Origin of the sequence: Allobosea sp. (assembly GCF_030695125.1) — a bacterium.
In the GTDB taxonomy this organism is placed as follows: Bacteria; Pseudomonadota; Alphaproteobacteria; order Rhizobiales; family Beijerinckiaceae; genus Allobosea.
The window spans coordinates 1-56,210 of the sequence record NZ_JAUYTP010000067.1; the positions used below are offsets into that span (position 1 = coordinate 1).

At 68.4% G+C, this 56,210-nt stretch carries 52 protein-coding genes and 2 tRNA genes (1 of these 54 running past the window's edge); 25 read left to right on the plus strand and 29 right to left on the minus strand.

Going from position 1 to position 56,210, the window contains the following annotated elements; translation table 11 throughout:
• Window positions 1-627 precede the first annotated feature (627 nt).
• The 4 genes from argC to tpiA form a co-directional block, all read right to left on the minus strand.
• Window positions 628-1,602, minus strand: coding sequence for an N-acetyl-gamma-glutamyl-phosphate reductase (argC, locus tag Q8S38_RS19030; protein ID WP_305681916.1), 975 nt, complete (start codon window positions 1,600-1,602; stop codon window positions 628-630).
• Between the two features lie 324 nt (window positions 1,603-1,926).
• Complete coding sequence (locus Q8S38_RS19035; protein ID WP_305681917.1) at window positions 1,927-3,555, minus strand: CTP synthase; 1,629 nt, start codon at window positions 3,553-3,555, stop codon at window positions 1,927-1,929.
• Between the two features lie 214 nt (window positions 3,556-3,769).
• Complete coding sequence (secG, locus tag Q8S38_RS19040) at window positions 3,770-4,162, minus strand: preprotein translocase subunit SecG (RefSeq protein WP_305681918.1); 393 nt, start codon at window positions 4,160-4,162, stop codon at window positions 3,770-3,772.
• A 166-nt stretch (window positions 4,163-4,328) separates the two neighbouring features.
• Window positions 4,329-5,090, minus strand: a complete 762-nt coding sequence (gene tpiA, locus Q8S38_RS19045) for a triose-phosphate isomerase (protein ID WP_305681919.1) — start codon at window positions 5,088-5,090, stop codon at window positions 4,329-4,331.
• Between the two features lie 209 nt (window positions 5,091-5,299).
• Between tpiA and Q8S38_RS19050 the strand changes: the two genes are divergently transcribed.
• A complete protein-coding gene (locus tag Q8S38_RS19050; protein WP_305681920.1) occupies window positions 5,300-7,213 on the plus strand; it encodes a peptidylprolyl isomerase in 1,914 nt (637 codons plus the stop codon).
• 2 nt (window positions 7,214-7,215) lie between these two features.
• A complete protein-coding gene (gene trpE / locus Q8S38_RS19055; protein ID WP_305681921.1) occupies window positions 7,216-8,760 on the plus strand; it encodes an anthranilate synthase component I in 1,545 nt (514 codons plus the stop codon).
• Window positions 8,761-8,807: 47 nt separating this feature from the next.
• Here trpE and Q8S38_RS19060 read toward each other — a convergent pair whose 3' ends face one another.
• Window positions 8,808-9,401: a TIGR00645 family protein gene (locus tag Q8S38_RS19060; RefSeq protein WP_371125922.1), complete on the minus strand. Its 594-nt coding sequence runs from the start codon at window positions 9,399-9,401 to the stop codon at window positions 8,808-8,810.
• 261 nt (window positions 9,402-9,662) lie between these two features.
• Here Q8S38_RS19060 and Q8S38_RS19065 point away from each other — a divergent pair, with 261 nt between their 5' ends.
• From Q8S38_RS19065 to xth, 4 genes are all read left to right on the plus strand, one after another.
• A complete protein-coding gene (locus Q8S38_RS19065; protein ID WP_305681922.1) occupies window positions 9,663-10,130 on the plus strand; it encodes a BA14K family protein in 468 nt (155 codons plus the stop codon).
• A gap of 104 nt (window positions 10,131-10,234) precedes the next feature.
• The gene (locus Q8S38_RS19070; protein WP_305681923.1) at window positions 10,235-10,606 is read left to right on the plus strand and encodes a CidA/LrgA family protein; all 372 of its coding nucleotides are present in this window, start codon (window positions 10,235-10,237) and stop codon (window positions 10,604-10,606) included.
• Entirely contained in the window at window positions 10,603-11,331 is a 729-nt protein-coding gene (locus tag Q8S38_RS19075; protein WP_305681924.1) for an LrgB family protein, read from the plus strand. Before Q8S38_RS19070 ends, Q8S38_RS19075 begins: the two co-directional genes overlap by 4 nt.
• 14 nt (window positions 11,332-11,345) lie before the next feature.
• Entirely contained in the window at window positions 11,346-12,134 is a 789-nt protein-coding gene (gene xth, locus Q8S38_RS19080) for an exodeoxyribonuclease III (protein ID WP_305681925.1), read from the plus strand.
• Window positions 12,135-12,419: 285 nt separating this feature from the next.
• Here xth and Q8S38_RS19085 read toward each other — a convergent pair whose 3' ends face one another.
• The 6 genes from Q8S38_RS19085 to dps all read right to left on the minus strand — a co-directional run bounded on the left by Q8S38_RS19085 (window position 12,420) and on the right by dps (window position 20,168).
• Window positions 12,420-12,782, minus strand: a complete 363-nt coding sequence (locus Q8S38_RS19085; protein WP_305681926.1) for a hypothetical protein — start codon at window positions 12,780-12,782, stop codon at window positions 12,420-12,422.
• A gap of 82 nt (window positions 12,783-12,864) precedes the next feature.
• Window positions 12,865-13,812, minus strand: a complete 948-nt coding sequence (locus tag Q8S38_RS19090) for a tetratricopeptide repeat protein (RefSeq protein WP_305681927.1) — start codon at window positions 13,810-13,812, stop codon at window positions 12,865-12,867.
• On the minus strand, window positions 13,799-15,529 hold the full coding sequence (ilvD, locus tag Q8S38_RS19095; RefSeq protein WP_305681928.1) for a dihydroxy-acid dehydratase: 1,731 nt from the start codon (window positions 15,527-15,529) through the stop codon (window positions 13,799-13,801). The genes Q8S38_RS19090 and ilvD overlap by 14 nt, the downstream gene beginning before the upstream one ends.
• Before the next feature lie 362 nt (window positions 15,530-15,891).
• Complete coding sequence (locus tag Q8S38_RS19100) at window positions 15,892-16,473, minus strand: YqaA family protein (protein WP_305681929.1); 582 nt, start codon at window positions 16,471-16,473, stop codon at window positions 15,892-15,894.
• Window positions 16,474-16,667: 194 nt separating this feature from the next.
• Window positions 16,668-19,487 carry a valine--tRNA ligase gene (locus Q8S38_RS19105; protein WP_305681930.1) on the minus strand — a complete coding sequence of 940 codons (2,820 nt, stop codon included), beginning with the start codon at window positions 19,485-19,487 and terminating at the stop codon, window positions 16,668-16,670.
• Window positions 19,488-19,637: 150 nt separating this feature from the next.
• Entirely contained in the window at window positions 19,638-20,168 is a 531-nt protein-coding gene (dps, locus tag Q8S38_RS19110; protein WP_305681931.1) for a DNA starvation/stationary phase protection protein Dps, read from the minus strand.
• 167 nt (window positions 20,169-20,335) lie between these two features.
• On the opposite strand from dps, the gene Q8S38_RS19115 reads away from it, so the two are divergent.
• Window positions 20,336-20,821: a pyridoxamine 5'-phosphate oxidase family protein gene (locus Q8S38_RS19115; protein WP_305681932.1), complete on the plus strand. Its 486-nt coding sequence runs from the start codon at window positions 20,336-20,338 to the stop codon at window positions 20,819-20,821.
• Window positions 20,821-21,048, plus strand: a complete 228-nt coding sequence (locus Q8S38_RS19120; protein ID WP_305681933.1) for a hypothetical protein — start codon at window positions 20,821-20,823, stop codon at window positions 21,046-21,048. The genes Q8S38_RS19115 and Q8S38_RS19120 overlap by 1 nt, the downstream gene beginning before the upstream one ends.
• 27 nt (window positions 21,049-21,075) lie before the next feature.
• Here the strand turns inward: Q8S38_RS19120 and Q8S38_RS25025 are convergent, their stop codons facing one another.
• From Q8S38_RS25025 to Q8S38_RS19135, 3 genes are all read right to left on the minus strand, one after another.
• Window positions 21,076-21,663, minus strand: coding sequence for a PopZ family protein (locus tag Q8S38_RS25025; RefSeq protein WP_371125923.1), 588 nt, complete (start codon window positions 21,661-21,663; stop codon window positions 21,076-21,078).
• A 208-nt stretch (window positions 21,664-21,871) separates the two neighbouring features.
• Entirely contained in the window at window positions 21,872-23,272 is a 1,401-nt protein-coding gene (locus Q8S38_RS19130) for a TolC family outer membrane protein (RefSeq protein WP_305681934.1), read from the minus strand.
• Window positions 23,273-23,435: 163 nt separating this feature from the next.
• Window positions 23,436-24,074 carry a protein-L-isoaspartate O-methyltransferase family protein gene (locus Q8S38_RS19135; protein ID WP_305681935.1) on the minus strand — a complete coding sequence of 213 codons (639 nt, stop codon included), beginning with the start codon at window positions 24,072-24,074 and terminating at the stop codon, window positions 23,436-23,438.
• Between the two features lie 241 nt (window positions 24,075-24,315).
• On the opposite strand from Q8S38_RS19135, the gene Q8S38_RS19140 reads away from it, so the two are divergent.
• Window positions 24,316-25,206, plus strand: coding sequence for a hypothetical protein (locus tag Q8S38_RS19140; RefSeq protein WP_305681936.1), 891 nt, complete (start codon window positions 24,316-24,318; stop codon window positions 25,204-25,206).
• 172 nt (window positions 25,207-25,378) lie between these two features.
• Window positions 25,379-26,173, plus strand: coding sequence for a hypothetical protein (locus Q8S38_RS19145; RefSeq protein ID WP_305681937.1), 795 nt, complete (start codon window positions 25,379-25,381; stop codon window positions 26,171-26,173).
• A 175-nt stretch (window positions 26,174-26,348) separates the two neighbouring features.
• Here the strand turns inward: Q8S38_RS19145 and Q8S38_RS19150 are convergent.
• A tRNA-Cys gene (locus tag Q8S38_RS19150) sits at window positions 26,349-26,422 on the minus strand.
• A 167-nt stretch (window positions 26,423-26,589) separates the two neighbouring features.
• Here Q8S38_RS19150 and Q8S38_RS19155 point away from each other — a divergent pair.
• From Q8S38_RS19155 to Q8S38_RS19165, 3 genes are all read left to right on the plus strand, one after another.
• Window positions 26,590-26,664: transfer RNA gene (locus Q8S38_RS19155), tRNA-Asn, on the plus strand.
• A gap of 248 nt (window positions 26,665-26,912) precedes the next feature.
• Window positions 26,913-27,194 carry a hypothetical protein gene (locus Q8S38_RS19160; protein WP_305681938.1) on the plus strand — a complete coding sequence of 94 codons (282 nt, stop codon included), beginning with the start codon at window positions 26,913-26,915 and terminating at the stop codon, window positions 27,192-27,194.
• A gap of 98 nt (window positions 27,195-27,292) precedes the next feature.
• Window positions 27,293-28,756, plus strand: a complete 1,464-nt coding sequence (locus Q8S38_RS19165; protein WP_305681939.1) for a cryptochrome/photolyase family protein — start codon at window positions 27,293-27,295, stop codon at window positions 28,754-28,756.
• 3 nt (window positions 28,757-28,759) lie between these two features.
• On the opposite strand, the gene Q8S38_RS19170 is transcribed toward Q8S38_RS19165, so the two are convergent.
• Complete coding sequence (locus Q8S38_RS19170) at window positions 28,760-29,554, minus strand: SDR family NAD(P)-dependent oxidoreductase (protein ID WP_305681940.1); 795 nt, start codon at window positions 29,552-29,554, stop codon at window positions 28,760-28,762.
• 183 nt (window positions 29,555-29,737) lie between these two features.
• On the opposite strand from Q8S38_RS19170, the gene Q8S38_RS19175 reads away from it, so the two are divergent.
• The 4 genes from Q8S38_RS19175 (at window position 29,738) to Q8S38_RS19190 (ending at window position 33,671) form a co-directional block, all read left to right on the plus strand.
• Window positions 29,738-30,454: an alanyl-tRNA editing protein gene (locus tag Q8S38_RS19175; protein WP_305681941.1), complete on the plus strand. Its 717-nt coding sequence runs from the start codon at window positions 29,738-29,740 to the stop codon at window positions 30,452-30,454.
• A 41-nt stretch (window positions 30,455-30,495) separates the two neighbouring features.
• Window positions 30,496-31,353, plus strand: coding sequence for a 3-mercaptopyruvate sulfurtransferase (gene sseA / locus Q8S38_RS19180; protein ID WP_305681942.1), 858 nt, complete (start codon window positions 30,496-30,498; stop codon window positions 31,351-31,353).
• A 194-nt stretch (window positions 31,354-31,547) separates the two neighbouring features.
• Complete coding sequence (locus tag Q8S38_RS19185) at window positions 31,548-33,116, plus strand: MFS transporter (RefSeq protein ID WP_305682036.1); 1,569 nt, start codon at window positions 31,548-31,550, stop codon at window positions 33,114-33,116.
• Window positions 33,117-33,140: 24 nt separating this feature from the next.
• Window positions 33,141-33,671 carry a cupin domain-containing protein gene (locus tag Q8S38_RS19190; protein ID WP_305681943.1) on the plus strand — a complete coding sequence of 177 codons (531 nt, stop codon included), beginning with the start codon at window positions 33,141-33,143 and terminating at the stop codon, window positions 33,669-33,671.
• A gap of 9 nt (window positions 33,672-33,680) precedes the next feature.
• Here Q8S38_RS19190 and Q8S38_RS19195 read toward each other — a convergent pair whose 3' ends face one another.
• The 3 genes from Q8S38_RS19195 to modA are packed head-to-tail and all read right to left on the minus strand — an operon-like array spanning window position 33,681 to window position 36,284.
• Window positions 33,681-34,805 (minus strand): ABC transporter ATP-binding protein, encoded by a 1,125-nt coding sequence (locus Q8S38_RS19195; RefSeq protein ID WP_305681944.1) that lies wholly within the window; start codon window positions 34,803-34,805, stop codon window positions 33,681-33,683.
• Window positions 34,798-35,466 (minus strand): molybdate ABC transporter permease subunit, encoded by a 669-nt coding sequence (modB, locus tag Q8S38_RS19200; RefSeq protein ID WP_305681945.1) that lies wholly within the window; start codon window positions 35,464-35,466, stop codon window positions 34,798-34,800. Before modB ends, Q8S38_RS19195 begins: the two co-directional genes overlap by 8 nt.
• Window positions 35,467-35,477: 11 nt before the next feature.
• Window positions 35,478-36,284: a molybdate ABC transporter substrate-binding protein gene (modA, locus tag Q8S38_RS19205; RefSeq protein WP_305681946.1), complete on the minus strand. Its 807-nt coding sequence runs from the start codon at window positions 36,282-36,284 to the stop codon at window positions 35,478-35,480.
• A gap of 144 nt (window positions 36,285-36,428) precedes the next feature.
• Here modA and Q8S38_RS19210 point away from each other — a divergent pair, with 144 nt between their 5' ends.
• From Q8S38_RS19210 to Q8S38_RS19220, 3 genes are all read left to right on the plus strand, one after another.
• A complete protein-coding gene (locus tag Q8S38_RS19210) occupies window positions 36,429-36,866 on the plus strand; it encodes a winged helix-turn-helix domain-containing protein (RefSeq protein WP_305682037.1) in 438 nt (145 codons plus the stop codon).
• A gap of 4 nt (window positions 36,867-36,870) precedes the next feature.
• Window positions 36,871-37,278 carry a Cu(I)-responsive transcriptional regulator gene (gene cueR, locus Q8S38_RS19215; RefSeq protein ID WP_305681947.1) on the plus strand — a complete coding sequence of 136 codons (408 nt, stop codon included), beginning with the start codon at window positions 36,871-36,873 and terminating at the stop codon, window positions 37,276-37,278.
• A 118-nt stretch (window positions 37,279-37,396) separates the two neighbouring features.
• Window positions 37,397-38,818 carry a M20 family metallopeptidase gene (locus Q8S38_RS19220; RefSeq protein ID WP_305681948.1) on the plus strand — a complete coding sequence of 474 codons (1,422 nt, stop codon included), beginning with the start codon at window positions 37,397-37,399 and terminating at the stop codon, window positions 38,816-38,818.
• Window positions 38,819-38,975: 157 nt separating this feature from the next.
• Here the strand turns inward: Q8S38_RS19220 and Q8S38_RS19225 are convergent, their stop codons facing one another.
• The 3 genes from Q8S38_RS19225 to Q8S38_RS19235 are packed head-to-tail and all read right to left on the minus strand — an operon-like array spanning window position 38,976 to window position 41,394.
• Window positions 38,976-39,560: an amino acid synthesis family protein gene (locus tag Q8S38_RS19225; protein ID WP_305681949.1), complete on the minus strand. Its 585-nt coding sequence runs from the start codon at window positions 39,558-39,560 to the stop codon at window positions 38,976-38,978.
• A gap of 44 nt (window positions 39,561-39,604) precedes the next feature.
• Entirely contained in the window at window positions 39,605-40,192 is a 588-nt protein-coding gene (locus Q8S38_RS19230; RefSeq protein ID WP_291825844.1) for an amino acid synthesis family protein, read from the minus strand.
• A gap of 11 nt (window positions 40,193-40,203) precedes the next feature.
• Window positions 40,204-41,394, minus strand: coding sequence for an amidohydrolase family protein (locus Q8S38_RS19235; protein ID WP_305681950.1), 1,191 nt, complete (start codon window positions 41,392-41,394; stop codon window positions 40,204-40,206).
• A gap of 192 nt (window positions 41,395-41,586) precedes the next feature.
• On the opposite strand from Q8S38_RS19235, the gene Q8S38_RS19240 reads away from it, so the two are divergent.
• The 5 genes from Q8S38_RS19240 to Q8S38_RS19260 all read left to right on the plus strand — a co-directional run bounded on the left by Q8S38_RS19240 (window position 41,587) and on the right by Q8S38_RS19260 (window position 48,381).
• A complete protein-coding gene (locus Q8S38_RS19240; protein WP_291825848.1) occupies window positions 41,587-42,081 on the plus strand; it encodes a MarR family winged helix-turn-helix transcriptional regulator in 495 nt (164 codons plus the stop codon).
• A 97-nt stretch (window positions 42,082-42,178) separates the two neighbouring features.
• A complete protein-coding gene (locus Q8S38_RS19245; RefSeq protein ID WP_305681951.1) occupies window positions 42,179-43,057 on the plus strand; it encodes an FAD binding domain-containing protein in 879 nt (292 codons plus the stop codon).
• Window positions 43,054-45,843, plus strand: a complete 2,790-nt coding sequence (locus Q8S38_RS19250) for a molybdopterin-dependent oxidoreductase (protein WP_305681952.1) — start codon at window positions 43,054-43,056, stop codon at window positions 45,841-45,843. The genes Q8S38_RS19245 and Q8S38_RS19250 overlap by 4 nt, the downstream gene beginning before the upstream one ends.
• A 14-nt stretch (window positions 45,844-45,857) precedes the next feature.
• Complete coding sequence (locus Q8S38_RS19255) at window positions 45,858-47,375, plus strand: 6-hydroxynicotinate reductase (protein WP_305682038.1); 1,518 nt, start codon at window positions 45,858-45,860, stop codon at window positions 47,373-47,375.
• Between the two features lie 130 nt (window positions 47,376-47,505).
• Window positions 47,506-48,381, plus strand: a complete 876-nt coding sequence (locus Q8S38_RS19260; protein WP_305681953.1) for a UPF0280 family protein — start codon at window positions 47,506-47,508, stop codon at window positions 48,379-48,381.
• An 84-nt stretch (window positions 48,382-48,465) separates the two neighbouring features.
• On the opposite strand, the gene Q8S38_RS19265 is transcribed toward Q8S38_RS19260, so the two are convergent.
• The 7 genes from Q8S38_RS19265 to exbD form a co-directional block, all read right to left on the minus strand.
• Window positions 48,466-49,176, minus strand: coding sequence for an ABC transporter ATP-binding protein (locus Q8S38_RS19265; RefSeq protein WP_305681954.1), 711 nt, complete (start codon window positions 49,174-49,176; stop codon window positions 48,466-48,468).
• A 1-nt stretch (window position 49,177) separates the two neighbouring features.
• Window positions 49,178-49,984: an ABC transporter ATP-binding protein gene (locus Q8S38_RS19270; RefSeq protein ID WP_305681955.1), complete on the minus strand. Its 807-nt coding sequence runs from the start codon at window positions 49,982-49,984 to the stop codon at window positions 49,178-49,180.
• Window positions 49,981-51,870, minus strand: coding sequence for an ABC transporter permease (locus Q8S38_RS19275; protein WP_305681956.1), 1,890 nt, complete (start codon window positions 51,868-51,870; stop codon window positions 49,981-49,983). Before Q8S38_RS19275 ends, Q8S38_RS19270 begins: the two co-directional genes overlap by 4 nt.
• 146 nt (window positions 51,871-52,016) lie before the next feature.
• Window positions 52,017-53,234, minus strand: a complete 1,218-nt coding sequence (locus Q8S38_RS19280) for an ABC transporter substrate-binding protein (protein ID WP_069055391.1) — start codon at window positions 53,232-53,234, stop codon at window positions 52,017-52,019.
• Window positions 53,235-53,670: 436 nt separating this feature from the next.
• Window positions 53,671-54,783, minus strand: a complete 1,113-nt coding sequence (locus tag Q8S38_RS19285; RefSeq protein ID WP_305681957.1) for a hypothetical protein — start codon at window positions 54,781-54,783, stop codon at window positions 53,671-53,673.
• A gap of 297 nt (window positions 54,784-55,080) precedes the next feature.
• A complete protein-coding gene (locus Q8S38_RS19290) occupies window positions 55,081-56,004 on the minus strand; it encodes an energy transducer TonB family protein (protein ID WP_305681958.1) in 924 nt (307 codons plus the stop codon).
• Window positions 56,001-56,210, minus strand: partial view of a TonB system transport protein ExbD gene (gene exbD / locus Q8S38_RS19295; RefSeq protein ID WP_305681959.1) — the 3' end only. Its footprint extends 267 nt past the window's final position; only the last 210 of its 477 coding nucleotides appear in the window; the start codon falls outside the window, past its right edge — the gene reads right to left on this strand; it ends in the stop codon at window positions 56,001-56,003. The genes Q8S38_RS19290 and exbD overlap by 4 nt, the downstream gene beginning before the upstream one ends.

Below are 56,210 nucleotides of genomic sequence, written 5' to 3' on the forward strand. Positions count from 1 at the left end.
GGCATGGGACGCAGGCGTGATGCCGACGACCGGTCCAGCGAGCTCCTCGCACAGGGGCCGTAGTACCCCCAGGGCGGTGCCCCGAAGCCTCCCGGGACCGGGGTGCAAACCCGGCCGCACGCGCCGCGCCCACCCCCACCAACGGCTTGCCTTCCGGATGGCTGCCCCTCGGGGATGAGGTGGGGGCAGGATAGGGGAAGGAAGAAGCGGCGGGGATAAGTCTTTTGCGGGAAACGCGACGCCCCTTCCCTTCTCCCGGATGGGAGAAGGTGGCCCGGAGGGCCGGATGAGGGCCTGCCGTTGCAGCAAACAGGCGCCACGGCTCCGTCGCACCATGGCGATCAGCGGCGGTCCCTCACCCCTGCCCCTCTCACTGATCTCGGGCCCGCCCGAGATCAGCACTCAGAGTGTCGAAGTCGGCAAAAGCCGACTTCGATGCGGGAGAGGGGTTCCCCGCGCGTGACGCGCCCTTCACGGTCATGGTCGGGCTTGTCGCGACCATCAACGCCGTTGCGCCGGAACGATTGAACGAGGTTGTCGAGATCGAAACGCGCTTGCAATCAGCGTCGCAAGACGTAGATGGTCGCCACAAGGGCGACCATGACGGAGCCACGAAGCCCGCCGTCCTCATGGCCAGACAGGCACGCCGTCCAGTCCCGCCGTTTCCGGCAGGCCGCAGATCAGGTTTGCGTTCTGCACCGCCTGCCCGGCCGCTCCCTTGCCGAGATTGTCGACCACGCCCATGGCGATCACCAGGTTGCGCTCCGGATCGGCCGCATAGCTGACGAAGGCGAGGTTCGAGCCGGTCGCCCATTTGGTCTGCGGCGGCTTGTCGGTCACGCGGATGAACGAACGCCCGGCATAGAAACGCCGAGCGGCTTCCAGGCACTGGCCGGTGGTGGCGTTCCCGCGACAATAGATCGTGGCGAGAATGCCCCGCGTCATCGGCACCAGATGCGGCGTGAAAACCAGCCCGGCCGCACTGCCGCCGCTCAGCCGCTCGATCGTCCTGGCGATCTCCGGCATGTGGACATGCTTGAGCAGCCCGTAGGGCACCAAATTCTCGTTGCTCTCGGCATAGCCGAACTTGCTGTCGCCGCCCCGCCCGGCTCCGGAGATGCCTGTCTTGACGTCGATCACGATGTTGCCGGGCTCGATCAGCTTATCGGCCAGCAACGGCGCCAGCGCCGTCAGCGTCGCGGCGGGGAAGCAGCCCGGGTTGGCAATGCGGGTCTGCCCCTGGATCTGGGCCGGCCAGACGTCGGCCAGGCCATAGGCCCAGCCCTCGACATAGCGATGGTCGCCGCCGATATCGATGATCTTCACCGCCTTGGGAACGCGCGCCAGCGCGTCGGCCGAAGCGCCCGTCGGCAGCGATGCGAACAGCACGTCGAGTGGTGGGAGTTTCTCGGGGTCCCACTTCTCGATCACCAGCTCGGCCAGCCTGGGCGGCACGCCGGGGAAGCGATCCACCAGGCGGCTGCCGGCGCTGCTCTCGCCTGCGGCGTAAACCAGCTCGAATGACGGGTGGCTCGCGATCAGGCGCAGCGCTTCGCCGCCGCCGAAACCGTTGATCCCGACAATGCCGACACGAATGCTCATGGTGATGTCCTTCTGGTGCTGGGCAAAAGAAAACCCCCGAAGCCGAGGGCTGCGGAGGTTCACGAATGCGGGCCGAAGGCCACTTTGGCGAATAAGCCTATCGAGAGGCCATCATCACACGAAAGCATGCGGATCGACGCGCAGCTCGACGAGCCGCCGCTTGGGTGCAGCAGCGTCGGCGTCGATCGAAAAGGGTCGTGTTACGGAGCATGTCCTGCGACGCGTGACGCAAGCCACATCGGTCGTCAAGCCGAATGTCGGGTCCCACAGGGAGGAACGAGAAGCCGGCGCCGCAGCAGGCTGCGACGGCCGGCGGCAACCGCCTCACACCAGCCGGCTCTGCACCATCGCGGCCTGAACGAAGCTCGCAAACAGCGGATGCGGCTCGAAGGGGCGCGATTTCAGCTCGGGATGGTACTGCACGCCGATGAACCAGGGATGATCCGGATATTCGATCGTCTCCGGCAGCAGCCCGTCCGGCGACAGCCCGCAGAAGCTCATGCCCTGCGCCTCCAGCCGGTCGCGATAGCCCATATTGACCTCGTAGCGGTGGCGATGCCGCTCGGAGATCGCCGTCGTGCCGTAGATCTGCGCGATCTTGGAGCCGGCCGCCAGCGTCGAGGCATAGGCACCCAGCCGCATCGTGCCGCCGAGATTGCCGTCGGCGGCGCGCTGCTCGATCTCGTTGCCGCGCATCCATTCCGTCATCAGGCCGACGACGGGCTCGCTGGTCGGGCCGAACTCGGTCGAATTGGCGTCCTTGATGCCGGCCAGCGAACGGGCGCCCTCGATCACCGCCATCTGCATGCCGAAGCAGATGCCGAAATACGGCACCTTGCGCTGCCGGGCGAAGGTCGCCGCCTTGATCTTGCCCTCGGCGCCACGATGGCCGAAGCCGCCGGGCACCAGGATGCCGTGGACATGCTCCAGGAACGGCGTCGGGTCCTCCTTCTCGAAGACCTCCGACTCGATCCAGTCGAGATTGACCTTGACGCGGTTGGCGATGCCGCCATGCATCAGCGCCTCGATCAGGGACTTATAGGCGTCCTTCATACCGGTATATTTGCCGACGATGGCGATGGTGACCTCGCCCTCGGGGTTCTTCACGCGCTCCGAAATCCGCCGCCAGTTCGAGATGTCCGGCTCCTGGCTGGCGTCCATGCCGAAGGCGGCCAACACTTCGTTGTCGAGCCCCTCGGCATGGTAGGACAGCGGCACGTCGTAGATCGAGGCGACGTCGCGGGCCTCGATCACCGCCGTCTCGCGGACGTTGCAGAACAGCGCCAGCTTGCGGCGCTCCTCGCGCGGGATCTCGCGGTCGGTGCGGCAGAGCAGGATGTCGGGCTGGATGCCGATCGAGCGCAATTCGGCGACCGAATGCTGCGTCGGCTTGGTCTTCAACTCGCCGGCGGTGGGGATATAGGGCAGCAGCGTCAGGTGGATGAAGATGCACTGGCCGCGCGGCAGCTGCTGGCCGGTCTGGCGGATCGCCTCGAGGAACGGCAGGCTCTCGATGTCGCCGACCGTGCCGCCGACTTCGATCAGGACGAAATCATAGCCGTCATTGCCGTCGAGGATGAACTCCTTGATGGCGTTGGTGACATGCGGGACGACCTGGATGGTCGCGCCGAGATAGTCGCCCCGGCGCTCCTTTGTCAGGATGTCCATGTAGATGCGGCCGGTGGTGATGTTGTCGCCCTTGTTGCAGGGCCGCCCGGTGAAGCGCTCGTAATGGCCGAGGTCGAGATCGGTCTCGGCCCCGTCATCGGTGACGAAGACCTCGCCATGCTGATAGGGGCTCATCGTGCCAGGATCGACATTGAGATAGGGGTCGAGCTTGCGCAGGCGGACCGTGTGGCCGCGCGCCTGGAGCAGAGCGGCCAGTGCCGCCGCCGCCAGGCCCTTGCCCAGCGAAGACACCACGCCGCCGGTGATAAAAACATACCGCGTCATGGGTGGACACCTCTAAAGCCACGGGCCTGATTCGCTAAGTCCAACCGCGCAGCCCCGTCTTGCCCTGCACGCTTGTCCACAGGAGCGCGCCGCCATCCGGCGATCGCACCCCACACAAAAGAGAAGGGCCGGTTGCCCGGCCCCTGCCAAGACTTGCTTCTTGGGCAAGTCCATACCGCAAAAGTGGAAACCACTTTTGCGGGACGTGTCTGCCTCACTGCTGCGGCGCCGGAGTGGGCGGCTGCGGCGCGCCGCTGGGCGCCTGCATCTGGCGGAGCTGGTCGAGCACGCCGCCCGCATTGGGGGCGCTCGGCCCGGTCGGCGAAGCCGGCGCGCCCTGCGTCGGGGCGCCGTCGATGATCGAGCGCTGGACGCGGCCCTGATTGGCCATCACGGCGAGTACGATCGAAGTCAGGAAGAAGGCGCCGGCCAGAATCGCCGTCGTGCGGGTCAGCGCATTGGCCTGGCCGCGACCGGTCATGAAGCCGCCCGCGCCGCCGCCGCCCGAACCCATGCCGAGCCCGCCGCCCTCGGAGCGCTGCAGCAGGACCACGCCGACGAGCGCGACCACGATGATCAGATGGATGACGATGAGAACGTTCTGCATGAGCTCACGAAATGAGTATGGCGCGGGCTCCCGCCAAGGATGGCCCGCTCCTCCTGTTCGACGACGGCCCGAGGGGCCGGCGAACACGGCGCGGCACATAGCACGCGGTTGCGGGGCGCACCACCCCGGTGATGCGGCACGCGACCGGCTTTTCCGGAGCCAGCCGTCAGGCGCAGGCCCGCGCGATCGCCAGGAACTCTTCGGCCTTCAGGCTGGCGCCGCCGACCAGCGCGCCGTCGACATGGGCGACGCTCATCAGCTCGGCGGCGTTGGACGGCTTGACCGAGCCGCCATAGAGCAGGCGCACGCCCGAAGCCGCGGCCTTGCCGAGCAGCCGGCCGAGCTCGGCGCGGATCGCCTCATGCATGTCAGCGACATCGGCCACTGTTGGGGTCAGCCCGGTGCCGATCGCCCAGACCGGCTCATAGGCGACGACCAGCGTCGCGGCGCCCGACCCCTCGGGCACCGACCCGCGCAACTGCTTCTTGACCACGGCCAGCGCCTTGCCGGCCTCGCGCTCGTCCCTGGTCTCGCCGACGCAGACGATCGGCACGAGCAGGGCCTTCTGCGCGGCTTGCGCCTTCGCCTTCACCAGCGTGCTGGTCTCACCATGCAGCGTGCGCCGCTCGGAATGGCCGACGATGACGAAGCTCGCGCCCGCATCCGCCAGCATCGCCGCCGAGATCTCGCCGGTGAAGGCGCCCGAAGCCTGGGGGCTGCAATCCTGGCCGCCGGTTGCGATGCGCGAGCCGACCAGCGCGGCGGAGGCGACATAGAGCAGGCTGGCGGGCGGGCAGATCGCCAGATCGACCGAAGCCTTCAGCTCGGAATCGTAGCCCTTGGCGACCTCGGCCGAAATCGCGAGATCGGCCTTCAGCCCGTTCATCTTCCAGTTGCCGGCCACCAGCGGCCTGATGCTGCGCGTCACGTCGAACCTCCCGAAACTCGTCCTGCGGCTCTAGCAATGCCCGAGCCGGGCGGCAAACGCCAGGAAAGCGCCTTCGCGGGCCACCGCCGCCAACACGAATCCGCAGGAGCGATTGCGGCTTGGCCTTCCGGTTCCTATAAGCAGCGCCGAACAAAACCGATCACGGCGACCCCGGCGCCGCGCCGGGCTCTAAGGAAAGACAGATTTCCATGATGATGACAGGCATCCGCAACGCGGGTCGGAGCTTCTTCGGCAAGCTCCTGATCTTCGTGCTGTTCGGCTTCCTGATCTTCTCCTTCGCGATCTGGGGCATCGGCGACATTTTCCAGGGCTATGGGCGAAACTCCGTCGCGCGCGTCGGCAAGGCCGAGATCGGGCTGGAGCAGATGCGCACCGCCTTCCAGAACGACGTCCAGGCGCTGACGCGCCAGCAGCGCCGCCAGATCACGCCCGACATGGCCCGCGCGCTCGGGCTCGATCGGCAGGCCCTGTCGCGGCTCGTGACGGAATCGGTGCTCGACCAGACCGCCCGCAGTATGCGGCTGGCGGTCTCCGACGAGACGATCCGCAACCTGATTTTCGACGATCCGACCTTCCGCGACGCCTCGGGCCAGTTCTCGGCGCCGCGCTTCAACGAATTGCTGCGCTCGAACGGCTTCACCGAGGCGGTCTATGTCCGCGAGCAGCGCGCCACGATCCTGCGCCAGCAGATCGCCGAGATGGTCGTCGGGGCGGTTTCGGCCCCCGGAGCGCTCCAGGAGCTGGGCCATCGCCTGCGCAACGAGCGTCGCAGCGTGACCTTCGCCCGCCTGGCGCCGACCGCCGCCGGCGAGATCCCGGCGCCGACCGAGGCCCAGCTCAAGACCTTCTACGACGAGCGCAAGGGCGCCTTCCGCGCCCCCGAGCGCCGCACCGCCGACATCCTCGCCCTCTCGGCAGAGTCTCTGGCCGATGCCGGCGCCATCAGCGAGGCCGATGCGCGGGCACGCTATGAGGAGATCAAGGCCCTGCGCTTCACCACGGCCGAGACGCGCACGATCCAGCAGATCGCCTTCTCCAATGCCGAGGAGGCGCAGGCCGCCCGGGCCCGCATCGAGGCCGGCGAGACCTTCGACGCCATCGCCGCCGCGCGCAATGTCGGGGCCGGCGATCTGACGCTGGGCACCTTCACCCGCACCCAGATCTTCGACCCCGCGGTGCGCGATGCCGCCTTCGCCCTGGCCGAGGGGCTGGTCAGCGCCCCCGTCGCCAGCGCGTTCGGCCCGGTCCTGCTGCGCGTCACCGTCGTCCAGCCGGAGAGCGTGCGGTCTTTCGAGGAGGTCGCGGCAACCGTCCGGGCCGAACTCGCCACCAGCCGCGCCACCAGCCGGATCACCGAAATCCACGACAAGATCGAGGATCAGCGCGCCGGGGCCAAGCCGCTGGCGGACATCGCCCGCGAATTCAACCTGGCGCTGCGCAGCGTCGGCCCGGTCGATGCCGGCCTGCGTCGCGCGGACGGCACGGTGGAGCAGCCCCTGCCGGGCGGCGATGCGACGCTCCAGGCGATCTTCCGCTCCGACATCGGCGTCGACAACGAGGCGATCCGCCTGGCGCGCGACACCGGCTATGTCTGGTACGACGTGAAAAAGATCGACGCGCCGCGTGAACAGGGCTTCGACGAGGTCAAGGCGCAGGTCGAGACGCAATGGCGCGCCGACGAGGTCGCGACGCGGCTTTCGGCCAAGACGCGCGAGCTCGTCGAGCGCCTCGACAAGGGCGAGGCTTTCGAGGCGGTCGCGGCGTCGGCCGGGTTGACGGTCGAGCAAGCCGGCGCGATCGGCCGCCAGGAGCAGCGCACGGACCTGCCGGCCAATGCCATCAGCCTGATTTTCGGGACGCTGGCCGGCAAGAGCAATTCCGCCTCGGTGGCTGATGGCGGCCGCGTCCTGTTCAAGGTCGATGGCGCCACCGTTCCAAGCTATGCGCGCACGACGCAGGAGGCGGAGAACTTCGCCCGTCAGCTCGGCGCCAGCGTCAGCGAGGACATCCTGGCGCAGTATATCGGCCAGCGGCAAACGGAGCTGGGCGTCTCGGTCAACGAGACCGCCTTCCGCAACGCGACCGGCGGCGTGACGAACTGAGCATGGCGGACGTCCAGGAGCAGGAGCGCGAGGCGCAGCGTTTCGCGGCGGCCTACGAGGCCGGCACGGCGCAGGTGCTGCGGCAGGTGCTGGTCGGCGATTGCGAGACGCCGGTCGCCGCCTTCCTGAAGCTGCGCCACGCCACGACGGGGCCGGCCTTCCTGCTCGAATCGGTCGAGGGCGGCGCGGTGCGCGGCCGCTATTCGATGATCGGCCTCGAGCCCGATCTGATCTGGCGCTGCCATCGCGGCGAGGCCTCGCTCTGCCGCCCGGCGCTCGGCGACGCCTTCCTCCCCGATCCGCGCCCCGCTTTCGAGAGCCTGCGCGCCCTGCTCGACGAGAGCGCCATACCCGATGCCGCGACGCGGCCCGGCGGCGGCGAGCTGCCCCCGATGGCGGCGGGTGTCTTCGGCTATCTCGGCTACGACATGGTCCGGCTGATGGAGCGGCTGCCGGAGCCCAAGGACACAGGCACCGGCGTGCCCGACGCCATCCTGACCCGGCCGACACTGATGGTCGTGTTCGATTCGGTGCGCGACGAGATCCATGTCGTGACCCCGGTGCGCCACCAGCCCGGCGTGTCGGCCCGGGTCGCCCAGGAGCGGGCTCTGGAGCGGCTCGACGCGGTGGTCCGCGCGCTGGAGGGCCCCCTGCCCCCGGACGCGGCGATCGACATCGCCGCCCTGCCCGAGCCTGCGATCGTCTCCAACACCACCGAGGCGCAATTCCACGCCATGGTCGCGACCGCGCAGGATTACATTCGCGCCGGCGACATCTTCCAGGTCGTGCTGTCGCAGCGCTTCGAGGCGCCGTTCCAGCTGCCGCCGTTTGCGCTCTACCGGGCGCTGCGCCGCGTCAATCCGGCGCCCTTCCTGTGCTATCTCGACTTCGCCGACTTCCAGATCGTCTGTTCCAGCCCCGAAATCCTGGTGCGGCTGCGCGACGACACGGTCACCATCCGCCCGATCGCCGGCACGCGCCGTCGCGGCGCCACGCCGGCCGAGGATGAGGCGCTGGCACAGGAGCTGCTGGCCGATCCCAAGGAGCGCGCCGAGCATCTCATGCTGCTCGATCTCGGCCGCAACGATGTCGGCCGGGTCGCGCAGATCGGTTCGGTGAAGGTCACCGATTCCTTCTTCGTCGAGCGCTACAGCCAGGTCATGCACATCGTCTCGAATGTCGAGGGGACTATCGACCCGCGCCATGATGCGCTGGCCGCGCTCGCCGCCGGCTTCCCGGCCGGGACGGTGTCGGGCGCGCCGAAGGTGCGGGCGATGCAGATCATCGACGAACTCGAGCACGATGCGCGGGGCGCCTATGGCGGCTGCATCGGCTATTTCGGCGCCAATGGCGAGATGGACACCTGCATCGTGCTGCGCACGGCGATCGTCAAGGACGGCCGCATGCACGTCCAGGCGGGCGCGGGAATCGTCTATGACTCGCAGCCGGCCTCGGAGCAGGCCGAATGCGTCAACAAGGCCAAGGCCCTGTTCCGCGCCGCCGAGGAGGCGATCCGCTTCGCCGCCCGCTCCGGCCGGGGGCAGTAGCCCCCAGGCCGCGACACGTTCGCGGCCTCCTTACGGCGCGATGCCCCTTAGTGCCCCTTGCCGGCAGGCGGAACCGTCATCCGGTCGACCCAGGCGATGCCGATCGCCGAGAGGATGAAGACCGTGTGGATCACCGTCTGCAGGATGATTCCTGTCTCGGTATAGGAGGTGGTGCGGCCGGCGCTGCCGATATTGCCGGCCTCGATGAAGGTCCGCAGCAGATGGATCGAGGAGATGCCGATGATCGCCATGGCGAGCTTGATCTTCAGCACGCTCGCATTGACGTGGCTCAGCCATTCCGGCTGGTCGGGATGGCCCTGGAGGCCGAGTCGCGAGACGAAGGTCTCGTAGCCGCCGATGATCACCATGATCAGCAGGTTCGAGATCATCACCACGTCGATCAGGCCGAGAACCACCAGCATGATCTGCTGCTCGGAGAAGTCGAAGGCGTGGGTGACGAGGTGAACCAGCTCTTTGAGGAACAGAAAGACATAGACGCACTGCGCCACGATCAGCCCGAGATACAGCGGCAGCTGCAGCCAGCGCGATCCGAAGATGATCCGCGACATCGTGCTTAGACGCACCGGTTCGGGGGGCGTCGCATGAGCGCTGCCGTCAGGTGTCTCGCCGGGGTTCGCCATGGCAGATCTCAAGTCCTTCAAACGAATGATGCAGTGCAAAATAAACCGGCGCGAGATGCAGCGCAAAGGCTGATTCCGCACGCGGTTCCCGGAAAAGTATCTTTGCGGCCGTCATCAACGCTTGGACGACGAAAACCGCTTGGACGACGAAATTTTGACGCGATCATGCGTCAGGCTTTTCATGATCGCGGCGTGACGGCTATGTTTGGAACAATAGAGGACGCGCAAGCTTCCTCTCATCCGAGAGGAGAGGATTTCCCCATGATCAAGACTTTCACCCTTGCTGCGGCCCTGATCGGCGGCGCACTGATGGCGGCTCCGGCCAGCGCGGCTCCGGTCGGCGCGGCCGCGGGCCCGGCGCTGGCGCTCGCCTCGGGCGCCAATGACCTCGTCGAGACCGTGCAGTACCGCCGCTACGGCTATGGCCCGCGCTATGGCTATCGCGGAGGCTACTACCGCGGCGGCCGCGGCGCGGCCGTCGGCGCCGGCATCGCGGCCGGTGTGATCGGCGGAGCGCTTGCCGCCGGGGCGCTTGCGGGTCCGCGCTATGTCGAGCCGGCGCCGATCTATGTCGCGCCGGCGCCGGTCTACGGGGCGCCCTTGCGCGCCTATGGCTACAGCCCGAGCGATGTCGACGCGGTCGCCTATTGCTCGCGCCGCTTCCGCTCCTACGATCCCGAGACCGGCACCTATATCGCCAAGGGCGGCGTGGTCCGCGCCTGCCCCTGACACCATCTGACGTCCAGAACGCCCCAGCCTCCCCGCAGCGATGCGGGGAGGCTTTCGTTTGAGGGGGCCGCAGGGCTAGTGTCGGGCCGGACCGGAGCCCCCCCATGATCGCAGCCCTTACCCTGCTTCTCGGCTGCCAGCTTGTCGGCGAGGCCGTCACACGTCTGCTGGGCCTGCCCGTTCCCGGCCCGGTGATCGGCATGGCGCTGCTCTTTCTCGGCCTGCGGCTGCGCCCCGCGGCGGCGCAGGAAGGGGCGCCGCTCGCCACCGTGGCCGGCGTGCTGCTGGCGCATCTGTCGCTGCTCTTCGTTCCGGCGGGAACGGGAATCGTCCGCCATGCCGGGGCGCTGATCGCCCATGGGCCGGGGCTGATCGTGGCGCTCGTGGTCTCGACGGCGCTGACGCTCGTCGTCACCGCCTTCGTGTTCGTGAAGGTCGCAGCCCTGGTCGACAGCCAGCCGGAACAGGCCCCGTGATCGCCCCCGACCTCGCCCGCGTCGAGACGCTCTGGGTCTATCTCGCCGCCGATCCGCTGCTCTGGCTGACGGTGACGCTGGCCACCTATGTCGTCGCCGATCGGCTCTCGTCGCGGCTGGACCGGCATCCCCTGGCCAACCCGGTGCTGATCGCCGTCGCGCTGCTGGCGGCGATCCTGAGCGTCACGCGCACGCCCTTCGAGACCTATTTCCAGGGCGCGCAGTTCGTTCATTTCCTGCTCGGTCCGGCGACGGCGGCGCTGGCCTTGCCGCTGCACCGCCACTGGCCGCTGGTGCGCAAGGCGGTGCTGCCGATCCTGGCGGCGCTGCTGGCGGGCGCGCTGACGGCCGTGATCAGCGCAATCGGCATCGCCGCGGCCTTCGGCGTGCCGCAGCCGATCCTGGCTTCGCTGGCGCCCAAATCCGTCACCGCCGCCATTGCCATGGGAATCGCCCGCGAGATCGGCGGCGAGCCTTCGCTCACCGCCACGCTGGTGATCGCGACCGGCATCCTCGGCGCGGTGATGGTGACGCCGCTGATGATCTGGCTCGGCTTCACCGACTGGCGCGCGCGCGGCTTCGCGGCGGGGCTGGCGGCCCATGGCATCGGCACGGCGCGGGCCTTTCAGGTCAATCCTGTGGCCGGCGCCTTCGCCGGCATCGCGATGGGGCTGAACGGGCTTGTCACGGCGGTCCTGGTGCCGCTTATCCTGCGTCTCTTCTGATCCGGAGCCATCCCGTGCGCATCGCCACCTGGAACGTCAATTCCGTCCGCCAGCGGCTCGGCCATCTCATTGACTTCCTGAACGAGGCGCAGCCCGACGCGCTCTGCCTGCAGGAGATCAAATGCGTCGACGCCGACTTCCCCCGCCGGGAGATCGAGGAGGCCGGCTGGCAGGTCGAGACCCACGGCCAGAAGACCTTCAACGGCGTCGCGATCATCAGCCGGGCCCGGCTCGAGGACGTCCGCCGCGGGCTGCCCGGCGACGAGGCCGACGAACAGGCGCGCTATCTCGAAGGCGTGCTGCCGCTGGGCAGCGGCGCCATGGTGCGCCTTGCCTCGATCTATCTGCCCAACGGAAATCCGCCCAACACCGAGAAATACCCCTACAAGCTCGGCTGGATGAAGCGCCTCACCGCCCATGCCCGGACGCTGCTCGCCCTTGAGGAGGCGCTGGTGCTGGCGGGGGACTACAATGTGATCCCCGAGCCGCGCGATGCGCGCGATCCGGCCGCCTGGACGTCCGACGCGCTGTTCCTGCCACAGACGCGCACGGCCTTCCGCGGCCTGCTGAATCTCGGCCTCACCGAGGCCCTGCGCGCGACGACGGACGACAGCGGCCTCTACACCTTCTGGGATTATCAGGCCGGCGCCTGGCAGCGCAATTACGGCATCCGGATCGACCACTTGCTGCTCTCGCCCCAGGCCGCCGACCGGCTGGAGGGCGTGCAGATCGTGAAGCATGTCAGAGGTTGGGAGAAGCCTTCCGACCATGTCCCGGTGATGGTGGCGTTGCGGGCCGCGTAAGCGATTAATCCGGCCGAATCTGACGAGATACGTAAAATACCCCCGCACTACCGCCAGCGATGATTGCGAAGAATAGGAGAAGCGAGATTGATCGCGTGAGGATCGTGCGAGATGAATCTCTTATGCGCTTCTCCAATTGATGCATGACATAGAAGAATAGAATAGCACCGATGAAAAGTCCGGCGATGATCATGTTTTCATGCATGGGAAGCTACCTCGGCGAACAGTCCGCATCATTCTTAAGGGTAGCCATCAGGGAAGCAATTGGCTCGAGTTCGCGACCAATTAATCTCCCGAGCCGCGCTTCACCCCGTCCTTGATGAACACCCGGAACGGCGTGGTTCCCGCGGCATCGCCGTCGAGCGAGCGCCAGCGGCCGTTCGTGCAGAGGATGCCACCCTGCGTCGCGATGGCGTCAAAGACGATCGCGTTGCGATAGACCGTGCCATTGGGCTCGATCGCGCGAAAATGCGTGCTGCATGTCCCATCGGCGACGACCGGGTCATAGTCATAGATCATGATCCCACCGCCGCCCGTACTCGGGAACGGGTCGGTCAGGACGGGCCAGCTTTCATAAGGCATCTGCCCGGCGGAGGGTGTTGCCGACAGGAGAGCGGCGAAAAAGCCTGCGGTGACGACGGCGCGCATGGAACGATCCTCCGGTGAACGGAGCCGTTACGCTGAGATTGCGACGGTGGATGCAGCCGACAATCCGGCGAAGTCGCGGGCCTCAGCGCTGCGCCGCGCGGGCGCCGGCGACCTGCTGCCGCTCGATCATCGCCAGCGCCGCCGTCCGGTCGTTGGCCGAGGCCGCGGCGAAAGCGGCGTCGTGCCGGTCGACGATCCAGGCCTCGCGCTCGGGGTCGGCGGTCTCGCGGGCCAGCGACAGCCACATCAGGCCCAGAACCGGCTGGCGCGGAACGCCTTCGCCGCCGCGCAGCAGCATGTCGCCGAAGACGGCGCGGGCGGGCGCATAGCCCTTCTCGGCCGAGAGCTTCATCCAGCGGGCCGCCTGGCGCGCATCGCGACGGGTGCCCTGCCCGCTCAGGTACAGCCGACCGAGATTGTACTGGCCTTCGGGATCGCCGAAATACGAGGCGGCGTAGTGGAACATGTCGAAGGCCCGGTCGATATTCGGGCGGACATAGCTGCCCTTGATCCCGTCCATGAAATAACCGCCGAGCGCCACGAAGGCGTTGCCGACGATGCGGGCATCGGCCGTGCCGGGAATGGCGTCGGCGTTCTCGTCCGCGATCTTGGAGAAATACTCGAACGCCTTGAGATCATTGGCCGGAACGCCCTCGCCGCCGGCATACATCCGGCCCAGCTTGAACTGCGCGGTGAGATGGCCCTGCGCGGCGGCATATTCGAGCGCGCGCACGGCGCCGGCCTGGTTGCCGGCGGTCGAATCGCGCATCCAGGCCCGGATCGCGTCGCGGGCGCTGCTGAACGGGACCAGCGGCAGAGCGGTGTGGGCGGCCGGCGCATTGGGAGACGGCGCGATCGTCGCCGCGCCGGAGCCGTCTGAGAGGCCGCTGCCGGCCTCCGGCAAGGCGATGCCAGGGATCGGACGCGGCGGAACCGGGCCGCGACCGCCCACGGCATCCTGAGCCCAGGCGGCCTGCTGGCCGCCCAGGACAAGAAGACAGGCTATGATCGTGTGGTCAGATATCCGCATAGCAATGGGTCTCGGCGGCGCCGCCAGGATGGGTCACGGCCCCTCCCTTGGCGGAGCCGACCGTCTGCGCGTACTTCCAGAGGGCGCCGGAGTTGTAGTCCGTCTTCCGCGGCACCCAGCTCTGACGACGCGCCTCAAGTTCGGCATCAGAAAGGCGGACTGCGAGCTTTCCTGTGATGGCGTCGAGTTCGATGATGTCACCGTCGCGGATCAGCCCGATCGGACCCGCCACGGCGGCCTCCGGCCCGACATGGCCGACGCAGAAACCGCGCGTGGCGCCGGAGAACCGGCCGTCGGTGATCAGCGCGACCTTGTCGCCCATGCCCTGCCCGTAGAGGGCGGCGGTGGTCGACAGCATCTCGCGCATGCCGGGCCCGCCCTTGGGGCCCTCATAGCGGATCACCAGCACGTCGCCGATCTGATATTCGCGCTTGCTGACGCAGGCAAAGGCGTCCTCCTCGCAGTCGAAGCAGCGCGCCGGGCCGGTGAAGGTGAGCTGCTCGGTGGTCATGCCCGCGATCTTCACGATCGCGCCTTCGGGGGCGAGGTTGCCCTGCAGGCCGACGACGCCGCCATTGTCGGACAGCGGCTTGTTGGCCGGGCGGATGACGTCCTGCCCGTCGTTCCATTTCACGTTGGCGAGGTTCTCGGCGATGGTGCGGCCGGTCACGGTCATGCAGTCGCCATGCAGGAAGCCATGATCGAGCAGCGTCTTCATCAGCAGCGGGATGCCGCCGACCTCGAACATGTCCTTGGCGACGTATTTTCCGCCCGGCTTCAGATCGGCGATGTAGGGCGTCTTCTTGAAGATCTCGGCGACCGCGAAGAGATCGAAGTCGATGCCGCATTCATGCGCGATCGCCGGCAGGTGCAGCGCGCCGTTGGTGGAGCCGCCCGACGCGGCGACGACCATGGCCGCATTCTCGAGCGCCTTGCGGGTGACGATGTCGCGCGGGCGGATGTTCCGGGCGACCAGCTCCATCACCATCTCGCCGGCGGTGTAGCAGAAGGTGTCGCGCATATCGTAAGGGGCCGGCGCGCCGCAGGAATAGGGCAGCGCCAGGCCGATCGCCTCGGCAACGGTGGCCATGGTGTTGGCGGTGAACTGCGCGCCGCAGGACCCGGCCGACGGGCAGGCCGCCTCTTCGAGCTCCTGCAGGTCCTCGTCCGACATGGCGCCGACGGAGTGCTTGCCGACCGCCTCGAACACGTCCTGGACGGTGACCGGCTTGCCCTTGAAGGTGCCGGGCAGGATCGAGCCGCCATAGATGAAGATCGAGGGCACGTTGAGGCGCACCATCGCCATCATCATGCCCGGCAGGGACTTGTCGCAGCCGGCCAGCCCGACCAGCGCGTCATAGCAGTGGCCGCGCATGGTCAGCTCGACCGAGTCGGCGATGCATTCGCGCGAGGCCAGCGACGACTTCATGCCCTGGTGGCCCATGGCGATGCCGTCGGTGACCGAGATCGTGCAGAATTCGCGCGGCGTGCCCTGGGCTGAAGCGACGCCCTTCTTGACCGCCTGCGCCTGGCGCATCAGCGAGATGTTGCACGGCGCGGCCTCGTTCCAGCAGGAGGCGACGCCGACGAAAGGCTGGGCGATCTGCCGGGCCGTCATGCCCATGGCGTAATAATAGGAGCGGTGCGGGGCGCGGGCAGGGCCGACGCTCACATGCCGGCTGGGAAGTTTCGACTTGTCGAACACGCGCGCATCCATCGTTTTATCCTTGTTCCACCCTGCGCCTTCCGGCGCGGGGCGGATGTTCCACACGGGCCCTGCCCTGCGCAACGTTCGCCATTCGACGTCCGCACCGCGGGGAGGCATCCCCGCCTGCCGGCCGCAGACTTTAATTGGTCGATATCTCAGAGACTTAGTTGCCCGCCTTGCTGGGCGTGCTTTGTGGCGGCTTCGCGGCAATTGTTCCCTTGCCGGGACACGCCGGATGCGAAGCTGCGCGGCTGTTGCGATCATGCAACAAAACCGCCCCCTGCCGAGCCTCGGACGGCAAAAAGGGCGCTGCTCGAAAGCAGCGCCCCGTCACCGTTCACAGCGCGCAGGCGAGAGGTTCGCCGGCCGCCTCAGAGGACCATCGGCAGGACGAAAAAGCCGCCGACGATGATCACGACCAGCGCCAGCGCCGTCATCGGCAGATGCTTCTCGATGAAGATGCGGATGTCGTCGCCATAATAGCGCAGCGCCACCGCGATCATCGCGAAGAATGTGACGCGTGAGACGACCATTCCGATGGTGAACTTCCACAGGTCGAAATGCAGGAAGCCCGACATGATCGTGACGATCTTGAACGGGATCGGCGTCAGGCCCTTGGTCACCAGCACCCAGAACCAGAAGTCCTGCGAGGTCGCGATCAGCTCGGCCGCCTTGTCCTGCAGCCCGTAGATGCTGATCAGCCAGGAACCCAGTGAATCGTAGAGCAGCGCACCGATCGCGTAGCCGAGATAGCCGCCCAGCACCGCACCAAGCGAACAGACGCCGGCATAAAACCAGGCCCGGTCGGGGCGCGCGATGCACATCGGCAGCAGGAGCGGGATCGGCGGAAGCGGGCTGACCGAACTCTCGACGAAGGTCAGGAAGAACAGCAGCCAGGGGGCGGCCGGATGCGAGGAGTAGGCAACCAGCCCGTCATAGGCGCGCTTCAACATGGCGATGGCTCAACCCGTGCTGGATGTCGGCGTTCGGCAGAGGCGTTCTGGCAGCGATCGCGGCGAGCGCATATCACCCCTGCAGCCGCCGCGCATCTACCCGCCTCTGGAACAGAATACCAGCGCTCTCTTACGGGAAGGTCAATTTGACGGCGCCGCCGTGTCGGCGCCGTGCGCGGGCCTCCCGTGACGCGTCATGACAGCCGCGCCAGCGCCTCCGCGATCTTGAGCTTGCGCGCCTCTGCGGCCGCCCGGCGCTCGCGATTCTCCTCGACGATTTCCTCGGGCGCGCGGGCCATGAAATCGGGATTGCCGAGCTTCTTGTCGACGACCGCGATGTCCTGGTCGAGCTTCGCCATCTCCTTGGTCAGGCGCGTGCGCTCGACCTCCAGATCGATGATGCCCGCCAACGGCAGCGCCGCGACCTCGCCGCGCACGATGATCTGCGCCGACTGCGCCGGCGCGGCGTCGCTGAAGGCGATCTCCGAGACGCGGGCGAGACGCTCGATCATCGGCGCCCAGGCCTCCACGGTCGCGCGGGTCGCCACTGATGCGTTGACCAGCACCAGCGGCGCCTGCGTGCCGGCCGGCACGTTCACCTCGGAGCGGACCGAACGGATGTCGGAGATCAGATCGACGACGAAGCCGATCTCGGCCTCCGCCGCCTCATTCTTCAAGGCCGAGAGATCGGGCCAGCGGGTCAGGCAGACCAGCGACGCATCGCCCGCGGACAGGACGCGCGCAGCCCCCTCGCCCGCCTTCTGCGCCCAGAGCTCCTCGGTGAGGAAGGGCATGAACGGGTGCAGCAGCTGGCAGATCAGGTCGATGACATGCGCGACCGTGGCCTGCGTCTCGGCCTTCTCGTCCGCATCGACGCCCTCGCCCTGCAGCACCGGCTTCGCAAGTTCCAGATACCAGTCGCAGAACTGGTTCCAGACGAAGCGATAGGCCGCGCCCGCCGCCTCGTTGAACTTGAAGCTCGGGATGCCCGCCGCGATGCCCTCGGCCGCCGTGGCGGCCTCGCTCAGGATCCAGCGGTTGAGCGGCAGCTTCACCTGCGCCGGATCGAAGCCGGCGACGCGGGCGCAGCCATTCATCTCGGCAAAGCGCGCCGCGTTCCAGATCTTGGTCGCGAAGTTGCGGTAGCCCTCGACGCGGTTGGTCGCGAGCTTGATGTCGCGGCCCTGCGCGGCCATGGCGGCCAGCGTGAAGCGCAGCGCATCCGCCCCGTACTGATCGATCAGCACCAGCGGGTCGATGACGTTGCCCTTCGACTTCGACATCTTCGCGCCCTTCTCGTCGCGAACGATGGCGTGGATATAGACGTCCCTGAACGGCACCTCGTCCATGAAGTTGAGGCCCATCATCATCATCCGGGCGACCCAGAAGAAGATGATGTCGAAGGCGGTGACCAGCGTCGCCGTCGGGTAGTAGCGCTTCAGCTCCGCCGTCTCGTCGGGCCAGCCCAGCGTCGAGAACGGCCAGAGCGCCGAGGAGAACCAGGTGTCGAGGACGTCCTCGTCGCGGGTCAACTGAACCGCCCCGCCATAATGGCCGAGCGCCAGCGCCTGGGCGGCGGCCTCCGATTCCGCCACGAAGACCTCGCCATCAGGCCCGTACCAGGCCGGAATCTGGTGGCCCCACCAGAGCTGGCGCGAGACGCACCAGGGCTCGATGTTCTCGAGCCAGTCGTAATAGACCTTGGTCCAGTTCTCGGGCGTGAACTTCGTGCGGCCGTCCTGCACCGCCTTGAGCGCGCGGTTCGCCAGCGGCTTGACGTCGACATACCACTGGTCGGTCAGCCAGGGCTCGATCACGACGTCCGAGCGGTCGCCATGCGGCACGGTGTTGGTGTTGGGCTCGACCTTGGCGAGATAGCCGCGCTGCGCCATCAGGGCCACGACGGCCTTGCGGGCCGCGAAACGGTCGATCCCGTGCAGAGCCAGGGTCTCGCCCTCGGGGGCGCTGCCGTCGAGGAAGGCCTCGTTCTCCGCGAGCAGGATGCGCGCCTCGCCATCGAGGATGTTGATGACTGCGAGCTTGTGGCGCTTGCCGACCTCGAAATCGTTGAAGTCATGCGCCGGCGTGATCTTGACCGCGCCGGTGCCCTTTTCCGGATCGGCATAGTCGTCGCCGAAGATCGGAATGACGCGGCCGACCAGCGGCAGGACCACGTTCTTGCCGATGAGATGACCGAGCCTCTCGTTCTCCGGATGGACCGCGACGCCGGTGTCGCCCAGCATCGTCTCCGGCCGCGTCGTCGCCACCTGGATATAGGTCGAGGCGTCGTCGGCGTCGTAAGTCACGCCTTCGAGCGGGTAGTTGAAATAGTAGAGATGCCCGCCCGGCTCCTTGCTCAGGACCTTGTCGAGCTTGGCTGAGTCGAACTCATCCTCGCCGCCGCGCTGCCATCTGAACGAGCCGGTCTTCTCGACCTGGACGACCTCAAGGTCCGAGATCGCGGTCTGGAACTTCGGATCCCAGTTCACCAGCCGCTTGGCGCGGTAGATCAGGCCCTGCTTGTGCAGGGCGACGAAGACCTTGAGGACGGCCTGGCTCAGGCCCTCATCCATGGTGAAGCGCTCGCGCGACCAGTCGCAGGAGGCCCCCAGCCGCTTGAGCTGGTTGACGATGGTCCCGCCGGACTCCTCCTTCCACTTCCAGACCTCGGCCAGGAAGGCGTCGCGCCCCATCGCGCGGCGATCGGTCTTGTTCTCGGCGGCGAGCCGGCGCTCGACGACCATCTGCGTGGCGATGCCCGCATGGTCGGTGCCCGGCTGCCAGAGCACGTCCTTGCCGCGCATCCGCTCGAACCGGCAGAGCACGTCCTGCAGCGTGTTGTTGAGCGCGTGGCCCATATGCAGCGAGCCGGTGACGTTGGGCGGCGGGATCACGATGCAATAGGGCTCGGCCCCGGGCTGCGCGCCACGCCCGGCGGCAAAGGCGTTCGCCTCTTCCCAGGCCTTGCTGATCCGCGCCTCGACGGCGGCCGGCTCGAATGTCTTGTCCATCATCGCTTTGCTCGAACGGAAAACGGCCGGGGTGGTGCCCCGGCCGAAAAATCTGAGGCCTGAAAGGTCGCTGGACTTAAGAACCCAAGCACCCCCCTGCCGTCAACCATTGCGCCCTGGTTGAGCACGCAGCCGCCGGCGGCAAGGGCGCGATCAGTTCGGCAGGTTGGACTGCAGGAACCAGAGCGCCTTGTCGAGCATGCGCGAATAGGCGGTCAGCACATCGGCGGTGCCGGCATCGCCCGCCTCGTCGCAGGCGTCGATCGCCTCACGGACGCGATTGGCCGTGTCGGCGTAACGCTCGATCAGCGCCTCGAGATGGTCGCTCACCGGCACGATGTCGGTCGGGTAAGGCTTGAGCGAGGTCGCAGCCGCGGTGGTTTGCGTCGTGCCGAAAGCGATACCGCCGAGCTGGGCGATCCGCTCGGCGACGGTGTCGACATGGTCGTCCAGGTCGTTGCGGAAGCCGTCCAGCATCAGATGAACGCCGATGAAGCCGGGGCCTTTCAGGTTCCAATGGGCCTGCTTGGTCAGCAGCGCCAGATCGATGCCATCCGCCAAGCGGGCGTTGAGCAGGCCGGCGATCTCGCTCTTGGTGTTGGATTCGAGGTCGACCTTGCTGTTCTTCACGATCCTTGTGGTCGCGGGCTGGGTGCTGGCCGCGGCGGATGCGGGTTTCGGCATGGGGTATGTCCTCGGGCTGATGCGGCCGGCATGGCGCCCGTCGCGACGAGGGGGATACGCGCGAGCCCCGTCTGCCGTTCCGTCGTCGGTGCCGTCGCATTCAGGCCTCGGCCACGGAACCGGGGGGCGCCTGACCGGTTGATGGGCTGACAGCCAGGAGCAGCGACATGACTCATCATTCCGACCAGACCCAGGTCTGGGACCTCATCGACGACATCAAGTTCGCGATGCTCGTGACGCATGATGGCGAGGGCGACCAGTTGCGGGCCCGGCCGATGCATGCCCATGGCGAGCGCGACGAGGACGCGATCTATTTCCTGACCGACCGTCGCCATCACAAGGACGACGAAATCAACATCAACGACAATGTCTGCATCACCTTCGCGGACAACAGCAGCATGCGCTACGTGTCGGTGACCGGAACCGCGACCGTTGTCGATGACCGCGCCAAGGTCGTGGACCTCTGGGAGCCCAGCAACAAGGCCTTCTGGGACAGCGAGAACGACCCCAACATCCGCGTCCTGAGGGTTCGTCCCTCGATGGCCGAGTTCTGGGCGAGCCCGGGCAAGATCGTCACAACGGTCAAGATGGCTGCGGCGGCTCTGACCGGTACAAAACCCGATCTCGGCGTCAACAAGAAGGTGGTGCTCTGATGAATCTGCTCGTTCACGCCGTCGGCGCCTGGATCGCCGCCGAAGCCGCCTCGGGGCGCTATCCCCGCCCTGTGGCGATCGGCCTGTCGATGCTGGTGTCGCGCCTGGGCGCCCCGACGGTGATGATGACGATGCTCGCCTTCGGCATCAAGCGCCTCAACGAGGCCGGCGCCTTCGAGCGACTGAAGCCCGCTGTCTCGAACCCCAGGCCGCGCGCCAAACGCTGAGGCCTGCGGCCGCGACGTGCGGCCGGATCAGTTCCGGCCGCCGCGCGCGACGCGTTCGATCTCGGCGCGCACCAAGCGCTCGACCATGGTCGGCAGGTTGTCGTCGAGCCAGGTCTTCAGCATCGGCTTGAGCATGTCCTTGACGAGGTCTTCAAGCGTACGGGCGTTGTTCGTCAGAACCGTGTGCGCCAGATCGCCGAAGGCGCTGGTCACCGCGGAACTCGTCTGGTCCGACAGCAGTTGCGCCATGTCGAACGCCGGCATCGCGGCGGGCTGCGGCACGAACATGGGAGAAGGCGCAGGCGCAGGCGGCGGCGGGGGCGCCGGCTCGGGCGCGACCGCGACTTCCGGCTCCGGCGCAGGCGGATCGAGGAAATCGACATCGCCATCGGCGATCGCGGGCTCGGGCTCCGGCGGCAAGATCAGCGCCGCTTCGGCCCCGAGATCGAGCACGTCGTCGTCGATGGCAGATGGTGCCGGTTCTGGCTCGGGAGCGACCGGGGCGGGCTCGACGCCCTCCTCGGCAGGCTTCACCTCATCGTCCGAAATGATCCGTCGGATGGAGGCGAGAATCTCCTCCATGGACGGTTCGTTGGGCTTGGGTTGCGCGCTCATCTGGATCCGGACCACTCGACTCCGGGCGCACCGACAGAATCAAGCCGCCCTGCGCTGGAGTATTTCACGCAGGCGATCTCAGGCAAGGCGGCAGACCCTTCAGCCCACAGGCAAACGCGGCCTGTTGCGCGAATGTCGATCCGCTAACGTGCTCTCGACAGCATCCGGTGGGCCAGGCGGGCGACTGCCGCATGGCCAATCCGCGCCATCAACGCCCGTCGGGCGTCTGCGTGCCCCAGAGCAGGCCCTTGACCTGGTCGTAATGCTTGCGCTCGTCATAGACCTGCGTGTTCAGCCTCAGCGTCGTGGCCGAGAGCCGCCCGATGGCCGACAGCACCGAATAGGACGCGACGACGCGGTCGCGCTGCGCCGTGACCAGCGTCGAGCGCGCGCTCACCAGTTCCTGCTGCGCGTTGAGCACGTCGAGCGTCGTGCGCTGGCCGACCTTGGCCTCCTCGCGCACGCCCGACAAGGCGGTTTCCGCTGCCTGGACCTGAGCCTGGGCCGCGACGATCTGCGCCTTGGCGGCTTCGAGCCCGCCCCAGGCGGACACGACGGCCGCGCGCACCGTATCGCGCTGCGTATCGACCTCGATGCGGCGCTGCCCCGCGGTCTCCTTCGCCTGCCGGGTCCGCGAATAGACCTGACCGCCCTCATAGATCGGGATGGTGAGCGTGCCGACGACGCTGGCGGAGGTGCGGTTGTCGCCGAATGTGGAGGTGTCGTAGCGCTGCTGCACGAGGCCGCGCACGCCCAGAACGGGATAGAGATCGGCCTCCGACACCTTGACCTGCAGCTCCGCCGCATCGACGCCATGGAGCGAGGCGATGATGGCGGGGTGGGCAGTCAGCGCCCCCTGGAGCGCGGCAGGCAGCGATTTCGGCAGAAGATTCTCGACCGGGCGGCCCGGAGCGAGCTGCTTGGGCTCGGCGCCGACATTCTGGCGATAGCGCGCGATCGACGTCTTGAGATTCGATTCCGCCAGGATCGCCTGCGACTGCGACTGCGACAGGCGCGCTTCGGCCTGCGCGACGTCGGTGCGGGTCACCTCGCCGACCTGGAAGCGGTCGCGCGTCTGGCGCAACTGCTCTTCGAGAACCTCGACGTTGTTGCGGTTGAGGGTCAGGATCGCGGTGTCGCGCAACACGTTCATGTAGGATGTCGCGGCGTCGAGCAGGACGTTCTGCTCGGTGTTGCGCAGGGTCGCCCGCGCGCCCAGCACCTGAGACTCGGCCTGGCCGACCGAGTTGCGGGTCTTGCCGCCGTCGAAAATGTTCTGATCGATCTGGACACCGCCACCGCGCGGCCCAAGCCGCGACGTCGACGTGCCCGCGCCGGGGATGTTGGCGTCCGTGATGCTGGCGCCGATATCGGCCGAAGCGGTGATGCGGGGACGGTACCCCGACAAGGCCTGCGGCACGTTCTCGTTGGTCACCCGCACCGCGGCGCGCTGCGCGTTCAAGGTCGGGTTGCCGGTATAGGCCCGCGCCAGCGCGGCCTCCATCGTCTGGGCAAGCGCTCCCGGCGCAACGCTCGATGCGAGCGCCACGCCCAGCGCAGCCGCAAGCCCGAAGGCGCCGATCTTCCCGTGCTTGTTCTGTCGTGTCACCGGACGCCTCATGTGCGGACTGAAGTCGCGCCTAGGCATCGCCCCAGCCTCGGCATACTAACAACGCGTTACATAGACTGCCAAGACGCGCAGGCCAACGCGCAGAAGCCGACCCGCCGGATTTGAGCGGGCCGGTGCCGCAAAAATGCGACACTGCGGCCTCTTAGAAAACGAAGGCCGGCTTCCGCGCAAATTCGGCCAGAGCGGGCGCGGCGGCGTCGAAAACGGGACGCCCTGAAACCTTTCCGCCCGACTTCTGATACAACATGACCCGGGCGGCGCGGCCCGATCCTTCGATCGCGATCAGTCGGCCACCGTCCCGCAGCAGTGCAAACAGCATCTCCGGCTGCGTTTCGCAGGCCCCGCCGACCACAATCGCGTCGAAGGCCTCCGACGTCGGGCGCCCCCCCGCAATCGCGGCCGCGCTGCCTGTCGCCGCCAACGCCGATTCGGCCATCGCGCGTGCGGCCTCGTCAGGCTCCCACAGGGTGGCCTGCGCGCCCATCGCCGACATCAGCGCAGCGCCATAACCCGAGCCCCCGCCATATTCGAGCGCCTGATCGCCGGGCTGCAGCTCCAGCGTCTGGATCATTCGCGCCACCACCATCGGCGCCATCAGGGCCCGGCCCGTCCCCGGCAGGGCGACGGCCTGGTCGAGATAGGCCAGATGCGACAGCGAGGCCGGCATGAAGGCTTCGCGCGCCACCTCGTCGGCGGCGGCCAGGACGGCCCGGTCGGTCACGTCATAGGTCCGCAGCTGGCAATCGACCATCATGCGGCGCAAGGGGGCGAAGCTGTCCATGTCCCGAATTCTCCGTCCGCCCGGTCGAACTGCGGGCTGCCGCCTTGGTCAGCCACGACACCTCGCGGGCGCCCTGCCCGGGCGCCGTCCCGGCCGACCGTGACTGCTTTCTCTTCGAGCCCGCCACAAAAGGCAAGACGCCGCGACCGATGCCCGAGCCTGCCAAGCGGCCCCCGACAGACGCCGCTCGTCGAGGGCCCCAGCGCCGCGCGATCCGCCCCATGGAGCGCCGCCTGCCCGCATGACGCGAGGGAAGCCTCCACAGCAAGCCGACTCACGTGGCCGCGCGCCGCCGCCTGACGTAACGTCCGCTCGAATCGCAGCCGGGCGCATTATGTTCGATACCAAGACTCTCTGCCTCGACCTCGTCCATCGCGCCGCCGTCGCGACGTCGCTATCGACCAGCGGGCACACCGACGCACGCTACCTCGCCGTGAACAACGCCTACCTCGCGCTGGCAGAACGCGTCTGGGACGAATTGATGGGCGAGTGCCTGATCGCGAAAGGCAGCGCGATCAGCACACCCGAGCGCGACCGACGGCTCGCCCTCCTGGAGAGGCAGGGCTACTATGATCGCGAGAGGGCGGTCATCGGCGTCGGCTCCGGGCGCAGGATCGAGGTCGAGATCAGCGCGCAGCGGATCTGGTGCAGCGGCCTGGCCTGCGACCTCGAATATTTCCGTCAGGTCGTGCCTGGCGCAGCGGACATGTCCGGGCCTGCTGCGATCAGCCTCGCCACGCCGCGCACGACGTTCCTGCCCGAGGTCGCAGACAACCTCGCCCATCTCTCGCCGCTCGACCGGGCCATCCTCCTGCGCCGCATGCTGACCGCTGTCGCCGAGGGCGCCGTGATGGTCGGCCAGGTGCGTCCCAACCGAGCGGTCTGGCAGTATTCCCAAGCGCTCCGCGAAAGGCTGGAGCCCTATATCTGCGTGGTGAACTCGACCGACCGGAAAACGCACTTCGATTTTTCCCGGCTGGCCGATGCTTCGGTCCAGACCTGCCTGCTCGAACTGGCGGATGAATTATGGAGTCTGATCCATTTCATCCGCGATCCCGTCATCGTCGACATGCTTCGCAGCCTGGTCGTGCCGTATACGACGCCGCCGCCGCTGCTCATCGGCGGCGGATAGACAAGCTTTCGCCGCCCCGGCGTTCCGCCACCGTTGCGTTCCAGTTGCCGTTCCTGACCGCCTTCCAGCGCCACCCGACCTGCCCGCCACAGCGATGTCATGGGCGATACAGCGTCACCCCGAAATCTATGTTATAAATATTCTAAAGTTTGAAAAAGGTGGAGCCGTCGGCATGTTTTCGACCCGCTCATTGAACATCGACTGGGTCAATCGCTCAGACGCGCCCGCCTGCTTGTCGACGATCGGCGCCTGCGATTCGCAATACCTCGCGGCAAACGAAAAATACCTCCAGCTGATCGAGCGCGTCTGGCCCGAGATCGAGAACAAAGATCTCGTCGAGAAGGGGTCGGCCATCAACAACGCCGATCGCGACCGGCGTTTATGGCTGCTCGAACATCAGGGCTACTACGACTCGCAGAGTGCTGTGATCCGGATGGCGACGGGCCGAATCGTCTCTGTCGAAATGAGCGCTCAAAGGGTCTGGTGCAGCGGCACCGCCTGCGATCTCGAATTCTTCATGCCGTCCCCCGCCGACAAGAACCGCCTCGACCACGCACCGGTTTCCAACAACGACAACAAGAGGGCCGTCTTTGCGCCAAGGCTCAAAAATCGACTGAACCAGATGAATGCGTTCGACAAAACCATCATTCTGCGTCGAATTTTGTCAGTGCTTGTCGAGGGCGCCGTCCTCACCGGAAAGATTTCCGAAATCACCCCCGTGAAGCGTTACTCCCACGAGCTCACCGAGCGCTTCCGGTATCACCAGGCCTGCGATCGAGCGACGACGCCCCGGGTGAGGTTCGATTTTTCGGACTTCGATCACGAGACACTGGAGGATTGCCTGCTTCAGGTGGCCGGCGAGATCTGGACCATCCTCATGCTGTCGAATGATCCGGTCGCATCGGAGCCGCTGCGAAGTCTGGTGGTCGACTACACCGTCCCCAGGCCTCTGATCGTCAGAGGCTGACCCGATATCGGCACGCGCCGGCCTGACGCGACATGGCGCCCATCCGAGGCGTGGCGGGCCAGACCGGCGACCACGCCGCATGCGGCAGCGACCGCCCGGCCGTCAGCCAAGGCAGGCCCGCCGTTTCCGGACGCGCGCCCGAAGGCGGGGAATTCAGTCAATCAGGATGAAAATTTGGAGGCCTCGCCCGGAATCGAACCGGGGTGCAAGGATTTGCAGTCCTCTGCGTAACCACTCCGCCACGAGGCCTTCCGCGGGACCGCATGGCGATGCGAGCCCGATGCCCGCTATAACCATATGCGGAGCCGCGCTGCAACCGCCAAGCGTCGCCGGTCGTGCGATGACACGCATTCCCCAGCCTTCCGACGGATAAGGGGTTGCGTCGCCGGAAACGCGTGGGTATACGCGGCCACCGATCCCGGATAGCTCAGCGGTAGAGCAATCGACTGTTAATCGATTGGTCGCAGGTTCGAATCCTGCTCCGGGAGCCAGTTATTCGAAAGGGCTCGAGCGTCATCGCTCGGGCCCTTTTTCGTTTGGCCCGCCGACGCTCCACCGCAGACGAGAAGGCTTTCGCGGTCGCGGCCTGCACGGCGCCGGCCTGTGCAGCGCGAGCGACCACGCAGGCGGCCGCGTCCAAACGCGCGCGTTCATGAACGGCAGCGAACTTTTCGCTTCACCTCCGGTTGTCATCCGTGGGCGCCTGGTGTCCGCGACGACCCAACCCAAGGAGAGCGATATGCGCAGACTGATTCTCGCGGCGGCGATGGCACTGGGCCTCGGAGCGATTCCAGCGTCCGTCTCGGCGGCGCCGGCTTTCGCCGTCCAGAGCGATGCGGTCGCAGCCGCCGACACCACTCTGGTCCAGTATCGCGGAAACTATGGCAACCGCGTCTATGAGAGCCGCCCGCGCTACCGGCAGCGCGGACGCAGCTATGGCCGCTATTACGGCGCTCCGCCGCGCGCCTACCGGCCTCGCCCCTACTACCGCCGCGACCGCCAGTGGGACCGGACCTGGTGAGCTGACAGACGACCGCCGGGCGTCGTGCCCGGCGGTGCTTCGTCGCAGGCTTGGCCGCCCGGCTGGCGCGGCCCGCAGCCAGGCGCTAGCTGTGCGTCATGACCGCTGCTTCCCTCCATTGGTTTCGCGACGACCTCCGCCTGGCGGATAATCCGGCGCTCGCGGCGGCCGTGGCGCACGGACCGACCTTGTGCCTCTACATCCTCGACGAAGGCGGCACGCGCCGACCGCTGGGCGGCGCCAGTCGCTGGTGGCTGTCGCGCTCGCTCGCGGCGCTCGGATCGGCGCTCGCCGAGAAGGGGGCGGGACTGGTCATCCTGCGCGGCGATCCGGCGATCCTGCTGCCGCGCGTCGCGGCCGCGGCCAAGATCGACTTGATCACCTGGAGCCGACGCTATGACGGCGATTCGGTTTCGCTCGACGGGCGCATCAAGGCGGAGTTGGTGGCCGCCGGCCGCAAGGTGACGAGCTTCAACGCGGCCCTGTTGAACGAGCCCTGGCAGGTCACCACCAAGACCGGCGATCCGATGAAGGTGTTCACGCCCTATTGGCGCGCCGCCCGCGCGCTCGGCGAGCCGCCCGCCCCCCTGCCCGCGCCCGACCGCATCGCGGCTCTGACGCTGCCGGCCGAACTCGCGGCACTGGCGGTCTCGCGCGCCGAACTGGCGCTCGAACCGACCAGACCCGACTGGGCGGGCGGGTTGCGCGCGGCCTGGACGCCCGGTGAAGCGGCCGCAGCCGCCAGTCTGCATGCTTTTCTCGCAGGTCCGCTCGACGACTATGGCGAGGGCCGCAACCGACCCGACTATGTCTCGACCTCGCGGCTCTCGCCGCATCTGCGCTTCGGCGAGATCGGCCCCCGCCAGATCTGGCACGCGACCCGCAGCGCCGTCGACAGCGGCGCGGCCGCCGCAAACCCCGCCGATGCCGAGAAATTCCTGGCCGAGATCGGCTGGCGCGAATTCTCATACCATCTGCTGTTCCACAACCCGACCTTGGCGCGGGACAACTACAACCGCCGCTTCGACGCCTTTCCCTGGCGCCGCGACGCAGCCGCGCTCGCTGCCTGGCAGCGCGGCGCGACAGGCTACCCGATCGTCGATGCCGGCCTGCGCGAGCTCTGGACCACGGGCTGGATGCACAACCGCGTGCGGATGATCACCGCCTCCTTCCTGATCAAGCATCTGCTGATCGACTGGCGGGCGGGCGAGGAGTGGTTCTGGGACACGCTGGTCGATGCCGATCCCGCCAGCAACGCCGCGAGCTGGCAATGGGTCGCAGGCTCCGGCGCCGATGCCGCGCCCTATTACCGGATCTTCAACCCGGTCACCCAGGGGCTCAAATTCGACCCGAAGGGCGGCTATGTCCGCCGCTGGATCCCCGAGATCGCAGGGCTCGACGACAGCGCGATTCACGAGCCCTTCAAGGCCGATCCCTCCAGCTTGCGCCGGGCCGGCATCACGCTGGGCGAAACCTATCCCCGCCCACTGGTCGATCTCGACATCGGGCGCAAGCGGGCGCTGGAGGCCCTGGCCGCGACGCGCGCGGCCGAGGCGGGCTGAGGCTCACAAGGGCCGCGCCGCGCCCCGGCGCGCCGCCATCCCCAGCAGCCAGAAATAGGCCGGATAAGGCAACAGGTTGATCGCCTTCAGCAGCCAGGACAGGCGGCGCGGGAAGGTGATCTCGAAACCACCGCGGGCGAACCCGTCGACGATGCGCCGCGCCGCTTCGTCGGGCGGCATGATAAAGGGCATCGGCACGTCCTTGGTCCGCGTCAGCGGCGTCTCGACCCAGCCCGGATTGACCAGTTGCAGGCGGATGCCGCGCTGGTCGCAGGTGAATTTCAGCGTCTCGCAGAGATGGATCGCCGCCGCCTTCGAGACGCCATAGGCCGAGGCCCCGGGCAGCCCGCCATAGCCCGCGACCGAGGCGTTGACCGCGATCTGGCCGCGACCGCGCAGCGCCATGCGCTCCATGACCGCCGACAGGCCGCGCGCCGCGCCGAGAAGATTGACGGCGATGATGCGCTCGAAGGCGGCGATATCGAGGACGCCGCCCGAATCGGGAGCGATTCCCGCATTCAGGAAGGCGAGCGCGATCGGGCCCTGCACGCTTTCGATGCCGTCGATCACGGCCTTCATCGAGGCGCTGTCGGTGACGTCGCCGGCATGGGCGACTATCCTGCCGGGCAGGCCCTCGGCGCGGCGCGCGACATTCTCGAGCAGATCGAGGCGCCGGGCGGTGATCGCCACGGTCCAGCCGCGCCGCGCCAGTTCGAGCGCGACCGCCTCGCCGATCCCGCTGCTGGCCCCCGTGACCCAGGCGACGCCGTCGCCCGGCTGCATACGCGGCAGTGACATGGAACCTCACAGGCTGGCACCAAACGGCCGGTCGCCTGTCTAGGCCCTGCGCCGCGAAGACGGAAGAGGCGCCGGCTGCACCGTGGCAGCCTCGCCACTGCGCAGTTGGCACGGCGGCGCGGTTCGGTGCAGTCTCGGCCTCCCTCGGATCGACAGACCAAGCCCCTCGAAAGACGAAGCCCCATGGCCACCACGCTGCTGTTCCGTGACGACGCCTATCGCACCGAAACACCGGCGACCGTGCTGGCCGTCACCGAACGCGGCGGCCTCGTTCTCGACCGCACCGTGTTCTACGCCACCGGCGGCGGGCAGCCCGGCGATGCGGGGCTGATCCGCCGCGCCGACGGCAGCGCCATTGCGATCGGCACCGCGATCTACGACCCCGACGACAGAAGCCGCGTGGTCCATGTCCCGCTCGAAGGCCAGAGCCTGCCCGCGCCGGGCGAAAGCGTCACCGCCGTGCTCGACTGGGAGCGGCGCCTCAAGCGCATGCGCATCCACACCGCCCTGCATCTGCTCAGCGTCGTCCTGGCCTATCCGGTGACCGGCGGCGCGATCGGCGAGGGCGACGGCCGGCTCGATTTCGACATTCCCGAAGGCGGGCTCGACAAGGCGGAGATTGCCGACAAGCTCAACGCCCTGATCGCCCGCAACGCCGACGTCACCGAAAGCTGGATCACCGACGCCGAACTCGACGCCAATCCCGGCCTCGTCAAGACGATGTCGGTGAAGCCGCCGCGCGGCTCGGGCCGGGTCCGGCTCGTGGCGATCGGCGATATCGACCTGCAGCCCTGCGGCGGCACCCATATCCGCAACACCGCCGAAATCGGCCTTGTCGCGGTCACCGATATCGAGAAGAAGGGCAAGCAGAACCGGCGCGTCCGGATTGCACTCGCCTGACACGACCGGCCGGCAAAAAAGACCACGAGGAAACACCCGACATGGCACGCGACACCGTTTTCGTCTCGACCGAGTGGCTCGCCGAGCGCCTGAACGCCCCCGACATCGTCGTGGTCGACGGCTCCTGGTATCTGCCGGTCCATGGCCGCGATCCCCATGCCGAATATGCCGACCGGCGTATTCCCGGCGCGCTGCGCTTCGACATCGACACGATCAAGGACACGACCTCCGACCTGCCGCACATGCTGCCGCGTCCGGAGGCCTTCGCCGCCGCCGTCGGCGCCATGGGCATCGGCGACGGCATGCGCATCGTCGTCTATGACGGGCTCGGCCTGTTTTCGGCGCCGCGCGTGCGCTGGACGTTTCGAACCTTCGGCGCCACCGATGTCGTCATCCTCGAAGGCGGCTTCCCGAAATGGCAGGCCGAAAACCGCCCGATCGAGCATGGCCCGCCGCGCAGCCGCGCCGCGCGCAGCTTCACCGCCCGGCTCGACCATTCCGCCGTGGCCGACGCGGCAGACGTCGCCCGCGCCCTCACGGAGGGCACCGCGCAGATCGTCGATGCCCGCCCCGGCGACCGTTTCCGCGGCGAGGCGCCCGAGCCGCGCGCCGGTGTGCGCTCCGGCCATATGCCCGGCTCGCTCAACCTGCCCTTCCCCGCCATCGTCGAGAATGGCCAGCTCAAACCGGCGGACGCCATCGCAGCCGCCTTCGCCGAGGCCGGCGTCGATCTCGACAGGCCGCTGATCACGAGCTGCGGCTCGGGCGTCTCGGCGGCGATCCTGTCGACCGCGCTGGAGACGATCGGCAAGCCGGCCCGCGCCATCTATGACGGCTCCTGGGCCGAATGGGGCGCCAGCGACTGGCCGCTCGCGACGGGACCGGCCCGCAAGCGCTGAGCGGTCGAGCCACTGAGCACGCCGCTGCACCGCAGCCGGGCCGCATTGACCCCGACGCGATCGGGCTATAGCGGACGGAAACGGTGAGCGGCGACGACGACCGGTGCGCCGGCTGTCGCAAAGCGCCGTCAGACTGGGTCGAGACGGCCGTGCGTGCAGGGCCTGGCCGCGACACCGCAGAGCAGATCGAGACGATGACGCCGACTGACGACACGCCGAGGGCCACGCGGCGCGACTGGCTTGGGCTGGCCGTGATCGCCCTGCCCTGCCTGCTCTATTCGATGGACCTGACCGTCCTGAACCTCGCCGTGCCGCAGCTCAGCGCCGACCTCAAGCCGAGCGCGGCGCAAATGCTCTGGATCGTCGACATCTACGGCTTCATGGTCGCGGGCTCGCTGATCACCATGGGCACGCTCGGCGACCGGATCGGGCGGCGCAAGCTGCTGCTGATCGGCGCGGCGGCCTTCGGCTTCGCCTCCGTCCTGGCGGCCTTCTCGACCAGCGCCGAGATGCTGATCGCGACGCGGGCGCTGCTCGGCGTCGCCGGCGCGACGCTCGCGCCCTCGACGCTGTCCTTGATCCACAACATGTTCCGCAACCCGCAGGAGCGGACCTTCGCGATCGGGATCTGGATCGCCAGCTTCTCGGCCGGCGGCGCGATCGGCCCGCTCGTCGGCGGCCTGCTGCTGGAGCATTACTGGTGGGGCTCGGTCTTCCTCGTCGGCGTGCCGGTGATGCTGCTGCTGCTGATCCTCGGCCCGATCCTGCTGCCGGAGTTCAAGGACCCCGATGCCGGGCGGATCGATCTCCTCAGTGCGGCCCTGTCGCTCGCCGCCGTCCTCGCCACGATCTACGGCATCAAGGACATGGCCGAGCACGGAATCGGCTGGCGCGCCGTGGCGCCGATTCTGGCGGGCATCGGCATCGGCGCCGTTTTCCTGCGCCGGCAGCGACGGCTGACCGACCCGATGCTCGACCTCAAGCTGTTCCGCAATGCGGTCATCAGCGCGGCGCTGGCGATCAACGTGCTCGGCTTCCTGTTCCTGTTCGGCAGCTTCCTGTTCATCGGGCAGTATCTGCAACTGGTGCTCGGCTTCTCGCCGCTCGAGGCCGGCCTTTGGAGCCTGCCCTCGGCGATCGCCTTCATCCTGGGCGCGCCGGTCGTGCCCGTGCTGGCGCATCGCTTCCGGCCGGCCCTTATCATGGGCACCGGGCTGGCGCTGGCCGGCTGCGGCTTTGCCCTGCTGTCGCGGGTTGCAGTTGACAGCCACCCCGCGGTCGTCGTGGTTGCAGGCGTCGTCTTCTCGCTCGGCTTCACGCCGGTCGTCGCCCTGACGACGGAGTTGATCGTCGGCACAGCGCCGCCGGAGCGCGCCGGCTCGGCTGCGGCGCTCTCCGAGACCAGCCTCGAATTCGGCGGCGCCGTCGGCATCGCGATCCTCGGCAGCATCATCACTGCCGTCTATCGCAGTGAGATCGCCGCCGGGATGCCGGCGGGCCTGCCAGACGAGGCCGCACGCGTCGCGGCCGCGACGCTGGGCGGGGCGGTCGCCGAAGCCGCGCAGCTGCCGGCGGATCTCGCCGCCGGCCTGCTCGCGGTGGCCCGCGCGGCCTTCGTCTCAGGCATGCAGCTTTCCGCCCTGGTCGCGACGCTGGGACTGTTTGCAACCGCGCTGGTCGCGCTCGTGCTGCTGCGCGCCGTGCCGCCGGCGTCCGCGCAGGTAGCGCCGAAGCCGGTTTCGCCCGAGGCCGCGCTGCCCTAAACCTGTCCGGACAGGAGCATGCCGATGTCCGACCATGATCACGACCATCCTCACGATCATCCCCATGAGCACGGCCACGTCGCCGACGGCGAGCCGCGCTGGAAGCATGACGGCGTCCGGGTCGTCACCGGCGACAGGCTCGATTCCAACACCGCCCAGACGCCGGGCATGTTCCGGCAGGCGGCGATCAACCATGCCCGCGTCGGCGCGCAGAAGATCTGGGCCGGTACGGTCTCGATCCAGCCCAACGCCAAGACGGGCGTCCACCACCATGGCGAGCTCGAAAGCGTGATCTATGTCGTGCGCGGCAAGGCGCGGATGCGCTGGGGCGAACGGCTCGAATTCGTGGCCGAGGCCGGCCCAGGCGACTTCATCTATGTGCCGCCCTTCGTGCCGCATCAGGAGATCAACGCCGACCCCGACAACCCGCTCGAATGCGTGCTGGTCCGCTCCGACAACGAGGCGGTGGTCGTCAACATCACCGATGTCGACCCGGTCGAAGCCCCGGAATCGGTCTATTGGGTCGACCCGATCCACAAGCACCCGCCGGGCTGAGCGGGCCGGTCAGGCAAGGTCCGCCTGGCCTTCGCCCTCGCGGGCCATGATGTGGATCCCTTCCGGCATCAGGGCGACGGTGACCGCCGAGCCGGGTCCGAGCCCGGTCCGGCGGGCGTAATGCGCGGGCAAGGTCATCGACAGCAAGGGCGCGTCTTGGCCGTCGAGGACGACGGTGACGGCCAGACTCTCGCTGAGATGGACGAGATCGCGGATCGTGGCCGCGAAGCGGTTGGGCTGGCTGTCGGCCTGATCGAGGTCGGTGCGGCTAAGCAACACCTGCGTACCGGCGATCGCCCAGGCGATGTCGGCCCCGACCGGATGGGACTCGGCGCGGGGAGTCTCGATCCTGCGGCCGTTCCAGTCGAGCCAGGTGCGAGGACCGTCCTGTGCGACGATGCGAGCTGAAAAGATGTTCTTGAGATCGACCAGCCGCGCCGCCTGCACGCTCGCCGGCCGGGCCAGGACATCGCGCGGCGTCCCGGTCTGGAGGATCCTCCCCCGGTCCAGCAGGCACATCCGGTTGGCGACGCGGGCCGCCTCGTCGAAATCATGCGTCACGACGAGGATCGGGATCGGGAAGGCCCGGCTCAGGTCTCGCAATTCGCCGTAGAGCCGCTGGCGCGTCACCCGATCGACCGCGGAGAACGGCTCGTCGAGCAAAAGCACGTCGGGATCGCGCGCCAGCGCCCGCGCAACGGCGACGCGCTGCTGCTGGCCGCCTGAGAGTTCCGCCGGCCTGCGTGTGTGGAGATCGGCCAGATGGACCAGTTCGAGCAGTTCGCCGGCCCGGCGCGACCGCTCCGGACGGGGCAGATGGCCGAGCGCCGCAGCCACATTCGCCAGCGCGGTCATATGGGGAAACAGCGCATAATTCTGGAAGACGAGGCCGACGCGCCGGCGATAGGGCGGCAGATCGATCCGGCGCGAGGTGTCCAGCCAGCTTGCCCCTCCGACCGAGACTTGGCCGACCGCCGGTCGGTAGAGGCCGGCAATGGTGCGCAGGATCGTGGTTTTGCCGCTTCCCGATGGGCCGACCATAGCCAGGACATCGCCGGCCGCGCAGGACAGGCTCAGATCCAGCGGGATCGGTGCGGTCTGTCGCAGCGTGACCGCGAGCGCATCGTCAGCCATGTCGGCGACCGACCTGCGAGGAGAGGCGGTAGATCAGTCCCAGCGTCGCCAGCGACATCGCCAGCAGCGTCGCGGCCATGATGCCGGCGCTGGCCGTGTCGAAGGCCTGGACGCGGTCATAGATCGCGATCGCGACGGTCTTCGTCTCCCCGGAAATCGATCCGCCGACCATCAGCACCACGCCGAACTCGCCCAGTGTGTGGGCGAAGGTCAGGACCAGCCCCATCAGGATCCCCTGCCAGGCGAGCGGGATCTCGATGCGCATCAGAACGGACCGGGGCGACAGCCCCGAGACGGCAGCCGCCTCGCGGATTTCAGGCGCGATCGCCTCGAAGGCCCGCTGCGCCGGCTGGATGGCGAAAGGCAGATTGACGATCACCGAGGCCAGCACCAATCCCTCGAAGGAAAAGACAAGGTTGTGCCCGAAGGTCGCCGCCCAGAACTGGCCGATCGGGGTCGCCCCGCCGACGCTGACGAGCAGGTAGTATCCCACGACGGTCGGCGGCAGCACCAGCGGCAAGGCCAGCGCCGCTTCGACGAAACCCTTTCCCGGGAAGCGGGCATAGGCGAGCCAGCGTCCGACGAACACCCCGACAGGCAACAGCACCGCCACCGTCACGAGACCCAGCTTGATCGACAGTGAGAACGCGACCCAATCCAACGTGGCAGACCCTATTCGCCCGGCAACAGGAAACCATAGCGCTTCAGCACGGCTCGCGCCGACGCCGACTGCGCATAGTCGTAAAAGGCTCGCGTAACGTCGTCGGCGCTCTTCAGCAGGACCATGCGCTGACGCAGCGGCTGGTGCAGCTCGGCCGGGATGAGCGCGTAGGTCCCAAGCTGCGCCATCTGCGGCGCCAAAGCCAGTGAAAGGGCGAAGATGCCACCCTGCGTCGAGCCCGATGCGGCGAACTGAGCCGCCTGGCTGACATTCTCGCCGAACACCAGCCGCGGGCGCACCGTGTCCCAGAGCCCCGCCGTCGTGAGCGCCTCCTGGGCGGCGCGGCCGTAAGGCGCGTGCTCGGGATTGGCGATGGCGAAGCGCGTGATGCGGCCATCGGCCAGCGCCGCCTTGAACCCTGCCAGCTGCGAATCGGGTTGCCAGTTCGCCCCCTTCGGCGCGAACAGGACGATGCGGCCGATCGCATAGAGGGCGCCGCGATCGACCGTCAGCCCCTTCTCGTGCAGCTCGAACACGAAACCCTCATCGGCCGACAGGAACAGCTGGAACGGCGCCCCCTGGATGATCTGCGTCTTGAAATTGCCCGACGAACCATAGGTCGGCAGCACAACCCGCCCGGTTTCTTGGGTGAAGGCGGCGATCATTTCGTCGAGGGCAAATTTCAGATCCGATGCGGCGGCGATCCGCGGCGCGTTGGCCTGAGCGCCCGCCGGCACGACGGCGCCGAAGGCCAGAGCCATTGCAGCCACGCTCAAACGCATGATCCAACGCAGCGCCCGCTCAATCTGCGACGGCACGGCTCTCTCCTCTCGTTATATCCAACGGACTATAACGTTGAATCGCCAGTTCGCCATCAAAATCGGCGGCGGGCGGCGGGCGCCTGAGCGTCCTGCTGGCCAGTTCGCTTGGGAATTGCCGCGGCGATGTTCTACCATCCGGGCATGCCCAAAGATGCCGCCATCCCCGAGACGTCACCAACGCGCCCTGCGCTGAAGCTCGGCCTGCGGCTCGATTTCACGCCGGGGGGCCGACTCGGCCCCGGCAAGGCCGATCTGCTCGAGGCGATCGGCCGGACCGGCTCGATCTCCGCTGCGGGCCGCGCGATGACGATGTCCTATCGCCGCGCCTGGCTCTTGGTCGACGATCTCAACCGCATGTTCAAGCAGCCTCTGGTCGAGGCGCAGCCCGGCGGCGCCAAGGGCGGCGGCGCGCGTCTGACGCCGCTCGGCATCGAGGTCATCGCGCATTACCGCGCGGTCGAGCGGGCCGTTCGGGACGCGGGTGCCGCCCCGCTCGCAGCGTTGCGCGACCTGATCGAGCCGGCCCCGCGCCCGGCCCCGGGCGAGGATGAAGTCGTCCCTGACGAAGACGAGGACTGACGCCATGAACATCGGCGAGGCGGCGAAGCGCTCCGGCGTCAGCGCCAAGATGATCCGCTATTACGAGAGCATCGGGCTGATCGCGGCTCCGCTGCGGACGCAGGCGCAGTACCGCGTCTATGCGGATGAGGACGTCCACACGCTGCGCTTCATCCGGCGCGCCCGAAATCTCGGCTTCTCGCTGGAGGAAAGCCGCGCGCTCTTGGCGCTCTGGCGCGACAAGAGCCGCGCCAGCGCCGATGTGAAGCAGCTTGCCATGAGCCATGTCCGCGACCTCGAGGCGAAGGCGGCCGAACTGCAGGCGATGGCCGACGCGCTACGCCATCTCGCGCAGCACTGCCATGGCGACGGCCGGCCCGACTGCCCGATCCTGAGCGACCTCGCCGCACCACCCCGCGATCCCTGCTGCTGAGCGGGGCATCGACCGCAGCGCATGAAACGACCGGAAAATCGCCCCGGCCATGCGTCTGTCGGCTGGACGGAACGGGGCGCGATTGGTCATATGCCGGCCTGACCAAGGCAGGACCATCATGGACAACCGAAACGATCTCTGGCGCCACGTCGATGCCAACAAGGAGCGCCTGATCGCGCTGAGCGAGCGGGTCTGGGGCATGCCCGAGGTCTGCTACACCGAGACGCGCTCCTGCGCCGAGCATGAAGCCGAGCTTGTGCATCAGGGCTTCCGCGTCACCAAGGGCATCGCCGACATCCCGACCTCCGTGATCGGCGAGGCCGGCGAAGGCGGACCCGTGATCGCCTTCATGGGCGAGTACGACGCCCTGCCCGGCCTGTCGCAGGAAGCCGGCGTCGCCAGCCACTCTCCGGTCGAGACCGGCGGCCACGGCCATGGCTGCGGCCACAACCTGCTGGGCTCCGCCGCGCTTCTCGCCGCCGTGGCGATGAAGGACTGGCTCGCCGAGCACAAGCTGCCCGGCCGCGTGCGCTATTACGGCTGCCCGGCCGAGGAAGGCGGCGCCGCCAAGGCCTTCATGGTCCGCGCCGGCGCGTTCGACGATGCCGATGTCGCGATCTCCTGGCACCCGTCGAGCTGGTGGGAGGTGGCGCCGCCGCTCGCGCTCGCCAACACCCGCGCCGACTTCACCTTCACCGGCCGCACGGCGCACGCTGCCGCCGCGCCCCATCTCGGCCGCAGCGCGCTCGACGCGGTCGAACTGATGAATGTCGGCGTCAACTACATGCGCGAGCACATGCCCAGCGACGCCCGCGTCCACTATGCCGTGCTCGACACCGGCGGCATCGCCCCGAATGTCGTCCAGGCCCATGCCCGTGTGCGCTATTCGATCCGCGCCCGGGACCTGCGCGGTATGCTCGAACTCGTCCAGCGCGTGAAGAAGATCGCCGAAGGCGCCGCGCTGATGACGGAAACCAAGATGGAGATGCGCATCGTCAGCGCCGTCTCCGACCTGCTCGGCAATACGCCACTGGAGCAGGCGATGCATGGCGTGATGGAGGAGCTCGGCCCGCCGCATTTCGACGACGCCGACCGCGCCTTCGCTCAGGAGATCCGCAAGACCCTGCAGCCGCAGGAGATCGCCTCGATCTGGCGCACGATCGGCATGGACGACACCGGCGCGCCGCTGGCCGATTTCCTCGTGCCGATGGACGCCAAGCGCAACCCGGCGATCGGCTCGACCGATATCGGCGATGTCAGCTGGGCGGTTCCGACGGTCCAGGCCCATGCGCCGACGGTCGCGATCGGCACGCCCTTCCACACCTGGCAGGTCGTGGCCCAGGGCAAGACCCCGGCCGCCCACAAGGCGATGGTCCATGTCGCCAAGGCGATGGCGGCGACCGGCGCCGCCGTCCTGCTCGATCCCGCGCTGATGGCCGCCGCCAAGGCCGACCACAAGAAGCGCCTGGGCGCGGAGGGCTACACCTCGCCGCTCCCGCCCGAGGTCAAGCCGCCGCTGACGATGTCGCTGGGCGGGTGAGTTGCTGAGGCTTGTCCAGGAAGCTCCGTCATCCTGGACAAGCCGCGTAGCGGCGCAGGCCGGGATCCATCCTAGGGCTCCGTTGGCGCCCTAGGATGGATCCCGGGACGACCTGCGGTCGCCCCAGGACGACGGCGGAAGCGGATGCGAAGAGCGCTCAGCGCAGCCCGTCCTCGCCCTTGATCTGGTCCTTGGTCAGCCCGCCGATGCGCGGCAGCGGCCGGCCGGAATCGGTGACCGCGATCGCGACCAGGATTTCGCCGGCGCGCGGGGCATCCGTCACCCGCACCTCGACCGCGTCGAAATGCGAGCGGACGAAGGCTGCATCCTTGTGGCCGAGCGGCACGTCGATCGGCGTGCCCAGCCCGCCGCGCTTCTTGGCGGAGGGGATCAGCGCCGGGCCCTTCCCGAGCGCGGCGCGCACCGGCGTGCCCATTTTCGGATGCAGGATCGCCGCGGCATGCTCCAGCTCGCCGCCCTCCCCGACGATCGCGGCCTTGCCGAAGCTCTCGGCCTGGGCGGGCTCGATGCCGAGTGCCGCGAGGCAGCGCTTCGTCAGGAGATCGCCGAGTTCGACGCCGATCTCGGTCAGCTCCCCGAGATCGTCGCGGTAGCCTCCGGCAAACGGGTTGGCGATCACCGCGACCGAGACGGCGCGCCGCGTCGGCGGCGAGACGGATCGCCCCCCTTCGATCAGGGTTTCGTCGACCTGGGTGAGGATCTTGCGGATGGTCGCGGGCATGATGGGCTCCGGCGGAAAGGAGGGTGTCGGGGCGGCGTGCGCGCTCAGCGCTGCCCGTCCCAGACGCTGATCTGATCGGCGCGCAGGCCGCCGACGCGCTCATGGATGCGCGCGCCCGTGGTCATGACGAGGATGAGCACCATCTCGTCGGCCTGGGGCGAGCCCGGCACGCCGACCTCGACCGCGCCGAAATGGCTGCGCACATAACAGGCGTTGATATGGGTGACGGGGATGTCGATCCGCGCGCCCGGCCCGGCGACCTTCTTGGTCGAGGGCACGATCGCCTTGGCGTTGCCGAGGATCTCGCGCATCGCGTAGCCGCCCGGCACATGCCAGAGCGCGCCATGCTCCAGTTCGCCGGCCGAGCCGACGACGGCGCCCTTGCCATAGCCCTCGACGGTCGCGGGATCGCCGCCGAGCGCGTTGAGGCAGCGCGTCGCCATCTCCAGCCCCGCGGGCTTGAGCGCCTCCATCATCGGCATGATGTCGGGCTCGTAGCGGCCGGCATAGGGGTTGGTCAGCACGGCGCAGACGGAGGCGATGCGCTCGGTGCGGCCGGGCAACGGGCCGAATTCGTGGAAAATCTCCTCGACCGTGGTCTGGATGCGGCGGATCTCGACGAGCACGCTCATGGGACGACCTCTCAAACGACCGCAGGCGCGCTGTGCGACGGCGGCGTCGAGCGCGAGCGCCCGGTCCGCACCAGCCCGTCGATGACGACCATGCCGATGCCGGGGATGTCGCCGAGCGACACCGCCTCCAGCAGGCCCTTGCCCGAGGAATGCTGGGGCTTGTCGAGGAACACGAAATCGGCGGGATAGCCCACGGCGATCAGCCCGGCATCGAGCGAGCGCCGGCGCGCGACATTGCCGGTGGCGAGGCAGAAGGCCTGCTCGGCCGGCAGTCCGCCGAGGCTCGACAACAGCGTGATCATCCGCAGCATGCCGTTGGGCTGGACGCCGGAGCCGGCGGGCGCATCGGTGCCGATCAGCACATCCGCCAGCCGCCCGGCCTCGCGCGCCGCCTCCAGCGCCACCAGCGCCGATTTCTCGTTGCCGTTATGGACGACCTCGAGCGCGCCCTTCGCCTTCTCGCAGAGGATGCGGATGTCGGCATGGGCGATCGAGGTCGGCCCGCCATTGATGTGGCTGACGACGTCGGGCTGAGCCTCCAGCACGTCGTCCTTGTTGACGAAATGCGAGCCGGCGATCGAGGGGCCGCCCGTATGCATGATCGATTCGAGCCCGATCTCGCGGCACCAGTCGGCGACGCGCTTGGCGTCGGGCCCCTTGGCGACGGTGCCGAGCCCGATCTCGCCGATATGCCGGATGCCGAGCGCCTTCAGCTCCTCGAAGACCTCGCGGCCGAAATCGAGCTCGGCCACCGGCGCACCCGCGATCACCTTGGCACCGGCCGGTCGGAAATTCTGGAAGCAGCGCTGCGCCGTGACGGCCAGCGCCTTGACGCCGATGGCATCCTTCGGCCGGCCCGGCAGATGCACCTCGCCGGCCGAAACCAGCGTGGTGACGCCACCATTCACCCCCATCTCGATCCAGCCCAACTGGTTCTGGCGCGGCGTCCAGTCGCCGAAGACAGGGTGGCAATGGGAATCGATCAGCCCCGGCGACAGGCCTGAGCCCTTCGCGTCGATCACGGTCTCGGCGCCGGAGCAATCGAGATCGGCCACCTTGCCGATCGCGGCGATGCGCCCGTCGACGACGACGATCGTGTCCGCATCGAGGATCGGCTTGTTCAGATCGCCCGAGAGCAGCAGGCCGATGTTGCGCACCACCAGCTTGCCCTTGGCGGGTCCCGCCGCGACGTCGTGAGCCATCTGGATCTCCGCAGCCCTGCCGCCGGCACCTCGATGGGACAGGCGGCGATTGAATGTGTAATAACAATCATGGAGAGGCCCGCCGCTGCTGGCAAGGGGCTGACCAAGGGCCTGACAAGGGTCTGGCGCGCTGCTGGCGAGGGCGCCCGCTTGCGCCTGAGCGCCCACCGCCGAGGAGGCTAGAAGACCGCCATGACGCGCATCGAGTCCCCCATCGTCGAGGTGGATGGCGAGACGCCTGCCGACGCCATCAGGCGCGGGCGCAAGCCCGCCGAGAGCTATGTGCTCGAGGAGCAGGTCGGCTTCCTGATGCGGCGCGCGCAGCAGCGCCACATCGCGATTTTCCAGCGCATCATGGGCGAGGACGGGCCGACGCCGACCCAGTTCGCCGCGATGGCGAAACTCGGCGGCGGCGAGGATATCTCCCAGAATCAGCTCGGGCGGATGACCGCCATGGACCCCGCCACGATCAAGGGCGTCATCGCGCGCCTCGCCGAGCGCGGGCTGGTCGAGCGTCGCCCGGACCCGGACGACCAGCGCCGCGTCCGCGTCCGCCTGACGCCGGCCGGGCTGGAGGCGATGCCGGGCCTCACCGAGAAGGCGCGCGCCATCACGGCCGCGACCCTGTCGCCCCTCTCCCGCGAGGAGGCCGAGCGCCTGCTCGCGCTGCTGGCGCGTCTCGATTGAGCACCGGCTGCCCGCAAAATCTGCTTGCGCCACCTTGTTTGTATACTAACAATAATCGGCACGGGTTCCGGATCGTCACAGTCTAGGGGAGCTGGCCATGGCGCGCTATCTGCGGCCCACCACGCTGGAGGAGGCGCTGGCGCTGCGCGCGCAGGCCGGCGAGACGCCCCTGGCGCTCCTCGCCGGCGGCACCGATGTCTATCCGGTCCGTACGCACAAGAGCGCCTGGTTCCAGCCCTTCAGCCGTGATGTGCTCGACCTCGGCGCGGTGCCCGAACTCTCCGGCATCCAGCATGACGCCACGGGAACCCGCATCGGCGCGACCGCGACCTGGAGCGCCGTCGCCGACGCCGCGCTCCCGCCCGCCTTCGACGCCCTGAAGCAGGCCAGCCGGCAGGTCGGCGGCGTGCAGATCCAGAATCGCGGCACGATCGGCGGCAATCTCTGCAACGCGTCGCCGGCCGCCGACGGCGTGCCGCCCCTGCTGGCGCTCGACGCGCAGGTCGAACTGGCGAGCCTGCGCGGCCGGCGCCAACTGCCGCTCGCAGACTTCGTGCTGGGCAACCGCCGCACGGCATTGGCGCCCGACGAGATCCTGGTCGCAATCCACGTCCCCGCGCAGCCCGAGGGCGCCCGCTCGACCTTCCTCAAGCTCGGCGCGCGCGCCTATCTCGTCATCTCCATCGCCTCCGTTGCCGCCGTCATCGCCACCGACGCGGCGGGCTTGGTCTCCGGCGTCCGTCTCGCCGTCGGCGCCTGCTCGGCGGCGCCGCAGCGTCTGGCCACGCTGGAGGCCCGGCTCATCGGGTTGCCCGCCGGCGATCTCGCCGCCCGCGTCGAGCCCGAAGACCTCGCCGCTCTGGCGCCGATCGATGATGTCCGCGCCAGCGCCGCCTATCGCCGCGATGCGGCACTCGTGCTGGTGCGCCGGGCGCTGACCCAACTCGCCGGCAAGCCGATGGAGGCCGCAGCGTGACCATCCATGACCGCTCGGCTCTCGCCGCCACCGCTCATGCCGCGGACGCCATCGCCTTCCGGCTCAACGGCGCCGATGTCGCGCTGGGCGACGCGCCCGACAGCCGCCTCAGCGAAGTCCTGCGCGCCAGCCTCGGCGCCACCGGGACCAAGGTCGGCTGCGATGCCGGCGATTGCGGCGCCTGCACCGTCCTGATCGACGATGCACAGGCCTGTGCCTGCCTTGTGCCGGTCGGCCAGATCGCCGGCTGCGACGTGCTCACGGTCGAGGGGCTGGCGGAGACGGCGATCGGCGCCGCGCTCCAGCAGGCCTTCCAGCTGCATGGCGCGGCCCAGTGCGGCATCTGCACGCCGGGCATGCTGATGGCGGCCTATGATCTGCTGCGGCGCAACCCGCAGCCCGGCGAGCGCGAGACGCTCGACGCGCTCGGCGGCGTGCTCTGCCGCTGCACCGGCTATCTCAAGATCGTCGAGGCGGTGCGCGACGCCCATCGCTTCATCGGTAGCGGGACGATCGTCACCGAGGTCGAAGGTCCTTCGATCGGCACGCGGATAGCCCGTCTCGACGGCGCGCCCAAGGTCGCCGGCTCAGAGCGCTACGGCGCCGACAGCGCTCCCGACGATGCCCTCTGGCTGCGCGCGATCCGCTGCCCGCATCCGCGCGCGCGCTTCACGCTGGGCGATCCCGAGGCCTTCGTCGCCGCGCGGCCCGGGCTGGTGAGGGTCTTCACCGCGCAGGACGTGCCGGGCGAGAACTCCTTCGGCATCTATCCGCATCTCAAGGACCAGCCGGTCTTCTCGGCCGGTGAAACGCGCTATCGCGGCGAATGCGTGCTGGCGGTGGTCGGCGAGAAGGAGGCGGTCGAGGCGCTGAGCATCGACGACATGCCGATCGCCTGGGAGCCGCTGCCGGCGATGGTCGGCAGCGCCGCGGCGCTGGCCGAGGGCGCCTTCACCCTGCACGACTTCGTGCCCGACAATGTGCTGACGCGCGGCCGCGTCGAGCGCGGCGATGTCGAGGCGGGCTTCGCCCAGGCCGCCCATGTCGCCCAGGGCGCCTTCGAGACCGGTTTCGTCGAGCACGCCTATATCGAACCCGAAGCCGGCTATGCAAAGCGCATCGGCGACACCATCGAGATCTTCGCCTGCACGCAGGCGCCCTATATGGACCGCGACGAGGTCGCCCGCGTGCTCGGTCTGCCGCTGGAGAGCGTCCGCATCCTGCCCTCCGCCTGCGGCGGCGGCTTCGGTGGCAAGCTCGACGTCTCGCTGCAGCCGATGCTGGCGGTGGCGGCCTGGGTGCTGGACCGGCCGGTGCGCTGCGTCTTCTCGCGCATCGAATCGATGATCTCTTCGACCAAGCGGCATCCCTCCTCGATCCAGGCGAAGGCCGCCTGCGATGCGGAAGGCCGGCTCGTTGCCTATGCGATGGACGGTGATTTCGACACCGGCGCCTATGCTTCCTGGGGACCGACCGTGGCAGGCCGCGTGCCGGTTCATGCGACGGGGCCCTACAAGGTGCCCCATGTCCGCAATCTCTCCCGCGCCATCTACACCAACGGCCCGCCCTCGGGCGCCTTCCGCGGCTTCGGCGTGCCGCAGGCGGCGCTCGCCCAGGAGAGCCTGTTCGACGATCTCGCCACAGCCGCCGGCCTTGACCGGCTGGAGTTCCGGCTGATCAACGCGATCCGCGCCGGCGACACGACGCCATCAGGCCAGCGTCTCGAAGCCAGCGCCGGCCTCGCCGAATGCCTGGAGGCGCTGAAGCCGCACTGGCAGCGGTTGCTGGCGGAAGCGGCCGCCTTCAATGCGAGCGAGGGCCGCACCCGCCGCGGCGTCGGCATCGGCTGCATGTGGTACGGCATCGGCAACACCGGCATGTCGAACCCCTCGACCATGCGCGTGACGCTGTCGCAGGACGGCCGCCTGACCTTCTGGAACGGCGCCGTCGACATCGGCCAGGGCTCGACCACCGTCCTGACCCAGATCGCGGCGGATGCGCTCGGGCTGCCGGTCGAGCGCTTCGACCTCGTGCTCGGCGACACCGCTCTGACCTTCGACGCCGGCAAGACCTCCGCCTCGCGCCAGACCTTTGTCTCCGGCCGGGCCGCCGAGGCGGCCGCCGCCGCGCTGCGCGCCGAGATCCTGCGACTGACCAATGCCGGCCCAATGGCGCGGCTGGCCCTGGAGGGGACGAGCGTCACCGTCGCGGAGAATGGCGTCGTCGCGCGGATCGACCTCGCCGCCCTGCCCGCGAAGCCCGACGGCACGGTGCTGGAGGGGATCGGCTCCTTCGATCCGCCGACCGTCCCGCTCGACTCGATGGGCCAGGGCGTGCCTTACGCCACCTATGGCTTCGCCGCGCAGATCGCCTCGCTCGATGTCGATCTCGATCTCGGCACGATCAGGCTGAACCGCATCGTCGCCGCCCATGACGTCGGCCGCGCGATCAACCCGATGCTGGTCGAAGGCCAGATCCATGGCGGCATCGCCCAGGGCATCGGGCTGGCGCTGATGGAGGAATACCTCCCCGGCCGCACCGAGAACCTGCACGACTACCTGATCCCGACCGCCGGCGACGTGCCGCCGATCGACATCATCCTGGTCGAGGACCCCGAGCCGCTCGGCCCCTCCGGCGCCAAGGGCATCGGCGAACCGGCGCTGGTGCCGACGGCGCCCGCGATCCTCGGCGCGATCCGCCATGCTACCGGCGTCACCCCGCGCCAGGTGCCCGTGCTGCCGCACCGGCTCTGGGAGTTGCTGCGCGCCAAGGAGGGTCGCTCGTGAACGAGATCAACCCGATGACGACGCAGGAGAGCGTGCTCGCCGAGCGCTCGCGCAAATTCGGCGTCGCCGAGGGCGATGAGGGCATCGTCCGCTGCGACGCCTGCCCGGTGCTCTGCCGGATCCGGCCGGGCCGCGCCGGCGCCTGCTCGCGCTATGCCAACGAGAACGGGCTCTTGATCCGCACCGATCCGGTCGTGCTGCTGGCGGAAGCGGTGGAGGGCGGCCAGCCGCTCGTCGCCTTTGCCGAAAACGCACAGGACTGGGACGGCTCGATCCTGCCCGCCGAGCGCGTCTTCGTCACCGGCATCGGCTCGGGCACCACCTATCCCGACTACAAGCCCGCGCCCTTCATCGTCTCATCGCAGCATGAGGGCGTCGACACGGTGACCGTGGTGACCGAGGGCATCTTCTCCTATTGCGGCCTCAAGGTGAAGATCGACACCGACCGCCATCTCGGCCCGGAGACCGCGGCGATCCGCGTCAACGGCGAGCAGGTCGGCCATGTCACCACCGCCGAATACGGCTCGCAGATGCTCTCCATCGGCGGCGTGCGCCATCTCACCGGTGGCTCCAAGAAAGAGGGCAACACCACCTGCGAGACGATGCTGAAGCTCGGCAACGGCGAGGCGGTCGAGCTCACCATCGATGGCGGCCATGGCGTCGTCGTCGAGGCCGGCCAGGCGCCGATCGTCGACGGCAAGCCCGAGACGCGCATGCGCGTCGGCTGCGGCTCGGCCACGATCGGCATCTTCGCCAAGCAGTGGCAGGGCCATGTCGACGAGGTCATCGTCGTCGACGACCACATCACCGGCGTGCTGACCGAGCATCAGGCCGGCCGCGTGCTCGACATGAAACCCGCCGGCATCCGCGTGCGCGGCCGCAAATCGACGCCCGGCCGCTATTTCCAGGTGGCGCAGCCAGGCCTCGGCTGGGGCGGCACCGACATCACCGACCCGCTCTCGATCATCCAGAAGATCGACCCGGGCACCGCCTGGCCCGGCATGCGGCTGCTGATGACCTCGACCACCGGCGAGGATTCGCTCTACTGCATCCTCGACGAGAACCTCCTGCCGGTGGAGGCGGAGATGCCGGCTGCCGTGCGCCAGGTCGTCGAGCGCATCGGCGAGAACTGCGAGCCGTCGCTCTGCAGCGTGCTGTTCGTCGCCGGCGCCGGCGGCTCGCTGCGGGCCGGCGTCACCGAGAACCCGATCCTGCTCACCCGCTCCGTCCAGGGTGGCACGACGCGCGTCACCATGGGCGGCGCGCCAGTCTATGTCTGGCCCGGCGGCGGCATCACCGTCATGGTCGATGTGCTCAGGATGCCAAAGAACGCCTTCGGCTATGTCCCGACGCCCGCCATCGTCGCACCGATCGAGTTCACCCTGCCGCGCGATCTCTATCTCGCCTCCGGCGGCCATGCCGAGGAGATCGTTCCGGTCGAGGAGGTCCTGCGTGCCCATGGCGGCCAGGCCCGGATCGAGGGCGGCGCGGCCGAGAACCCCTGGCCGCTGCGGCGGGGCTTCGGTCCGTGATCCCCTCAGCCCTCATCCTGAGGAGCCGCGAAGCGGCGTCTCGAAGGATGGTCCAGCGTGCTCTGGAGCATCCTTCGAGACGTGCCTTCGGCACTCCTCAGGATGAGGGCTGAGGAATGCAAGGCGCTCCATGGGCGCTCACCGCGTCGCCCGACTGCCGGGCAACCGCCTGCATCTCCAGGAGGGCCCGAGCGATCTCGTCATCGCGGCCTTCGGCGCTCCCGCAGAGATCGAGCGCGCCTATGGCGCCGCCGAGGCCGCCTTCGACGGCCTGCTGGCCGAGCTCGCTGGCGAGCTCGCGGTCCTGCGCCAGCCGCTCGGGCCGCAACCGCCGCCGCTGGCCGGCGCGACGGCGAGGCGCATGGTCCGCGCCTGCTGGTTCTTTCGGGAGCAGTTCATCACGCCGATGGCCGCCGTCGCCGGGGCCGTCGCCGACACCGTGCTGGGCGCGATGGCGCAGGCCGTCCCCGGTCTTGAGCGCGCCTATGTCAACAATGGCGGCGACATCGCCGTGCTGGTCACGCCGGAGAATCCGCTCGACATCGGCGTGGTGCCGTCGCTCGCCCGCGCCCGGCCGGAGGGCTTCATCCGGCTTCATGCTGCACCTCATGCTGCGCAGCATTTTTGCGGCATCGCGACGAGCGGCTGGCGCGGCCGATCGTTCTCGCGCGGCATCGCCGATGCCGTCACCGTGCTCGCCCGCAGCGCCGCCGAGGCCGATGCGGCCGCGACCGTTATTGCAAATGCGACGGATCTGCAGGACGCCGCCGTCATCCGGCGGCCGGCGCGCGACCTCGACCCCGACAGCGACCTGCGCAACCTGCCCGTCACCGTCGATGTCGGGCCGCTCACGCCCGAGGCGATCGCCGCGGCGCTCGCATCGGGCGTGAGGATGGCGGAGGCGCTGCGGCGCGACGGGCTGATCGAGGGCGCGCTGCTGGCGCTGGCGGACGAATGGCGCAGTGTCGGGGGGATCGAGACCCTTCCGCGTCATGGTCGGGCTTGACCCGACCATCTCGGAAACCCGTGCCCTCTGGTCCGGAGATTCGCGGGTCTGCGCTGCGCTCCGCCCGAGAATGACGGCAAGCCGTCAAACAGACAGATACTGCGCCCTGACCGCCTCATCGGCCTTCAGCTCGTCCATCGTGCCGGTGAATCGGATGATGCCCTTTTCGATGATCGCGGCGCGATCGGCGACATTGCCGGCGAAATGCAGGTTCTGCTCCGAGATCAGCACAGTCAGCCCCTCGCTCTTCAGCGCCAGGATGGTCTTGGCCATCTCCTCGACGATGACCGGGGCAAGCCCCTCCGACGGCTCGTCGAGCAGGACGAGCCGGGGATTGCCCATCAGCGTGCGCGCGATCGTCAGCATCTGCTGCTCGCCGCCCGACATCGCCCCGCCCGGCCGGTCGCGCATGCGGCCGAGATTGGGAAACAGGGAAAACAGCCGCTCCGGCGTCCAGTGCGGCGCATCCGCCCGTGCCGGGCGCTGCGCCACCGAGAGGTTCTCCATCACGGTCAGTTCGGAAAAGACGCGCCGGTCCTCCGGCACATAGCCGATCCCCATACGCGCGATCTCGAAGGGCTCACGCCCGTCGACCCGCTGGCCCTCGAAGCTGACGCTGCCGCCGGCCGGCGGGACCAGCCCCATCACCGCCTTCATCGTCGTCGACTTGCCGGCGCCGTTGCGGCCCATCAGGGCCAGCACCTCGCCGCGCTGCATCGAAAAGCTGACGCCCTGCAGGATATGGGCGCGGCCGTAATAGGCGTCGAGCCCGGTGATCTCGAGCATCGTGCTCATCTCAATGCCCTCCCGAGGTCGCGCCGGAGCCGAGATAGACGGCGCGGACATTCGGGTCCTGCCGCACCTCCTGCGCCGTGCCATGGGCGATCAGCCGGCCGCGGTCGAGCACGATGACGCTGTCGGAATGGGTGAAGACGACATCCATGTCGTGCTCGGTGAAGAGCACGGCTATGCCCGTGGCGGTGGCGATGCCCGCGGTCAGCGCCATCAGTTCGATGCGCTCGCGCGGGGCCATGCCGGCGGTGGGCTCGTCCATCAGCAGCAGCCGCGGCCGGTTGGCGAGCGCGACCGCGAGCTCGACGCGCTTGAGGTCGCCATAGGCGAGCACGCCGCAGGCGCGCTCGGCCTGTTCGAGCATGCCGACCTGCGCGAGCAGGCCGTCCGCTTCCTCGCGATGGCGGTCGCGGGCGCGACCGAACGGACTCCAGATCCCGCCGGCATGCGAGATCAGCGCCATTTGGACGTTCTCGCGCACCGTCATCGAGGTGAAGGTCGCGGTGATCTGGAAGGTGCGGCCCACCCCCATGCGCCAGACATGGCGCGGCTTCAGGCCGGTGATCGCGCGGCCGGCGAGCAGCACCTCCCCGCCATCGGGCCGCAGCTGGCCGTTGAGCATGTTGAAGCAGGTCGTCTTGCCGGCGCCGTTGGGGCCGATCAACGCCAGCATCGTGCCGGGCAGCACCGAGAAGGAGACACCGTCGACCGCGCGCACGCCGCCGAAGGATTTCGCGAGGTCGCGCACGACGAGGACGGGTTCGCTGGCGGCGACAGCGCTGGCTATGGCGGCGGGGGCGAGAGCGGTCATCGTGCAGCCTCCGCCAGCCGGGTCGTCGGGGCCGGCTCAGGCGCGGCACGGCGCTCCCGCAGCGCCAGGACCGTGCCGACGAGCCCGCGCGGGAACAACACGACGAGCAGCACGATCGACAGCCCCAGCGCGAAGCGCCAGTACATCGTCGCCTTCATCAATTGCTCGTGCAGACCGGCATAGGCGAAGGCGCCGATGATCGGCCCCGCCACCGTCTGCACGCCGCCGAGCAGCACCATCAGCAGCGCATCGACCGAGCGGGGTATCGCCATATAGGTCGGGAACACCGAACCCTTGAAGAAGGCGAAGAGCGCGCCCGCAATGCCGGCGCAGAAGGCGGCGACCGCAAACGCCACCCACTGGATGCGCACCACGTCGAGGCCGATCGCCTCCGCCCGCAGCGCGTTGTCGCGCCCCGCCCGCAGGCCGTAGCCGAAGGGCGAGAAGATGGTCAGCCGCAGCGCCAGCACCGCCGCCGCGCAGATCACCAGCGTCAGATAGTAATAGACCGTCTTGGAGGCCGCCCAGGCCGAGGGCCAGACACCGAGGATGCCATTGTCGCCGCCGGTGAGATCGACCGACTGGAAGGCCGTCGCCCAGGCGATCTGCGCGAAGGCGAGCGTCAGCATGGCCAGATAGACCCCCGACAGCCGCACGCAGAACCAGCCGAAGACGACGCCGGCGATCCCCGCCAGAAAGGGCGCCAGCAGCAGCGCCGGCTCCATCGGCGCGCCCAGCCATTTCACGGCGAGCGCCGCGCCATAGGCGCCGAGCCCGAAATAGGCCGCATGCCCGAAGGAGGCCATCCCGCCCGGCCCCATCATGAAGTGCAGCGAGGCGGCAAACAGCGCGAAGATCACCAATTCGGTCAGCGTCACCAGCATGTGGTCGGGCGTGACCAGCGGCGCCAGCGCGAGGATCAAGAGGCCGATCAGCCCGGCGAGCTTCGTCGTGCCGTCGGCCGGGCGCAGCAGCGGCTCGGCCGGGCCATGGGCTCTCTGATGGCCGACGGGCGCCTTGCCCATCAGCCCGTAGGGCTTGACCACCAGCACCACCGCCATGACCAGGAAGACGAGCACCAGCGTGATCTTGGGAAAGATCAGGATGCCGAAGGCGTGCAGGATGCCGATCAGCACGGCGGCGAGATAGGCGCCGGTGACGCTGCCGAGCCCGCCGACGACGACCACGACGAAGGCCTCCGAGATCATCGCCAGGTCCATGTGCAGCGTCACCGCCTCGCGCGGCAACTGCAGCGCACCACCCAGGCCCGCCAGGATCGAGCCGAAGGCGAAGACCGAGGTGAAGAGCAGGCGCTGGTTGACGCCGAGCGCGCCGACCATCTCGCGGTCCTGCGTCGCCGCCCGCACCAGCGTGCCCCAGCGCGTCTTCTGGAACAACAGCCACAGGATCAGCAGCACCACCGGCCCGACCGCGATCAGGAACAGCTCATAGGTCGGGAAGCGGTTGCCGAAGATCACGACGAAGCTCTTGAAGCCCGGTGCGCGCGGCCCGATCTTGTCCTCCGCCCCCCAGATCGCCAGCGCCACGTCCTGCAGCATCAGCACGACGCCGAAGGTCGCGAGCAGCTGGAACAGCTCCGGCGCCTGGTAGATCCGTCTGAGGATCAGCACCTCGATGACGACGCCAATCAGTCCCGTCAGGGCCGCCGCCGCCAGCACGCCGCCCCAGAAGCCGAGCGCGTCCGCCGGCCCGAAGCGCCCGACCAGCGTCCAGGCCAGATAGGCGCCGAGCATATAGAGCGAGCCATGGGCAAAGTTCACGATCCGGGTGACGCCGAAGATGATCGACAACCCCGACGCCACGAGGAACAGCGACGAGGCCGAGGCCAGGCCGTTCAGCGTCTGGGTGAGGATGAGGTCGATCATACGGACAATCCTGTCATTCCGGGGCGGCGCGCAGCGTCGAACCCAGAACCCACGACTGGGCGAGTCAGAAGGAACCGCGGCGGCACGGGCTCACCCGGTCGTGGGTTCCGGGTTCGATCCTGCGGATCGCCCCGGAATGACGGAGCTCACCCGGCCGGGCGCAGCGTCTTCACCACCTCGTCGCTGGGCAGGTACTTGGCGCCGTCGGCATAGCGCCAGTCGACCATCGTGCCCTTGCCGTCCTTCAGCGCGGTCTTGCCGACGAAGGCCCCGAGCGTCGACTGATGGTCGATGGCGCGGTACTCGGCCGCCCCGAAGGCGGAGGGGAACTTCAGCCCCTTGAGGGCGTCGACGAGCTTCTCGGTGTCGGTCGAGCCCGCCTTGGTCAGCGCGGCGGCGATCGAGTTCATCGTGTCGAAGCCGACCACCGAGCCGAGCCGCGGATAATCGTTGAACTTCTTGACGTAAGCCTCGCGGAACTTGAGGTGTTCGGGCGTCTTGATGTCGGCCTGCGGATAACCGGTGACGATCCAGCCGACAGGCGCCTCGGCGCCGAGCGGATCGAGATATTCCGGCTCGCCGGTCAGCATCGAGACCACGGTGCGGCCCTCGAAGAGGCCGCGGGTGTTGCCCTGACGGACGAAGTTGGTCAGGTCGCCGCCGAAGGTGACGTTGAAGATCGCGTCGGGCTTGGAGGCTTCCAGCGCCTGCACGGTGGCGCCGGCATCGATGCGGCCGAGCGCCGGGAACTGCTCGGCGACGAACTCGACATCGGGCTTGGCCTTCTTCAGCAGTTCCTTGAACCACTTCACGGCGGACTGGCCATATTCGTAGTTCGGCGCCACGACGGCCCATTTCTTGGCCGGGAGCTTCGCGGCTTCCTCGACCAGCATCGCCGCCTGCATGTAGGTCGAGGGCCGCAGCCGGAAGGTGTAGCGGTTGCCCTTGGCCCAGACGAGCGCGTCGGAGAGCGGCTCGGAGGCGACGTAGAGCCGCTTGTTCTGGTTGGCGAAGTCGGCGATCGCGAGACCGACATTCGAGAGGAAGCCGCCCGAGAGCAGGTCGACCTTCTCGGCGTTGATCAGGTCGCCGGCATGGCGCACCGCATCCTCGGGCTTGCCGCCGTCGTCGCGGAAGATCGTCTCGATCTTGCGGCCGAGCGCACCGCCATTGGCGTTGATCTGCTCCAGCGCCAGTTCCCAGCCCTGACGATAGGGCTTCAGGAAGGCTGGCTGGGCCGTGTAGCTGTTGATTTCGCCCACCTTGATGGGCCCCGCCGCCTGGGCCCGCACCAGGGACGGCGCGGCGAGGATGGCGGCTCCGGCGGAGGCGCCGGCCAGAAGACTGCGACGGTCGATCGTCATGCCTGTTCCCCATGTCTGGCCCGGTGGCGGAGGCCCCGGTGCTCTTGGAAGATGTCGCATGCCGACGAAACCGCGTCAGCCGCGAATTCATTTGTATGCCTACGAATTTGAAGAGGCCCAAACTGGCTGTCAACGCCGAAAAATCAGCATGAACTGCGCAGGGCGGCGGCAGTCACGAGCCCGGTCCGGGGGCCGCCTGCGATCGTAATGAGCCCGTCAAGCGCGCCAGACGGGTCGCGGCGCGGAGATTCTGCCGAAAAAATAGGACAACGATGCTGCCCTTTTGCGCTTGTGAGGGCGAGGCGCCCTCCCTATATATGATGCACCGCAGCAGCGATGCTGCGTCGCCCTCCTTGGGCGTTTCCTCCCTAGACTTGGGCTGCGCTCACGCGCGGCCCTTTTTTCTTGTGGGGATATCGACGCCGGCCGGGCTCGATCAGTACCGACGTCCACGAGGGCGCGGATCGCCCGTCCAGGTGGCGGGGTCATAGGCGCCGACCCTCGGGGGAGCAGCCGTATTGTGAAGCGCATGGCTGACTCGGTCGATCGCCCGCACCATGATGCTCACCTCCCAGTCCGCTAGAGACTGCTCGCCTTGGGTGAGCCTGGGAAAGTTCAGAGGGACATTCATAAAATTGTGCCAGATCAGCCTTAGCCCGTGGCGTTTCGACAAGACCGTCTTGAGATAGTCCCGCCAGGGATCATTGTGGTTTGTCTGATTCACGCGGTTGGCAGGACCATGAGTCGTGCGGTCCCCCCAGTTCCAGTTGCTTAGAAAATGAGCACGCGTAGGTGTGGCCGGTCGTCCGCCCCATTGGAATTCGAGCGTTCCGTGACCGAACGGCACGCATGGCGTCAGCGGCCAGACCATGGACTGAAACAGTTCCTGGGCCTCCAGATCGGCGTCACCCTGCCGCGCATGGGGGTCGAAGATCTGCGATCCGTAGACGGATTTGCCCTCGAAGATCAGCTTCCCGCCGAAGCGCTTGATGCCCTCGCGGATGATCTTCGACATCTCCTTGGTTGCCGACTGGCCATAGACCGCATCGGTGGCGCCTTGTTTGTACCATCCCTCCTGCGCTCCCCGGAACGCAGCGAAGAATGCATCCCGCCCGGACATCTCGGGATCGAACGGAACGCCGCGATCGTCAAAGCCCATGACGCGATGAACGAATTCGGCGATGTGGACGTCGCGGTTCCTGAACAGGTCGTTGTTCATCCCGTAATACATGTCCATCATCTGCAGCCCGCCCTTGACTAACGCACCGGTGCGGGGCCCCGGATCGTAGAGCCGGATGATCCGCTTTCTGAAAATGCTGTGCGGGTGCGCCCGCGCCCTGTTGATCCAGTGCAAAGCGCCGCGGGCAACAGGGTTTCCCGTCGCGCCCCACCCGTTATGCAGGGCATTGGGGCCGACCGTGCCGTAGATGAACGTGCTCTTGCTGAACTGTTCTTCGATCATCCTTCTGGCCAGTAACTTGTTCTTTCCGAACGGCGTATACTCGATCTGGCTCAGGGCTCGGTTCCATCGCGTCTCGAAATCGTTCATCTGATCCTTCCCCTCGAGCGTTGGCCACGCTGCTGCCGACGCGACACTGATCGGCGGTCCAAATGTCGGGGTGCCGGATTCGACGTCGGATGGCTGTTGCCTAGGGAACAGCACAAGGCGGTCGAGCGAGCGTATCGGGTGCCGGACCTGCGCCGTCGCCTATGGCCTGAACCCTCAGGGCACCGGGGCCGGTGATGACGGGAGTTGGCTGGCGCCCGGCGTTGCGCGGCGACGCGGCCGGAATTTCGATCTCGCGGATGGGGAGCCCGCTGATCCAGGCGGCCCCTCCGTCCAGTCTCAACGCGAGAACTTCACCGGCACGGCGAGCGCGATGGTCCCGCCGCCCAGCCCTTCGGGCGGCGCCGGGACCGGGCTCGCCCGGCGGATCATGGCAACCGCCTCTTCGTCCAGCAGCGCATCGCCCGAGCCGCCGACGAGGCGGGCCGACAGGACCCGCCCCGAGCGATCGATGCTGAACGACACCTGGACCGTGCCCGGATTGGCGCCACCGGGGAAGCGCTTGTAGCGGTTGAGATGCGCCAGCAGCGTGCCGCGCCAGCTCGCCCGCGTGGCGGCGGAATCGGCGGCGGCCCCCGGGTTCGCTGCGGCCGCCGTCGGCGCGGCCAGCGCCTGCGCCATCGGCGCGCTCGTGCGCTCGGCCTGGGGCTTGTTCGGATGGATCGGCTTGGCGCGCGCGACCACCTTCTTGGGCGGCGGCTTGCGCTCGACGATGCGGGGGCGCGCCGGTGGCGGCGGAGGCGGCGCCAGCACGGCCGCGGCGTCAGGCAGCGGCGGCAGCTCCGGGATCCTGATCTCGGGTTCGGGCTGGACCACGGGTTGCGGCTCCGGCTCGGGCGGCGGCTCGACCGGAGGCGGCTCGACGGGTTCGGGCGGCAGAGGCTCCGGCGGCACGGGCTCCGGCGGCGTCTCCACGACGGGCTCGGGCTGCGGCTCCGGCTGGGCCTCGACCATTTCGGGACCGGGCGCGACCTCCTGCGGCGGCGCTTCGGGCGCCACGGGGAGCGGGGCGAGTTCGATCATCACGCCGGCCGGCGGCGCGCCCATCGCGGCTTCGGCGCGCTGCCACGTCACCATCATCCAGCCCGCCATGGCGTGCAGGCCGCCGACGACGAACGCCGCCAGCGTCCAGCGCAGCGCCGCTGGCCAGAGGCGGGCGCCCAGGCCGTTGGAACGGTCCGCCAGGTTCGCCAGCACGCTCATGGCCGCGCCGCCCCGGCAGCCGATGCGCCGGGTGCCGCCGGTGGCGCGCCCTGCCCGGTATCCTCGAGCCCGACCAGTGCGATCTTGAGATAGCCGGCCTGACGCAAGAGGTTCATCACCTCCATCAGCTCACGATAGGCGACGCCGCCATCGGCGCGCAGGAAGACGCGCTGCTGGCGGTCGCCGCTGGTCTGGCGATCGAGCAT

Bases quoted from the DNA above. Each gene is read 5' to 3' on its own strand.
- Q8S38_RS19260 (WP_305681953.1), top strand. From the start codon at position 47,506: ATGGGCGCTCACCGCGTCGCCCGACTGCCGGGCAACCGCCTGCATCTC.
- Q8S38_RS19105 (WP_305681930.1), bottom strand. From the start codon at position 19,487: ATGATGGACAAGACATTCGAGCCGGCCGCCGTCGAGGCGCGGATCAGC.
- Q8S38_RS19245 (WP_305681951.1), top strand. From the start codon at position 42,179: ATGGCGCGCTATCTGCGGCCCACCACGCTGGAGGAGGCGCTGGCGCTG.
- Q8S38_RS19190 (WP_305681943.1), top strand. From the start codon at position 33,141: ATGTCCGACCATGATCACGACCATCCTCACGATCATCCCCATGAGCAC.
- Q8S38_RS19240 (WP_291825848.1), top strand. From the start codon at position 41,587: ATGACGCGCATCGAGTCCCCCATCGTCGAGGTGGATGGCGAGACGCCT.
- Q8S38_RS19210 (WP_305682037.1), top strand. From the start codon at position 36,429: ATGCCCAAAGATGCCGCCATCCCCGAGACGTCACCAACGCGCCCTGCG.
- Q8S38_RS19285 (WP_305681957.1), bottom strand. From the start codon at position 54,783: ATGAACGATTTCGAGACGCGATGGAACCGAGCCCTGAGCCAGATCGAG.
- Q8S38_RS19220 (WP_305681948.1), top strand. From the start codon at position 37,397: ATGGACAACCGAAACGATCTCTGGCGCCACGTCGATGCCAACAAGGAG.
- Q8S38_RS19120 (WP_305681933.1), top strand. From the start codon at position 20,821: ATGAATCTGCTCGTTCACGCCGTCGGCGCCTGGATCGCCGCCGAAGCC.
- dps (WP_305681931.1), bottom strand. From the start codon at position 20,168: ATGCCGAAACCCGCATCCGCCGCGGCCAGCACCCAGCCCGCGACCACA.
- Q8S38_RS19115 (WP_305681932.1), top strand. From the start codon at position 20,336: ATGACTCATCATTCCGACCAGACCCAGGTCTGGGACCTCATCGACGAC.
- Q8S38_RS19175 (WP_305681941.1), top strand. From the start codon at position 29,738: ATGGCCACCACGCTGCTGTTCCGTGACGACGCCTATCGCACCGAAACA.
- Q8S38_RS19265 (WP_305681954.1), bottom strand. From the start codon at position 49,176: ATGAGCACGATGCTCGAGATCACCGGGCTCGACGCCTATTACGGCCGC.
- ilvD (WP_305681928.1), bottom strand. From the start codon at position 15,529: ATGGATGCGCGCGTGTTCGACAAGTCGAAACTTCCCAGCCGGCATGTG.
- Q8S38_RS19185 (WP_305682036.1), top strand. From the start codon at position 31,548: ATGACGCCGACTGACGACACGCCGAGGGCCACGCGGCGCGACTGGCTT.
- Q8S38_RS19235 (WP_305681950.1), bottom strand. From the start codon at position 41,394: ATGGCTCACGACGTCGCGGCGGGACCCGCCAAGGGCAAGCTGGTGGTG.
- Q8S38_RS19230 (WP_291825844.1), bottom strand. From the start codon at position 40,192: ATGAGCGTGCTCGTCGAGATCCGCCGCATCCAGACCACGGTCGAGGAG.
- Q8S38_RS25025 (WP_371125923.1), bottom strand. From the start codon at position 21,663: ATGAGCGCGCAACCCAAGCCCAACGAACCGTCCATGGAGGAGATTCTC.
- Q8S38_RS19170 (WP_305681940.1), bottom strand. From the start codon at position 29,554: ATGTCACTGCCGCGTATGCAGCCGGGCGACGGCGTCGCCTGGGTCACG.
- cueR (WP_305681947.1), top strand. From the start codon at position 36,871: ATGAACATCGGCGAGGCGGCGAAGCGCTCCGGCGTCAGCGCCAAGATG.
- Q8S38_RS19145 (WP_305681937.1), top strand. From the start codon at position 25,379: ATGTTTTCGACCCGCTCATTGAACATCGACTGGGTCAATCGCTCAGAC.
- Q8S38_RS19225 (WP_305681949.1), bottom strand. From the start codon at position 39,560: ATGCCCGCGACCATCCGCAAGATCCTCACCCAGGTCGACGAAACCCTG.
- secG (WP_305681918.1), bottom strand. From the start codon at position 4,162: ATGCAGAACGTTCTCATCGTCATCCATCTGATCATCGTGGTCGCGCTC.
- sseA (WP_305681942.1), top strand. From the start codon at position 30,496: ATGGCACGCGACACCGTTTTCGTCTCGACCGAGTGGCTCGCCGAGCGC.
- Q8S38_RS19100 (WP_305681929.1), bottom strand. From the start codon at position 16,473: ATGTTGAAGCGCGCCTATGACGGGCTGGTTGCCTACTCCTCGCATCCG.
- Q8S38_RS19135 (WP_305681935.1), bottom strand. From the start codon at position 24,074: ATGGACAGCTTCGCCCCCTTGCGCCGCATGATGGTCGATTGCCAGCTG.
- Q8S38_RS19065 (WP_305681922.1), top strand. From the start codon at position 9,663: ATGATCAAGACTTTCACCCTTGCTGCGGCCCTGATCGGCGGCGCACTG.
- Q8S38_RS19280 (WP_069055391.1), bottom strand. From the start codon at position 53,234: ATGACGATCGACCGTCGCAGTCTTCTGGCCGGCGCCTCCGCCGGAGCC.
- argC (WP_305681916.1), bottom strand. From the start codon at position 1,602: ATGAGCATTCGTGTCGGCATTGTCGGGATCAACGGTTTCGGCGGCGGC.
- Q8S38_RS19290 (WP_305681958.1), bottom strand. From the start codon at position 56,004: ATGAGCGTGCTGGCGAACCTGGCGGACCGTTCCAACGGCCTGGGCGCC.
- Q8S38_RS19140 (WP_305681936.1), top strand. From the start codon at position 24,316: ATGACGCGAGGGAAGCCTCCACAGCAAGCCGACTCACGTGGCCGCGCG.
- Q8S38_RS19090 (WP_305681927.1), bottom strand. From the start codon at position 13,812: ATGCGGATATCTGACCACACGATCATAGCCTGTCTTCTTGTCCTGGGC.
- Q8S38_RS19165 (WP_305681939.1), top strand. From the start codon at position 27,293: ATGACCGCTGCTTCCCTCCATTGGTTTCGCGACGACCTCCGCCTGGCG.
- Q8S38_RS19195 (WP_305681944.1), bottom strand. From the start codon at position 34,805: ATGGCTGACGATGCGCTCGCGGTCACGCTGCGACAGACCGCACCGATC.
- Q8S38_RS19255 (WP_305682038.1), top strand. From the start codon at position 45,858: ATGACGACGCAGGAGAGCGTGCTCGCCGAGCGCTCGCGCAAATTCGGC.
- trpE (WP_305681921.1), top strand. From the start codon at position 7,216: ATGGCGGACGTCCAGGAGCAGGAGCGCGAGGCGCAGCGTTTCGCGGCG.
- Q8S38_RS19160 (WP_305681938.1), top strand. From the start codon at position 26,913: ATGCGCAGACTGATTCTCGCGGCGGCGATGGCACTGGGCCTCGGAGCG.
- Q8S38_RS19085 (WP_305681926.1), bottom strand. From the start codon at position 12,782: ATGCGCGCCGTCGTCACCGCAGGCTTTTTCGCCGCTCTCCTGTCGGCA.
- Q8S38_RS19275 (WP_305681956.1), bottom strand. From the start codon at position 51,870: ATGATCGACCTCATCCTCACCCAGACGCTGAACGGCCTGGCCTCGGCC.
- Q8S38_RS19070 (WP_305681923.1), top strand. From the start codon at position 10,235: ATGATCGCAGCCCTTACCCTGCTTCTCGGCTGCCAGCTTGTCGGCGAG.
- Q8S38_RS19060 (WP_371125922.1), bottom strand. From the start codon at position 9,401: ATGGCGAACCCCGGCGAGACACCTGACGGCAGCGCTCATGCGACGCCC.
- Q8S38_RS19035 (WP_305681917.1), bottom strand. From the start codon at position 3,555: ATGACGCGGTATGTTTTTATCACCGGCGGCGTGGTGTCTTCGCTGGGC.
- Q8S38_RS19270 (WP_305681955.1), bottom strand. From the start codon at position 49,984: ATGACCGCTCTCGCCCCCGCCGCCATAGCCAGCGCTGTCGCCGCCAGC.
- Q8S38_RS19050 (WP_305681920.1), top strand. From the start codon at position 5,300: ATGATGATGACAGGCATCCGCAACGCGGGTCGGAGCTTCTTCGGCAAG.